At 59.9% G+C, this 40,724-nt stretch carries 31 protein-coding genes; 13 read left to right on the forward strand and 18 right to left on the reverse strand.

Annotation, left to right across the window (positions count from 1 at the left end):
- A partial coding sequence (locus PMI01S_RS27775) for an Hsp20 family protein (RefSeq protein ID WP_139811123.1) occupies positions 1-130 on the forward strand: 130 nt, incomplete at its 5' end.
- Positions 131-311: 181 nt separating this feature from the next.
- Here the strand turns inward: PMI01S_RS27775 and PMI01S_RS27780 are convergent.
- Positions 312-872, reverse strand: a complete 561-nt coding sequence (locus PMI01S_RS27780; protein WP_084323282.1) for a nitroreductase family protein — start codon at positions 870-872, stop codon at positions 312-314.
- A gap of 95 nt (positions 873-967) precedes the next feature.
- Positions 968-2,587: a chaperonin GroEL gene (gene groL / locus PMI01S_RS27785; RefSeq protein WP_084323283.1), complete on the reverse strand. Its 1,620-nt coding sequence runs from the start codon at positions 2,585-2,587 to the stop codon at positions 968-970.
- A 257-nt stretch (positions 2,588-2,844) separates the two neighbouring features.
- Between groL and PMI01S_RS27790 the strand changes: the two genes are divergently transcribed.
- Both PMI01S_RS27790 and PMI01S_RS27795 read left to right on the forward strand, forming a co-directional pair.
- On the forward strand, positions 2,845-3,342 hold the full coding sequence (locus tag PMI01S_RS27790) for a BCAM0308 family protein (protein WP_084323284.1): 498 nt from the start codon (positions 2,845-2,847) through the stop codon (positions 3,340-3,342).
- Positions 3,343-3,406: 64 nt separating this feature from the next.
- A complete protein-coding gene (locus tag PMI01S_RS27795) occupies positions 3,407-3,667 on the forward strand; it encodes a hypothetical protein (RefSeq protein WP_084323285.1) in 261 nt (86 codons plus the stop codon).
- 41 nt (positions 3,668-3,708) lie between these two features.
- Here PMI01S_RS27795 and PMI01S_RS27800 read toward each other — a convergent pair whose 3' ends face one another.
- Together PMI01S_RS27800 and PMI01S_RS27805 are read right to left on the reverse strand one after the other, a co-directional pair.
- Positions 3,709-3,885 (reverse strand): hypothetical protein, encoded by a 177-nt coding sequence (locus tag PMI01S_RS27800; RefSeq protein ID WP_174602689.1) that lies wholly within the window; start codon positions 3,883-3,885, stop codon positions 3,709-3,711.
- 23 nt (positions 3,886-3,908) lie between these two features.
- Positions 3,909-5,294: an MBL fold metallo-hydrolase RNA specificity domain-containing protein gene (locus PMI01S_RS27805; protein ID WP_084323286.1), complete on the reverse strand. Its 1,386-nt coding sequence runs from the start codon at positions 5,292-5,294 to the stop codon at positions 3,909-3,911.
- Positions 5,295-5,625: 331 nt separating this feature from the next.
- Here PMI01S_RS27805 and PMI01S_RS27810 point away from each other — a divergent pair, with 331 nt between their 5' ends.
- Positions 5,626-6,273, forward strand: a complete 648-nt coding sequence (locus tag PMI01S_RS27810; protein ID WP_084323287.1) for a BON domain-containing protein — start codon at positions 5,626-5,628, stop codon at positions 6,271-6,273.
- Positions 6,274-6,295: 22 nt separating this feature from the next.
- Entirely contained in the window at positions 6,296-8,137 is a 1,842-nt protein-coding gene (gene ftsH, locus PMI01S_RS27815; protein WP_084323309.1) for an ATP-dependent zinc metalloprotease FtsH, read from the forward strand.
- Positions 8,138-8,324: 187 nt separating this feature from the next.
- Here the strand turns inward: ftsH and PMI01S_RS27820 are convergent, their stop codons facing one another.
- From PMI01S_RS27820 to acsA, 8 genes are all read right to left on the reverse strand, one after another.
- On the reverse strand, positions 8,325-8,786 hold the full coding sequence (locus tag PMI01S_RS27820; RefSeq protein WP_084323288.1) for a hypothetical protein: 462 nt from the start codon (positions 8,784-8,786) through the stop codon (positions 8,325-8,327).
- Positions 8,787-8,874: 88 nt separating this feature from the next.
- Positions 8,875-11,715, reverse strand: coding sequence for a cation-translocating P-type ATPase (locus PMI01S_RS27825; RefSeq protein WP_084323289.1), 2,841 nt, complete (start codon positions 11,713-11,715; stop codon positions 8,875-8,877).
- Positions 11,716-11,838: 123 nt separating this feature from the next.
- Positions 11,839-12,498: a c-type cytochrome gene (locus tag PMI01S_RS27830; RefSeq protein WP_084323290.1), complete on the reverse strand. Its 660-nt coding sequence runs from the start codon at positions 12,496-12,498 to the stop codon at positions 11,839-11,841.
- A gap of 138 nt (positions 12,499-12,636) precedes the next feature.
- Positions 12,637-12,912: an acyl carrier protein gene (locus PMI01S_RS27835; RefSeq protein ID WP_084323291.1), complete on the reverse strand. Its 276-nt coding sequence runs from the start codon at positions 12,910-12,912 to the stop codon at positions 12,637-12,639.
- Between the two features lie 10 nt (positions 12,913-12,922).
- On the reverse strand, positions 12,923-14,041 hold the full coding sequence (locus PMI01S_RS27840) for a dihydrolipoamide acetyltransferase family protein (RefSeq protein WP_084323292.1): 1,119 nt from the start codon (positions 14,039-14,041) through the stop codon (positions 12,923-12,925).
- Positions 14,042-14,086: 45 nt separating this feature from the next.
- Positions 14,087-15,061, reverse strand: coding sequence for an alpha-ketoacid dehydrogenase subunit beta (locus PMI01S_RS27845; RefSeq protein WP_371850944.1), 975 nt, complete (start codon positions 15,059-15,061; stop codon positions 14,087-14,089).
- 8 nt (positions 15,062-15,069) lie between these two features.
- Entirely contained in the window at positions 15,070-16,065 is a 996-nt protein-coding gene (gene pdhA, locus PMI01S_RS27850) for a pyruvate dehydrogenase (acetyl-transferring) E1 component subunit alpha (protein ID WP_084323294.1), read from the reverse strand.
- Positions 16,062-17,825, reverse strand: a complete 1,764-nt coding sequence (gene acsA, locus PMI01S_RS27855; RefSeq protein ID WP_084323295.1) for an acetate--CoA ligase — start codon at positions 17,823-17,825, stop codon at positions 16,062-16,064. Before acsA ends, pdhA begins: the two co-directional genes overlap by 4 nt.
- A gap of 470 nt (positions 17,826-18,295) precedes the next feature.
- On the opposite strand from acsA, the gene PMI01S_RS27860 reads away from it, so the two are divergent.
- Entirely contained in the window at positions 18,296-19,975 is a 1,680-nt protein-coding gene (locus PMI01S_RS27860; protein WP_084323296.1) for an HAD-IIB family hydrolase, read from the forward strand.
- A 32-nt stretch (positions 19,976-20,007) separates the two neighbouring features.
- Here the strand turns inward: PMI01S_RS27860 and PMI01S_RS27865 are convergent, their stop codons facing one another.
- Positions 20,008-22,290, reverse strand: a complete 2,283-nt coding sequence (locus tag PMI01S_RS27865; protein WP_084323297.1) for a heavy metal translocating P-type ATPase — start codon at positions 22,288-22,290, stop codon at positions 20,008-20,010.
- A gap of 261 nt (positions 22,291-22,551) precedes the next feature.
- Here PMI01S_RS27865 and PMI01S_RS27870 point away from each other — a divergent pair, with 261 nt between their 5' ends.
- The 3 genes from PMI01S_RS27870 (at position 22,552) to PMI01S_RS27880 (ending at position 25,466) form a co-directional block, all read left to right on the forward strand.
- Complete coding sequence (locus PMI01S_RS27870; protein ID WP_084323298.1) at positions 22,552-23,199, forward strand: BON domain-containing protein; 648 nt, start codon at positions 22,552-22,554, stop codon at positions 23,197-23,199.
- A gap of 290 nt (positions 23,200-23,489) precedes the next feature.
- Complete coding sequence (locus PMI01S_RS27875) at positions 23,490-24,008, forward strand: GNAT family N-acetyltransferase (protein WP_084323299.1); 519 nt, start codon at positions 23,490-23,492, stop codon at positions 24,006-24,008.
- A 90-nt stretch (positions 24,009-24,098) separates the two neighbouring features.
- On the forward strand, positions 24,099-25,466 hold the full coding sequence (locus PMI01S_RS27880; RefSeq protein ID WP_084323300.1) for an erythromycin esterase family protein: 1,368 nt from the start codon (positions 24,099-24,101) through the stop codon (positions 25,464-25,466).
- Here PMI01S_RS27880 and PMI01S_RS27885 read toward each other — a convergent pair.
- The 3 genes from PMI01S_RS27885 to PMI01S_RS27895 all read right to left on the reverse strand — a co-directional run bounded on the left by PMI01S_RS27885 (position 25,448) and on the right by PMI01S_RS27895 (position 27,792).
- Positions 25,448-26,143, reverse strand: coding sequence for a dienelactone hydrolase family protein (locus PMI01S_RS27885; protein WP_084323301.1), 696 nt, complete (start codon positions 26,141-26,143; stop codon positions 25,448-25,450). The two genes, PMI01S_RS27880 and PMI01S_RS27885, sit on opposite strands and share 19 nt — an antisense overlap.
- Positions 26,136-26,840: a phosphoribosyltransferase gene (locus PMI01S_RS27890; RefSeq protein ID WP_084323302.1), complete on the reverse strand. Its 705-nt coding sequence runs from the start codon at positions 26,838-26,840 to the stop codon at positions 26,136-26,138. Before PMI01S_RS27890 ends, PMI01S_RS27885 begins: the two co-directional genes overlap by 8 nt.
- Positions 26,841-26,901: 61 nt before the next feature.
- Positions 26,902-27,792: a universal stress protein gene (locus PMI01S_RS27895; RefSeq protein WP_084323303.1), complete on the reverse strand. Its 891-nt coding sequence runs from the start codon at positions 27,790-27,792 to the stop codon at positions 26,902-26,904.
- 319 nt (positions 27,793-28,111) lie between these two features.
- Between PMI01S_RS27895 and PMI01S_RS27900 the strand changes: the two genes are divergently transcribed.
- From PMI01S_RS27900 to PMI01S_RS27910, 3 genes are all read left to right on the forward strand, one after another.
- A complete protein-coding gene (locus PMI01S_RS27900) occupies positions 28,112-28,678 on the forward strand; it encodes a phosphoribosyltransferase family protein (protein WP_084323304.1) in 567 nt (188 codons plus the stop codon).
- A 119-nt stretch (positions 28,679-28,797) separates the two neighbouring features.
- Complete coding sequence (locus PMI01S_RS27905; RefSeq protein WP_084323305.1) at positions 28,798-29,775, forward strand: ribose-phosphate diphosphokinase; 978 nt, start codon at positions 28,798-28,800, stop codon at positions 29,773-29,775.
- A 353-nt stretch (positions 29,776-30,128) separates the two neighbouring features.
- Positions 30,129-35,744, forward strand: a complete 5,616-nt coding sequence (locus PMI01S_RS27910) for a putative Ig domain-containing protein (protein ID WP_084323306.1) — start codon at positions 30,129-30,131, stop codon at positions 35,742-35,744.
- Positions 35,745-35,862: 118 nt separating this feature from the next.
- Here the strand turns inward: PMI01S_RS27910 and PMI01S_RS27915 are convergent, their stop codons facing one another.
- Positions 35,863-37,233, reverse strand: a complete 1,371-nt coding sequence (locus PMI01S_RS27915) for an HlyD family type I secretion periplasmic adaptor subunit (protein WP_084323307.1) — start codon at positions 37,231-37,233, stop codon at positions 35,863-35,865.
- The gene (locus PMI01S_RS27920) at positions 37,226-38,947 is read right to left on the reverse strand and encodes a type I secretion system permease/ATPase (protein ID WP_084323308.1); all 1,722 of its coding nucleotides are present in this window, start codon (positions 38,945-38,947) and stop codon (positions 37,226-37,228) included. Before PMI01S_RS27920 ends, PMI01S_RS27915 begins: the two co-directional genes overlap by 8 nt.
- 656 nt (positions 38,948-39,603) lie before the next feature.
- Between PMI01S_RS27920 and PMI01S_RS27925 the strand changes: the two genes are divergently transcribed.
- A partial coding sequence (locus tag PMI01S_RS27925) for a sialidase family protein (RefSeq protein WP_084323310.1) occupies positions 39,604-40,724 on the forward strand: 1,121 nt, incomplete at its 3' end.

Consider the following 40,724-nt stretch of genomic DNA (forward strand, 5'->3'; position numbering starts at 1 on the left):
AAACCTGCCCAAAGGGGTCGACGCCGAGAAGATCGAAGCGCACTTCAGCAAAGGCGTATTGAGCATCTCGCTGCCGAAAAAGCCCGAAGCCATGAAAGCGGATAAGGTCGTGCCGATCAAGGGCGAGTGAATCCGCACCTTTATGCCCCTTGTCGGGAAACCGGCAAGGGGTTTTTTCATGCGCCGCAGCCTCCGAAAATGTCTGTGCCGAGTGGAGGCCACTCGTCGCAGCAATAATCGACGATCCGTCCCCTGCCCCGAGGGATTAATGCCTGGGCGCTCCCCATCACCGGAGGACGGCCCTTGACGCATCAACCAATCCAGCGAATCTGCGGTGCCTGGTGGGCAACGGGCGCCGGCTCGGTTTTCGGATGACCGACGATGATCGGTGCCACCGGGACCCACGTCTGCGGAAGATTCAGCGCTTGCTTGCCTTGCGGGGTATTGAGATATCGCTGGGCAAAACCGATCCAGCAAGTGCCAAGCCCTTCTGCACAGGCGCTCAGCATCAGGTTCTGGGCGGCCAACGCACAGTCTTCGACCACCGATTGCCCCGGCGCTTCAGCCGAGATCAGGATCAGTACTGGTGCGTGGTAGAAGATCTGGAAGTGCTCGTCGTCGAGCAACGCATGAAAGCGCTCCGATTGCGCTCCCGGTGCTAGCGTTTCGAGCAGGCAGGCCTTTGCCTCGCGTGAAATACGGTCCAGCAATGCCTGGTCGCGAATCACCGTGAATCGCCAGGGTTGCAGGTTCATTGCGCTCGGCGCCAGGGTGGCGGCACCGATCAGGCGCACGATGACCTCTTCATCAACAGCCTGCGTCGTGTATTCCCGTGTCGAGTGCCGGGCGGAGATGGCCTGGTCGATGTTCATGGGGCGTTCCTCCTTTCAGGGGGGGCGGTAGTGCTACACCGCAAGGACGTGGCAAGGGGACCTGGTCCGGCGCCATCGCCGGCCATCGCCGGCCCTCACTCGGTGAACGCTGGCGGGACCGGCGATTCCTTTTCCGGAATGTCAGTCAATGTCGCTTCGGTCAGCAGCAGGACGCTGGCCACCGACACGGCATTTTCAAGGGCAATCCGCACCACTTTGGCCGGGTCGATGATGCCGGCCTCGTAAAGATCGACGTAGCAATTGGCCGAAGCGTCAAAGCCGATGTTGCCGGGCTCCGCCAGCATCCGCGCGACAACGACGCCGGCATCCACCGCCGAGTTTTCAGCGATGACCCTGGCCGGCGCCTCAAGCGCGCGCCGCATGATCTGCAGGCCGGTGCGGGCATCCCCTTCGTAACGCGCCTCTTCGGCTGCAATCATCGGAACGGCCTTGAGCAGGGCCATGCCCGCGCCCGGCACAATGCCTTCGGCGATGGCTGCACGGGTTGCCGAAATGGCATCATCCAGCGCGTCCTTGCGCGCTTTCATCTCGGCTTCCGACGGCGCTCCGACCCGGATCACCGCGACACCGCCAGAGAGCCTGGCCAACCGTTCCTGAAGCTTTTCACGGTCGTAAGCGCTGGCGGTAGTCGCTTCCATTTGCGCGCGGATTTGCTGCAGTCGCGCCTCGATGGCCTCGCGGCTGCCCGCGCCCCCGATCAACGCCGAGCTGTCCTTTTGCACCACCACCCGATGCGCCCGGCCCAACTGGCTCAATTCGACCTGTTCGAGGGTAATGCCCAAGTCGCTGGAGACCACCGTTCCTCCCGTCAGGACAGCCATGTCCTGCAGCATTTCCTTGCGCCGGTCACCAAAGCCCGGCGCCTTGATCGCCACCGCTCGCAGCACCCCGCGTATCTGATTGACCACCAGCGTGGTCAACGCCTCGCCTTCTATGTCGTCGGCAATCAACACCAGGGGCTGGCCGCTCTTGGCCACGAGTTCGAGCAGCGGCAGCAATTCCTTGAGGTTCAGAATCTTGTGGTCGCAAAACAACAGATAAGCGTCATCGAGCTCCACCTGCATTTTTTCGGTATCGGTGACGAAATACGGTGAGACGTAACCTCGGTCAAAGCGCATGCCTTCCATGACCTCGACCACCGTTTCAGTGGTTTTGGATTCCTCGACGCTGACCACCCCTTCAATGCCGACCTTCTCCAGGGCATCGGCCACCAGTTGACCAATGACCGCATCGTTATGCGCTGACAGCGTTGCGACCTGGACCTTTTCCCTGGGCGTACTCACCGGTCGCGCCAGCGCTGTCAAAGACTCCACAACCAAAGCAAGGCCGCGATCGAGCCCACGCTTGAGGTCGATCGCACTGGCGCCCGCCACCACGTTGCGGATGCCGTCAGCGAGGATCGCGTGGGCCAGCACCGTTGAAGTGCTTGTGCCGTCCCCCACTGCGTCACCGGTGCGTTCGGCAGCCTGACGCAGCATTTGCGCACCGAGGTTTTCCTCCGGGTCCAGCAGATCGATACGCTTGGCAATGGTGACACCATCATTGCAGACCGTTGGATTACCCCATTTATTCTGAATCAACACCGATTTGGACTTGGGGCCCAGCGTCACACGCACGGCGTCCGCCAGCTGGGTGGCACCGCTGAGAATTCTCTCGCGGGCAGCCCCGCGAAACACCAGTTTGCTGTGAGCCATCGGATCGCTCCCCTGCCAGTTCCACGTTCAGGAAGGGTCTATTAACTATCCCCGGCGGCGTTGATTTTTATCAACAAAATCCTGCACAGCCCGAGCCTCCTGTCGCCTCACGTGCAAGCCCGGCGCATTGACCCGAACGGTTTTCAGCGCTTGCGTTGCAGTTGATAAAGATCAACCCGCTCGAACCCGGATCGCGTCGAAATGACGGGGTGAGTTTCACCACGCGTCGATTCTTCTCATTTGTCTGGAGGAACATCATGGACAAGTTTCAGCAAAGCCAAAAAAACAAACTGTTCAAAACGCCCACCCATGATCCCTATAGTGCGTCACGCATAGAAGGCGCTGCCGTCTGCCCAAAATGTGAGGCTGTGTATGGCGCAGGAACCTGGAGCTGGAAACGCCCGGAAAACACCGTGGTTCACGGTGCGCAAACACTGACCTGTCCAGCCTGTCGGCGCATCGAGGACGACCGGCCTGCGGGCACCCTGACTTTGTCCGGCAGCTTCTTGCACAAGCACCGTGGCGAGATCATCCAGCTGATTGAACACACCGAGAAAAAGGAAAAGGCCGAGCATGCCCTCGAACGCATTATCAAACTCGATGACGCGACCGACGACCTCGTCGTGACCACCACCGGTATTCACCTCGCCAATCGCCTGGGGCACGCCCTGGAAGCAGCGTTCAAAGGCAGCTCTGAATACCACTACAGCGACAGTGAATACGGCGTGAACGTGCGCTGGTCCCGTGAGGAATAGCACGTGATCAGGACGTCGTTGAACACCCCCGACTCGACTGCCTGCTTGCCGAAGGTCAACCGCCATGCCCATCAAACCCTGCGAGATCGACAGCGACGCCATCAACCACTGTAAGGCACTGTTTCTTGAGGCCGGTCGCCTCAATGATCAAGCCTATGCCGTGCTGGATGAACCCTTTTCCACCCAGACCATGCACAAGTTTTCAGCCGCAAAAAAATGTGCGGATGAGAAATACCACCAGGCCTGGCGGGAGTGGCTGATGGCAAGGGAGCACGCCCAACCGATGACCGCGCCGCCCCCCGCGAGTCACCGTGACGGCCGTTGAAGGCGAGAGAACACAGGTTTCGCGCGTTCGGCACACACCATCTACAGCAGGCTGATCGACAACACCGCCACCAGGATGGGCAATGGCAAAGGCGCCAGGCCCGGCGAAACGGCCATCGGGTTGTATGGCAGCCCGATGGCCAGCAGGCCCCCCGCCAGGGCACTGACCACCGGCAGCTTCGCCGGGCGACTGAGATAGAACGGCTTGTAGGCGCGCACGTTGAAGATCGTCAGCAACGGGGTCAGGCACTGTTCTGCCTCTCACCGACAGCGGCCAGATCGACGCTGTCGCGATACTCCGGCACAGACACCGACCAACCCAGTTCCAGACTGATGCGCCGCCGCAGCACGTCCGATGCATTGGGTTCACCGTGCACCACGAAGGTGTGTTTCGGTGGGCGTTTGAAGCCGCGCAACCACTGGATGATCTCATCGGCATCGGCATGCGCCGACAGGGTCTGCATCGGCACCACTTCGGCACGGATCGGCACGTCCTGGCCGTGAATGCGCACCGAAGGCGCACCGGCGACAATCTGCGCGCCACGCGTGCCGCCGGCCTGGAAACCCGGCATCAGCAGCGAGTTCAGCGGGTTCGGTGCCAACGCCTTGAGGTGGTGCAGCACGCGTCCGCCGGTGGCCATGCCACTGGCGGCGATGATCACCGCCGGCGTGCGCCGCTTGTCCAGTTCGATCGATTCCTCGGTCGAGCGCACGAAAAACGTGCCATGGCACATGCCCTCACACGCGTCAGCCGACAACCGGTGTTCGCTGTGAAAACGCTGGTACAGACGCGTGACATCCGTGGCCATCGGGCTGTTGAGATAGATCGGCAGATCCGGGATCGCATGCTGTTGCTTCAGGCGGTACAAGTGATACATCAACAGTTGCGCCCGCCCGACCGCGAATGACGGCACCAGGGTAATGCCGTGGCGCAACGCCGTGCGATTGATCACGTCGGCCAGTTGTTGCTGCGGGTCTTCGTCAGGGTGCTTGCGGTCGCCGTAGGTCGATTCCACCAGCAGGTAATCGGTCTGCTCGACGGTTTCGGGGGCAAACATCAGCGGATCATTGGGTCGCCCGAGATCGCCTGAACACAGCAGTGTGAGGCCGTCGGCGACGACTTCCACCGTCGCGCCGCCGAGAATATGCCCGGCCCCGCGCAACAGGATGCTCAGACCAGGCACGATCTCGACCCGATGATGCAGTTCGATCGGGTGCAGCAGCTTCAAGGCCTGCTCGGCGTCTTGCTCGGTGTACAGCGGCAATGCCGGCGCGTGTTTGGAGAAACCATGGCGATTGGCAAAACTGGCCTCCTCCTCCTGCAGGCGCCCACTGTCGAGCAGAAGAATTTTCACCAGTTCACAGGTCGCCCCCGTGGCATAGATCGGACCGCGATAGCCGTTGCGCACCAGTACCGGCAAGTAGCCGCTGTGATCCAGATGCGCATGGGTCAGGACAATCGCGTCCAGATTCCGCACCGGCAGTTGGAAAGGATCCCAGTTGTGCAGGCGCAGTTGCTTGTAGCCCTGAAACAGGCCGCAGTCGATGAGCACATGCCGATCCCTGTGATCCAGCAGGTACTTGCTGCCGGTGACCGTGCCCGCGGCCCCCAGAAAAGTGATTCGCATGGCCCTCTCCCGAGCGTTGACAAGTGCGTCATTGATCGCTCTTTTTGCCTGGCTGGCGCTTGATTTTTATCAACTGCCGGCATGACCGGCCCAGTGTTCAGACGAAACCGGACGCAGGCTTGACGATCATCAGGCTGCGCGGCGCACGATTTGGCGTGGCCTGTTGCGGCGCTGATCTTTGTCAAAAAACCGCTGACTTGTGTGCGGGCCGTTCAATGCCAGGCTAAACAGGCATTATTGATATTCCTCAAGGAAATTTTTTTCGCTCAGGCGTAGAAAAAAATATCGGGGTCTGTTCCCTGCCCTCTTACATCCGACCGAGGACACCGTCATGAGCGACTTGAGCCTGCGTCAATGCATTCTGGAAGAACTCGAATTCCAGCCTGAAATCGACGCCGCCAACATTGGCGTCTCGGTGGAGGATGGCGTGGTCACCCTGACGGGGCACGTAAAAAGCTACGCTCAGAAAGTCAACGCAGAACGCGCGGTAAAACGGGTCAAGGGCGTACGTGCGCTGGCTGAAGAAATCGAAGTGAGGTTGGATCGGAATGCCGGAACGGCAGACGACACCATCGCTACCCGCGCCTTGAAAATCATCCACTGGAGCTGTGACGTTCCAGAGGGCGATGTCAAAGTCATCGTGCAGGGCGGACGGATCACGCTGGAAGGCGAAGTCGACTGGCAATATCAGAAGGAAACCGTCGAACGCGCGGTGCGCAAGCTGACCGGGGTGATCGCTGTAAACAATCGCCTGACCCTGCGGCCGCGACTGGATGTCTTCGATATCCAGCAACGCATCGAAGATGCACTCAAACGCCATACCGAAGTCGAGGCCAAGGATATCCGCGTCAAAGTCGAAGGCGATGTCGTGACGCTCGAAGGCCGGGTTCACCTGTGGCGTGAACGGCAGATCGCCGAACGCGCCGCCTGGTCGGTGCCAGGCGTCAGCAGGGTCGAAGACCATCTGCTGCTGGCGTAAACGTTCTCGTCGGGCCATGGCCATGAAAAACAATAACCAGTGGAACCTCTCGTATTTCCTGATCGCATTCCTGGTGCTGGCCCTCGTGCAGTTTCTGTCCGCCGAACGTCATGCCGTGCAAAGCATTCCGTACAGTCAGTTCCTGCAACTGGTGACCGAGCAGAAAGTCAGCGATCTGCAAATAGAGAAAGACCGGATCAGTGGGAAATTGCTTGAGCCCATCGATGGCCGCGAACTGTTCACCACCGAGCGGGTAGATCCGACGCTGGCCGCGGACCTGGCGCAGGCGAGGGTCAGGTTCAGCGGCGTCAATGAGAACACCTTGCTCAGTGGGCTGTTGGGCTGGCTATTACCATTGATGCTGATCATGACGGCCTGGCATTTTGCGTTCCGCGGTTTCGCCGAAAAACAGGGCCTGGGGGGCTTGATGAGTATCGGCAAATCCAGGGCCAAGGTGTTTGTCGAACGGGATACCGGCGTCACCTTCGCCGATGTTGCCGGAATCGATGAAGCCAAGCTTGAACTGATGGAAATCGTTTCCTTTCTGAAGGACAAGGCCCGCTACGCCCGCCTCGGCGCGCACATTCCCAAGGGGACGCTGCTGGTCGGCCCGCCCGGCACGGGCAAGACGCTTGTGGCCAAGGCTATCGCCGGTGAAGCCGGCGTGCCGTTTTTCTCGATCTCGGGGTCGGAGTTCGTGGAAATGTTCGTCGGCGTCGGTGCCGCGCGGGTCCACGATCTGTTTGAGCAGGCGCGCCAGGCTGCGCCCTGCATTATCTTTATCGATGAGCTCGATGCGCTGGGCAAGATGCGCGGCGTCGGCGCCTTCGGTGGCAATGACGAGAAGGAGCAGACCCTCAATCAACTGCTCTCGGAGCTGGACGGCTTCGATCCTCGCGAAGGCGTAGTGTTGCTGGCCGCGACCAATCGGCCGGAAATTCTCGATCCGGCATTGTTGCGGGCAGGACGAATCGATCGGCAAGTGCTGATCGACCGCCCGGACCGCAGGGGCCGGCAGGCGATCCTCAAGGTTCATCTGCAGAAAATTACCGTGGCGCCGAATATCGATAGCGAGCGTATCGCCGACATCACCACCGGCTTCACTGGTGCGGACCTGGCCAATCTGGTGAACGAGGCGGCGATTGTCGCGACCCGACGCGGCGCGGACGTGGTCGAATTTGTCGACTTCACCGCCGCCGTCGAACGGCTGATTGCCGGCGTCGAGCGCAAAAGCAGCGTGTTGCGACCCGAGGAGCGCCAGGTCGTTGCCTATCACGAAATGGGGCATGCGCTGGCTGCCAGTCATTTGCCGGCCATGGACCCGGTGCACAAAGTCTCGATTGTGCCGCGGGCCATTGGCTCGCTGGGTTACACCCTGCAGCGACCGACCGAAGATCACTTTCTCATCAGTTGCCAGATGCTCAAGGACCGAATGGTCGTGCTGATGGCGGGTCGCGCGGCCGAGTTCCTCGCCACCGGGGAGATTTCCACCGGCGCCGCCGATGACCTGACCCACGCAACAGACATCGCCCGCCAGTTGGTCACGCGCTTCGGCATGAGCAGCGAACTCGGTCAGGCGGTACTGGAGCGCCGCAACGCCACCTGGCTCGGCGAACGAATGCCTGGTCCCGGCGAAAAGGACTATTCGGAGCAAACCGCACGGGAAATCGACCTGGCCATTCGTGCATTGCTGGACGAGGCCTGGCAACGGGCCAAAACCCTCCTTGAAAGACTGCGCCCGGAGCTGGATGCCGGTGCCCGCCTGTTGTTGCAAAAGGAGACCCTGACCCCAGAAGAGTTCGCCCCTCTATTGCCTCTGCAGCTCGCCGCGCAACCGGCAAGCACTGACGTGGCATCGTCCTGACCCTGGGGGCTGGCGAAAGCTGGCAGTGATGCGGATCACACGCTGGTGGTGATCGTCGCGGTGGTGATTCACTACGAATGCCTGCAGCGCCTGAAAATGTGGAGCCGGTTCCTGTACCGGTTATCCACGGCTATTTCTCTTATGCCCTGAAACCATGAATTGATAGATCGTGACGATTCACAGTCTGTCACTCAAGAGGCAGGCGCTTGGCCACCTCGGCGCGAGGCGCCCACAGGGCGTTGATACACACTTCGCCGTCCTCCTCCGTTACAGGTTCAAGTGTCTGCGGGTCCAGTAAATGCCTGTCGACCAACGCAAGTCGTACAACTCCGTTTTTGTTAAGGAGTGTTCGTGCCTCACATTCGCACAAGGATCGGGACAATGCTTCGATGGGCGTCCCTATTTCGGCTTCTTCTAGCTCGATCACGAAACGAGCGGAGCAGGCATTCACCAATTCCCTTAACGCATGAGCAGCAAAGTGATACGCCGTAAAATAACCCGCCATCAACACCAGCGAGATCAATACCAAGTAGATTGCGTCATGTCTCCAGAGTCTTTGGCTCAGGAGGCGCAGGTTTCCTGTTGTTGCCACCTTGCTCCGCCACCAGCCTTGCACCGTATGTATCCCGATCAGCTTGTTGATGTTCATGTCCAGACGCCCTTACCGATAGATGACAAAAGCATGAGGCCAATAACAGGCTCCCCATTGATTTTGATCAACCTGGCTGCACCCGGCCTTATTCATGTTTCGTTATGTACAGGTTTACCCACTTCTGGTTATTCAATCGCAAATGAAGCTTGCGCAGTTCGATGAACCAGAAGACCAGACTTGCCATTGCCAAACACAATCCCCACTGGCTCAGTGTCAAAGCACTCGTGCCGAAGGCCTTGTTGAGTAGCGACGAGTGCACCACTGCAATCTGCAAGACCACGGCCAGGATAATTGCCCCCCAGAGCCATCGATTAGCGAACAATGCGATGAACGCACTGTTTGACTCAGAGCGCGCACTCAACGCGTTAAACAGCTGCGCCAATACAAGCACGGTAAAACAGCCAGTGCGTGCTTGAACCAATGACGCATCACCGGGTATCAATCCTCCCGGCAGCATCCAGTCGAGCGTCAACAAACTCGCCAGGGCCATGACCAACCCCACTTCAATGACGCCTGCCCACATGCGCGTGTCGATGATTCGATCCGAAGGCTTGCGAGGGCTGCGCGCCATGACATCCTCGTTTTGCGGATCAAAGCCCATGGCGATGGCCGGGGCTGCATCAGTAATCAGGTTGATCCATAGAATCTGGTTGGCCAGCAGCGGCAGGATAATCGCGCCCCTCTCATCCACCAGGCCGATGACACCGGCCCCCACAACGGCAAGAAAAACCGTCAGTACCTCTCCCATATTGGAAGACAGCAGGTAACGAAGAAACTTGCGGATATTGTCCAGAATCCCCCGCCCTTCGCGAACAGCCAGGACGATGGTCGAAAAGTTATCGTCGGCCAGAATCATTTCCCCCGCCTGCCTGGTTACCTCCGTTCCGGTAATGCCCATGGCTATGCCGATATCAGCTGACTTCAATGCCGGAGCATCATTCACACCATCCCCCGTCATCGCCACCACATGTCCCTGCGCTTGCAGTGCATCGACAATCCTCAGCTTGTGCGAGGGCGCCACTCGGGCATAAACCGAGGTCGATTCGATAGCCTGGGCCAAGGCCGCATCATCCAGCTTGTCCAGATCTGCCCCGGTCAACGCCCCGCCGCCGGCCTGAATGATGCCCAGATCCTCGGCGATGCGGGCCGCCGTTCGCGGATGGTCGCCCGTGATCATAATGATGCGGATTCCTGCCTGATGGGCCTCGGCAATGGCCGGCGCGACTTCCTCGCGCGGTGGATCACTCATGCCGACCGTACCGATGAAAACAAGGCCGGTTTCGAGGGATGGGCCGATTGCGCCCTCATCACCAGGTGCCAAGGGACGGTACGCTACGGAAAGCGTGCGCAAGGCCGCCCCCGATAGTTCATTCACATCGGCCACGGCTTTTGCGCGCAGGTCGGCAGTGAGTGGCACGATATCCTTGCCGACTTGAACGTGAGTGCAATGTTGAAGAAGCACATCGGGTGCGCCCTTGCTGATCAGCAGTCGCTCATCATTGTGCTCATGATCGATGACCAGTGCCGACATCATTTTTCGATCAGAGGTAAAGGGTATTTCAGCCACGCGCTCAAAACGTTTAATGCTGCGTGGCGGCGCATCCAGCTTGCGCTCCGCCACTAGAAAGGCAGCCTCGGTCGGGTCGCCTTGAACCACCCAGGTGCCGTCTTCCTTCTGCATGAGCGCGGCATTGCCCGCCAGGCTACCGCCGCGCAATAACAACACATTTTCACAGTGCACCGGCCCACTGCCCTTGGGGAGGTCCGGGTAATGAATCTGCCCCTTCGGGTCGTAGCCGACACCGCTGACCACCCCTTTGCCGGATGCTGTCATGGTTTGCTGGATGGTCATTTCGGAACGGGTCAATGTCCCGGTCTTGTCGGTACAGATAACCGACGCAGACCCCAGGGTCTCCACTGAAGACAGTCGCTTGATGATGGCTTTATTTCGGGCCATCCGCAGCATGCCGAAGGCGAGCACCAGTGACAGAACGGCTGGCAATCCCTCGGGCACCGCTGCCACCGCCAGGGATACACCCAGCAAAAGTACCCGCAGCACATCATCGACAGTGTCAATGGGAGTAAGTATCAGCACGGCCCCCACGACAACCGTGGCGATCACCAGAGCCGCTATGCCGAGCATCCGTCCTATCTCGCGCACTTCCTTTTGCAAAGGCGTCACCTCCTCGGTCGTGACATCCAACAGATGCGCGATCGCTCCCACTTCCGTTGCCATGCCGACGGCCGTGACGATTCCGACCCCTGAGCCCTGGACGATAGCGGTGCCTTTGAACACCATATTGGCGCGCTCGGCCAACGGCACTTCAGTGCCTGGGCACGCGGTGTTTTTTGTAACCGCTTCACTCTCTCCGGTCAACGACGCCTCCAGTATCCGCAAGGCATTGGCCTGGACCAGGCGAGCATCGGCTCCCACCGAGTCACCCTCGGATAACACCATCAGATCACCGATCACCAATTGGTGACTGGGGATACGCCTCAGGGCTCCGTCGCGGATGGCTGAAGAAGTGCTCTGGGTCAGGTTGACCAATGTCGCAACCGCGCGCTGTGACCGGGCTTCCTGGAAAAACCCGAGGAACGCATTAGCCAACACAATCAGCGTGATGACCAACGCATCGACCGGCCAATCGCGACCGTCCATCAGCAACCAGCTGCCCAAGGTGATGGCCACGGCGACGAGCAGCAGATACACCAGCGGGTCATGAAACTGCCGTAGAAAATACTGCCAGGCAGGCTTGGCCGGTTTGGTTCGTAACTCATTGGGTCCGTCACGACTCAGACGGGCCTGGGCTTGCGCACTGGATAAACCCAGGCCGATGTCAGTGTTCAGCTCGCGGACAATCGTTTCGACGTCCTTGAGGTATGGCGAAGTGATACGGTGCAGGCCCGGCTCAAGCGCGCTACTCATTTCATCTCCTTAACAACAACGGAGTGTGCGTCGTTGCTCGACCGATGGCGCGAGCAGCGCTGGCGAGATCCAGGCATGTCCGGAACCCGAATCGCGCAGACATCTATTCGCCCTGTCCGGGGATCATTGCCTGGTTCCGAGAGTGGTCATGTACTGTGCGACGGATTCGGCATCCGCCTGAGACAGTGCGTGTTCCGTCGGCTTCATCGCGGCCCCGGGTGTTTCCTGCTCACGTTGATGAAGCCGCAGGATCTGGCGAGCCATATACATTGCATGCTGCCCCGCCACCCGTGGAACCAGCCCATTGCCTCGTCCATCCACACCGTGGCAGGAACTGCATGCAGCGATGCCTGTCTGCGGCAAACCTTGGCGGAATATCGATTCACCGCGCGCATCCGGCGTATCGGCTTGCGCCTTCATGGCGCTCTGGCTGGAAAAATAGTCGGCCAGCTCGACAATCTGAGTCCCGGTCAAATGGGTCAATCCCCCCATGTAACGATTACCGGCTGCATCAGTGCGGCCATGTTGTGTGAAATCAGTCAGCTGTGAGGTCAAATAGTCCTTTTGCTGGCCCGCCAACTTTGGAACCAGCGGCGAGACAGACTCCCCCGTCAGCCCGTGGCACAGGGAGCAGACATTATCTGCCATGGCAATCGCGGACATCGGCGCCGTTTCTTGCGCCCTTTCTTCGTTGGACCCGGTACAGCCCATGAGCGTGGCCAGGAAAATAGCCAGAATGGGAGGTGACCGGTTGTCAGTACGCTGCATGCCCTTGACGCTCATGGCCTGTACTCCTGAAGTGCGCTTTTAATCATTTTCGCTCGGTGATGGCACCTTCAATTGACAAACCTCAATCAATCTTGCGAAGCGCTTTGGAGCAAGGGTGTCAACGCCCCCGCACTGCTTCATTGAGCGTGCGGTCTACGTCTGGCTCAAGGGCCCGTCGGAGCCCGGCTGGCGCCGTTGTCCCAGGTAGGCAATGAGCTTGTCCAGGGTATCCACCTCGCGATAATCGGTTTCGGGTATGGCGACACAGAGGCTGCGATTCAGCGCCTCGATGAAACGCAGCCAATCCATGGAGTCCAGGTCCACCTCTTCGCGCAATAACCTATCGGTGTGTAACTGTTCGACTTCGACTTCCGGGGCGATGCCTTTCAATGCGCGCAACACCTCATTGCGGATCACTTGCGAATTCATATGCCCCTCCTCAAAGAGCCTGCGGTGTTTGCAAGAGACGACGCACTTCACCCAGGAAACGAGCACCATAATGACCGTCGCTGACCCGATGATCGGCAGATAAAGTGCCGATAACGGTGGGCACGACGCACAGTTGACCCTCCCTCACCCAAGGCCTTTCGCTGATACGACCGAAGCCGACCAAGGCAACCTGCGGCGGGTAGATCACCCCCAATACGCTGTCCACCCCCTGATCGCCGAGTTGCGTCACAGTAATCCCGGCGCCGCCCAGCTCGGAACTGCGCAACGAGCCGCTGCGCGCCCGCTCCACCAGGCTGGCCAGTTCGCTCATCAGATGGGTCAGGGTCGAGTCCGCCACTTGATGCAGCACCGGAGCAACGAGGCCGCCCTGGCGCAAGTTTATTGCTACGCCAAGGTCGATATCGCGTGCCGGCTTGAAGGCGTTGTCCTGCCAGACACCATTGAGCTGGGGATAGTCGCGCAACGCCAATGCCACTGCTTTGAGCAACAAGACATTAGGCAGCAGGCGTTCTTGCAGCGTGCTTTGTGCGTTGTGCTCCTGCAACCAGCTCATGGCCTTGTCCAAGGCGATGGTTTCGCTCAGGTAATAGTGGGGGATCTCGCGTTTGGAACGGCTCATGACGGCGGCGATGGTCTGGCGCATGGCCTGTTCATGATCGGGTTCATGCGTCAGGTGGGCGGCCACTTCGACATCTTCCAGGGTTATAGCGCCCTGCGCCCCATGGCCTTTCAAATGATCGACATCGAGTACCAGATCGACAGCGCGCCGACGCGCCGCTGGAGAAATACGTGGGCGGGGACCCGAGAGGTCATGCGCCTCGATCACCAGCGGTGCTTCTGGCGATGTCCGCCTTACGCTTTGCGGATCCTCTCCTGGTTCCAGCAACAGTGCCATGGGTGTCCCGACAGGTATCTTCGTACCGACGTCGACCAGCAATTGCAGGACTGTGCTTTCATGCAGGCACTCGACGTCGATGGCCGCCTTGGCCGTATCGACCACGGCAATCACCTGCCCCGGCTTAACTGTATCGCCAGGCTGTATTTTCCATTCCAGTAGCGTGCCTTCATCCATGTCGGCACCCAGCGACGGCAGTTTGAACTCGATCATGGATGACTCTCCAGATTCAATCCGGCAGCCGACAGACTGCAGCAATCAGGGGGATTTTCCTTGGCACAGTTCATGTGCAGCTGTGATTATCGACGCCACCTGTGGCAGCGCGGCCTCCTCCAGATGCCGTGGATAAGGGATTGGCACTTCGGCGCTGCACACCCGGGCCGGGGGCGCATCGAGCTCGTAAAAGCCTTGCTCGATGATTCGCGTAATAATTTCCGCCGACAGACTGCCGCTGCACCACCCCTCATCGACCACCAGGGCACGGCGGGTCTTGCAGACAGAAGCCAGGAGTGTTGCGTCATCCAGGGGGCGCAGAACCCGCAGGTCGATGACTTCGCACGCGATGCCCTCCCTGGCCAGTTCCTCGGCTGCCGTCATCGCCTTGGCCAGGGAGCCGCCATACGTGATCAGGGTCAGGTCGCTGCCGGCCCGGCGAACTTTGGCGCGGCTGATGTCTATGGTTGCCCATTCGCCGGCATCGCCTTCCAGGTTATACAGCTGCGCATGTTCGAATATCAGCACCGGGTCGGGGTCGAGTAGCGCGGGCCAGAGCATGCCGCGTGCGTCTTCGACGGTCGCCGGTGTCAGGATTTTCAATCCTGGAATATGGGCAAACCAGCCTTCGAGGCTGTGTGAGTGTTGGGCAGCCAGCTGACGACCGGCCCCGGTCGCCATGCGTACAACCAAGGGCACCGAGAATTGCCCGCCTGACATGTGCCTCAAGGTCGCCGCGGTATTCATCAGGGGGTCGAGCGCGAGCAGGCTGAAGTTCACCGTCATGATTTCGACGATTGGCCGCATGCCTGCCAATGCCGCGCCGATACCGGCCCCCACGAAACCCAGTTCGGACAGTGGTGCGTCGCGGATGCGTTCAGGGCCGAAGGCTTCCAGCAATCCAAGGGACACGGCATAACTGCCACCATATCGCCCGACGTCTTCACCCATCAGGAACACCCGCGGGTCCCGCTGCAGGGCGTCACGCAATGCTTTGCGCAGCGCTTCGCGGTAGGTCATGGACAGGCTCATGACGCAGGCTCCGGCGCAGGCCCCGGCGTATAGACATCGCGGGACAAATCCTCGATCGGCTCCAGTGTGCCTTTTTCGGCGAAGGCGATGGCGTCTTCGACCTCGGCGTCGACCTGGGCCAGGATCGCCAGAAAACCCGGCTCATCCAGCAGCCCTTCAGTCTTGAGTTGCGTGCTGTAGGTGTGGATGGGACCTCGGGTTTTCCATTGTTCGATTTCTTCCCTGGTGCGATACAACTGCGGATCGAACATCGAATGGGCCCGAAATCGATAAGTCCGAAACTCGAGAAAAAAGGGGCCCTGCCCTGCGCGGATGTGTTCGACCGCGTCACGGGCGGCTTGATGCACGGCGATTACGTCCATGCCATCGACCGTCCTGGCCTGGACCTTGTATGCAGAAGCTTTCGCACACAGGTCGGTCTGGGATTGTGAACGCTCCAGCGCCGTGCCCATGGCATAAAGGTTGTTTTCGCAGCAGAACAGCACCGGCAGGCGCCACAATGCGGCAAGGTTGATGGACTCGTGAAAAGCGCCTTCCGCCATCGCCCCTTCGCCAAAAAAACAGGCGCACAGACGGGACCCACCTTGCATATGTTCCGCCAGCGCCAAGCCAACCGTCAGAGGCAAGCCACCGGCGACGATGGCGTTACCACCGAAGAAGCGTGTACGGGCATCGAACAGGTGCATCGAGCCACCACGACCCCGCGAGCAGCCTTCCTGGCGCCCAAACATCTCGGCCATGATCGCCCTCATGGCGACGCCCTTGATCAACGCATGTCCGTGTTCGCGATACGTCGCGACCACCGCATCGTCGGCGGCCAGAGCATGCAGAACACCGACCGCCACCGCTTCTTCACCGATGTACAGGTGCAAAAAGCCGCGAATCCGGCTTTCCCCGTACAGTTCGCCGGCACGTTCTTCGAGACGGCGGATGCGTACCATGTCCCGCAGCAGATCCAGTTTGATCTCCCGGGGCAGTGACGCGGGCGTCATGACGGATTCTCCAGGGCGGACGTATCGCCTTCAGGCAAACCCAACTCGCGGGCCTTGAGCAGACGCCGCATGAGTTTGCCGCTACGGGTGTGTGGCAGCGTGTCGACGAATGTCAGTTCCTTGGGGGCGACCACTGCCCCCAGGTGCTTGCGGGCGTGACCGAGCAATTGATCGTGCAGGGCCTGGCTGGCGATGTAACCGCTCTTGAGCGAAACGAACGCCTTTACCGTTTCACCCAGCAACGGATCAGGCTTGCCGATCACCGCGGCCTCAGCCACCGCCGGATGCTCCATCAACGAACTTTCGACTTCGAACGGACCAATCAGATGCCCGGCCGACTTGATCACATCGTCGCTGCGTCCGATGAACCAGTAATAGCCATCGGCATCACGACGGACGAGATCGCCGCTCAGGTACCATCCGGCGACAAAGCAGCGCCGATAACGCTCCTCCTGTCCCAGGTAGCTGCGAAACATCGCGGGCCAGGGCTGTTTCAGCGCCAGTTCGCCCACCTCATCGGTGCCCAGCAATTGCAACGTACCGTCGGCGTTGCGCATCACGACAGTGGCCTCGACTCCCGGCAGCGGCCTGCCCATGGAGCCGGGCTTGATGTCCATTGCGACCGTATTGGCAATCATGATGCCGCCCGTCTCGGTCTGCCACCAATTGTCATGGATCGGCAGCCCCAGCACATCCTTGCCCCACCACACCGCCTCGGGGTTAAGTGGTTCGCCGACACTGGCAATGAACCGCAGGTGGGGAAACCGATGGTTGCGCGCCAGCGCGGCACCGGCTTTCATCAACAGACGGATGGCCGTGGGCGCCGTATACCAGACCGTTACCTGCTGTTTTTCGAGAATGCCGTACCAGCGCTCGGCGTCGAACTCGAAGCCTTCGATCACACAGGTCACACCCAGCAACAACGGCGCGATGATGCCGTAGGAAGTGCCCGTGACCCAGCCCGGATCGGCGGTGCACCAGTAGATATCCCCTGGGCGCAAGTCCAGCGCATATTTTCCGGTGACCAAGTGGGTCAGCGCTGCACCGTGAACATGCAAAACCCCTTTTGGGGTGCCTGTCGTACCGCTGGTGAAATGCAAGAGTGCCGGGCTGTCGGCGGTCGTGCGGGCGATGCTGAAATGGTCATCGGCTTCGGCCAGCAACTGATGCAGGTTTAACGCGCCTTCCAGCGGTGCCATTTTCCCGGCATTTTCGTTGTACACCAGCACTTGCTTCAGAGTCGGCAGACGATCACGGATGGCCGATATCTTTCGTCGATACAGGGCATCACTGGTCAGCAACACGCAGGCTTCGCCAAGACGCAGACGGGTTTCCAGGGGTTGCGGACCGAAGGCGCAAAACAGCGGCGATACCACGCATCCTGCCTTCATTGCGCCGAGCACGCCCAGGAACAATTCGAGGCCGCGGCCACACAGCACGAACACTCGCGCTCCGGGAGTCACGCCCAGCTTCTTGAGCACATTGGCAAATCGGTTGGTCAGCACGCTCAGCTCGGCGTAGCTGACATCGCGGTGCCCGCCGTTGCGATCAAGAATGCGCAATGCCGTGTGAAGTCCGACGTCTCCCTGTGCATGACGATCCACGGCTTCATGGGCCAGGTTCAATCCACCGCCCGGCAATCCTGCCAGCCCATGAAATTCTGCCGCCCAGGAAAAGTGCTCTCGGGCTTGCGCGCTGTCGATCCAGTTCGGCGCTACAGGCACGTCATCGAGCGTTTTTTTGATGATCCTGGAACGCATGGTCGGCCTCTTGTGCTCAACAGAATCGGTAACCCTGCCTGCCATTATCAAGGAGTGACATGTCTAGACAGCCAATACGCTGCAGCAGTGGCTTCAACACTGGCGCAATGTCCAGACGCCCTGTCTGTGCTTTGTGCCGACTGCAGAACCGGGTTTGATTTAACTTGCTCCGCCGGTTTGTTCCTGACGTTGATAAATATCAAACGGAACAGGACTAGCCTCGTTCATTGTCGAAAAGTCCCCACACGGCTTGAAGCCGACAAGGCTCGAACCCGTAACGGGCAAAATGAATGATTGCCTCGCACTCCAGAGCGCAGGGCCCGAGGAAGACCGACTGTCGGCTCTCGCCTTGAAATTGACAAAAATCAATGCTGACGCAAGGAAACAGCCTCCCAATACAGTCGTGAAATCGGTAGACGTCAGCTCGAGTTCTGCCCAGCCCACTCAATCGAGCCTGATAAGGAGCGAGCATGCACTTCTTGGCCTTGGCAGTGGACTACGACGGGACCATTGCCGAAAACGGCAGCGTTCCACCACAGGTCTGCGCATCGCTCAGCCAACTGAAAAAAAGTGGTCGTAAGTTACTGCTGATTTCAGGCCGGGAATTGCAAGCGCTCAAGCATCATTTTCCACACCTGGATTTGTTTGACAGGGTGGTTGCGGAAAACGGCGCGCTCTTGTACGACCCGAGTACAGATACCGAAGAGCTTATTGCGGACCCCGCTTCAACCGAGTTGGTTGGTCATCTGCGCGACAAGGGTGTCTCGCCTTTGTCAATCGGTCGGTCGGTCATTGCGACCTGGCAGCCATTTGAGAATGCGGTGATCAGCAGCATTCGAGAGCTGGGCCTCGAGCTGCAGCTGACCTTCAACAAGGATGCGATCATGATCTTGCCGCCTGGCGTGAACAAGGCGTCGGGCCTCGTTGCGGCCTTGCGGGATTTAGGCATATGCGAGCTGAACGTGGTGGGCGTGGGCGATGCGGAAAACGACCACTCCTTTCTATCGATCTGCGGCTGTGCCGCTGCGGTGAGCAATGCCATTGAGTCCATCAAGTCCAGCGCTGACTTGCGCCTGACTCATGATCATGGCCAAGGTGTCTGTGAGCTGGTCGACATGCTGCTGGAAAAAGACGCAGCACTGGTTTGCGTCGAACGCATCGGCGTCCAGTTGGGTCAGTCCACCAATGGACGCAAGCTCTGGCTGCCTCCGGAATCGGTGATGTTGGTCGTTGGCAACTCGGGCGCCGGTAAATCCAGCTACATCACCTGGCTGACAGAACGAATGGTCCAGGCTCATCAGGGATTTTGCATCATCGATCCTGAGGGGGACTATCTGACGCTGGAAGATGCGGTAACGATCGGCGGCCTGACTGCCCCCCCGACGACAGAAGAGTCGGTGCTTTACCTTTTACAGGCGCAGCTCAATATGGTGGTCAACGCCCTTGCCCTGGATCCTGCCGCGCGAGTGCAGTTGTTTGGCGAACTGCTGCCCTTTATCCAGCATCTGCGCAGCGCTTCAGGTCGGCCTTACTGGTTGATCGTCGACGAAGCGCATTACATGCTTCCCCACTGTGCAGGTTGGCCGCCCGGTTTTCTCGGGGACATCGGTGCAATCATCGTTGCCCTCGACTTCGATCAGGTCTGCCCGGCACTGCTTGAGGGGGTAGACGTGCTGGTGACACTCGGCAGCACCGCCCGGGAACTGGTCGAACAGTTCGCCAAACGCATGCAGCGCCCGAGCCCCGCGTTTCCAGAACGCTCGCCAGGCCTCGAACATACCTGTCTTTGGAATGTGCACGAAGGCGACGAGGTATTTCTGCTCGACCAGGTGCAGCCTCATCAAAAGCACCACCGCCACAGCGGCAAATACGTCGCGGGGGATGTGGGTGCATGGCGATCATTCCACTTTCCTGCTCTTGGCCAGAGCGCCTCTAACCTGACTGAGTTTTTGTCCTGTTTAACGCGAATTGAGGAGCCCGCCCTTCGCGAACATCTCAATGCCGGGGATTTTTCCAATTGGTTTCGCAAGGTGATCCGCGACGATGTGCTTGCCAATAAGACCCGCCTTATTGAAATGGACACAAGCCTGGCACTCAAGCAGGCGATGGAGCAGATCAGGCGACTTGTCCAGTCACGCTATCACCTTTGAATGGTCGCTCAAGAGTTCGGCGCAAGGCGTGCTCAGCGTGCATCCAGAAAACGGAACAACTCCTCCTCCTGATCAAAGTGCAGTCGCACCAGGGTATCGAGGCGAATCAACTGATGATGAATCTCATCGGCATTGGCTCTTGCCGGGTCGGCATTGAAATCACGGCTCATGCGCGCCAACAGATGGATCAGGCGAAAAATCTCGCGGTGCGCGTGGCTCATGGCCGACATCGGGTCCTCGCCTGGCAGGCGTCGCGTCAGCAGCGGGTAAAGTAAACGTTCATCATCGCGCTCATGGTGCGCCAATGAGGTTTGCAACTTGTCGACCAGTTCCAGCAGGTCGGTTCGCGCTTGTGCAGGTGGACGCCGGGCGAAGTCATCGGCCATTTGATGCAGCTCGCTCAACACGCTGGACAGTTGCCGGTGTTCATCCTGCAGCCGATCAACATGCTCTGCAGTGAGCTTATCCTGCCGGTGCCCCCACAACGGCCCCAATGCCCGCAACGCGTTGATGATGATCACCACATCAATGCCCTCCTGCACCACGGCGCCGATCAATGGCGCCAGATAACCGAGCGCTGCCGCCACCATGGCCAGCAACGACAGGCCCATGCCGACCAGCACCCCGAGGCCGGCGATGTGACGGGTGCGTCGGGCAATGTCCAGGGCCTCCACCAGACGATCCAGACGATCTACCAGCAGCACGACACCGGCCGCTTGTGCAGAAGCGGTCGCGCCGCTGGCCCCCATCGCCACGCCGACGTTCGCCGCCGCCAATGCGGGAGCGTCATTGATGCCATCGCCGACCATCAGCGTGCTGGCTTGCAAACAGCCCTCCTGAACGGCATGCACTTTTTGCTCCGGAGTCAAGCCCGCGCGCAATTCGTCTATTCCGGCAGACAGCGCAATCATCTCCGCGGTTTCCAGACGATCCCCGGTGAGCATGACGATTCTCTCGATCCCCTTGTTGCGCAGTCGACGCAGCGTTTGCGGGGTTTCTCGCCGAACGGTGTCCGCGAAGACCAACAGGCCCGCAAGTTGCCCATCCACTTCGATGAAGCTTCCACTGCACGCCAGGTAATCCATGTGGCGCAGCATGGCGGCAGCCCAGGCGGTCTCGGGAGCGTCCTGGTGAGCAAAGGACAGCGTGCCCAATCGAACCCGCTTGCCATCAATCAGCCCGCAAAGACCCTCGCCCGGACTTTCCTGCACCTCGACCGGCAGGCTGAGGGGCAACTGGCGCTGTTGCGCCGCCTCGACGATGGCCTGGGAGATGGGGTGCGTCGAGGCCTGTGCCAGGGAGGCAGCCAAGCCAAGCAATTGCTGAGGATCGGCTTGTCCCTTGACTTCGATCGACTGCAGGCGAGCGTGCCCGCTGGTCAGCGTGCCGGTCTTGTCGAAAAACACCTGTTTGATCCCGGCCAGCGCTTCCAGGGTCGCTCCATCCTTGATCAATATCCCGCGCCGCGCCGCTCTGGAGATGCCTGACATGATCGAAATGGGCACTGCCAGAATCAAAGGACAAGGCGTGGCCACCACCAGCACCGCCAACGCTCGCAAGGGGTCACCGCTCATTTGCCAGGCCAAAGCCGCCATCAGCAACGTCAGCGGGATGAAAAACAGTGCATAGCGGTCGGCCAAGCGCACAAAAGGCGCACGTGAACGGCGTGCTGCTTCGGCCAGCCGCACGATTGCAGCGTAGGTGCTTTGCGCGGCCGTTCGCGTAGCGACCAACAGAATGGGGGCGCCGACATTGGAGACACCGCTGGGCACTTGCTCGCCTTCTCGCCGGGTCACGGGCAAGGATTCACCGCTGAGTGCCGACTCGTCCAGAATCGCTGCCGGACTGAGCAAACGGCCATCCACCGGTACCACCTCTCCGAGGCGTACCAGCAATGTCTGATGTGGCTGGATCTGTTCAACGGGGATCTGGCGCAGACCGCCCTCCTCCTGCAACCAGGCAAAACGCGGCGCGCGATCGATCAGTGCCCGCAGTTCGCGTTCGGCTCGTTGCCGGGTGAAAAATTCCAGGGTACGTCCGGTCGCCAGCATCAAGGCGACGACCGCGGCAACCAACGTCTGCTCAAAAAACAAAGCAGCGGTTATCGACAACAGCGCGATCAGATCGACACCTGTTTCGCGCCGGATCAGCCTCCCGGCGATTTCGACGAGTAGCACCAGAGCCATCAACAGACTGCCTGCGGCCCAGGACATTGAAGCCCAATCTGGCTTCTGCACAACATGTCCAATACCTCCGACCAGCAGGGACAGTGTTGTGAGCAGCAAAAGGATGGGGTCCAGCCATTTACCGAGCATTGATGTGTGTACCTCGAAACACGGTCTATCCCAAGTGATCAATCATCTGCCACCAATCGAGTAGAGCTTAGAACTTGAAAGTCTTTTCCGAGGCCTGGTGGCGATGTTTCCGGTCGCTATCAAACCGGCTCGGGGCGTTCTCGCAAAGTGCCCCCTGAACGCTATTTGATTTAACTCAATGTCTTCGTGTCGCTCAGGCGTAAAAAAAACCATGGGCTTTCGCTGCCCATGTCTTTCTACCACCCGCAAAAGGACACGATCATGAGCGACTTAACCCTACGCAATGCCATTTTGGATGAGCTTGATTTTCAACCCGACATCGACGCCGCTCACATTGGCGTCAGCGTGGAGAATGGCGTTGTCACACTCACCGGCCACGTGAAAAGCTACGCCCAGAAAGTCAGCGCCGAGCGCGCGGTCAAAGCGATCAAAGGCGTACGTGCCGTGGCCGAAGAAATAAAGGTCCGGCTGGAAAAAGGAGCTGGTACGGACGATGACACCATCGCGAACCGTGCCGTCAATATCATCTCGTGGCGCTCTGATACGCCCGAAGGCGACATCAAGGTCGTCGTGCAAAAAGGCTGGGTAACCCTGGAAGGCCAGGTGGACTGGCAATATCAGAAAGAAATCGCCGAAAGCGCCGTGCGCAAATTGTCGGGCGTGGTGGGCGTGGACAATCGCATCACCCTGCGCCCGAGAGTGAAGGTCGTCGATATCCAGCAGAGCATCGAAGACGCCCTCAAGCGCAATGCTGAAGTCGATGCCAAGGGCATACGGATCAAGGTCGAAGGCAGTGTTGTGAAACTTGAAGGCAAAGTGCATTTCTGGCGCGAGCGTGAAATCGCCGAACGTGCTGCCTGGTCGGTGCCGGGTGTCACCAAGGTGGAAGACCAATTGCTGATCGCCTGATTCATCGCCCCGGGAAATCCATGATTACCCGGGGCGAGCCCATGCAATAGCGCCCGCCGGGCCTGGTCATCGGTCGCGACGTCAGGAGCCTTGATAGGGGTGGCCTCAAGCAACAGGACGCGGGTTGCCATACGTTCGACGCGCTTTGCCCCCCGTCCGTCAAGACTCGCCCTCTTCTCTTCACCCGTGTCTGATCCAGATCAAATCCGCGAACGGCTAGCGGCGTAAAAAGAACTAAAGCGCGTGGGTTTCACTGCGCGTCAAGTGACAGCCAGACGGAGGGCCGAACGATGTTCGCTGCCAAGAGCCCCGGAGATTGGCATGGCTGGGTCAACGCCAATGAAAAATCCCGGATCGATGTACTCGAAAACGGTCGTCCGGTGTTGATCCGCCAAGTCGCGCAAACAGATAGAGCGCGTGAACACGCCCTTGTCCAGCGTTGGTCGCCTGCGTCCCGGCACGCGTTTTTACTCGGGCAACAGCATGAACTCCGCGAGGGCCAAGCCTGCATCGCTCTGGTCCACGAAAATGGCCGTTTGATCGAAATCGGCGCCAGCCGTTATGCCGCCATGGGTGAATACCAGTTTGAATGCGCCGTGACCGTCGCCGCTGCCTGGAAACGCCTGGGGCTGGGAACGTTATTGATGGAGCACTTGATCGACGCTGCCCGCAAGAATGGTGTCCACCTGATGTATTCGGTTGGCGCCTCCAGCAACGCGCCCCTGCGCGACCTGGCCAGATTTCTTGGTTTTGAAGCCCACGACGATCCCTTCGACCCCCACAAGGTTATTCACCGCCTGTACCTGTAAAACCTGTGCAATGTTTCGGGGCGCTTGAGCCTCTGGTACGAGCCGAGCTCCAACCGCCACCAGCAGCCTACTTTTCGGAGGATGGCGTTCATGAACTCTCATTCGCTCCAATTGCTGGAACAACTTTACGGCCAGCAACATCTCCATGACACGTCGCACATAGCGCCGGTATTGCATCAACACGCCGAACCGCTGCCAGACCTGGATTCCCCCGCTTTTGGCGACTTGTTCGACCGCTACGCCGATGCGCGGGTGGTGATGATCGGCGAGGCGAGCCATGGAACCAGCGATTTCTATCGAACCCGGGCAGCGATTACCCAAAGGCTGATCGAGCGGCACGGGTTCAATATCGTCGCGGTAGAAGCCGACTGGCCGGACGCCGGACATGTCGATCAGTATGTCCGGGGACTGGCGCACACGGCCTGGAAGCGCCATATTTTCAGCCGGTTCCCCACCTGGATGTGGCGTAACGGCGAGGTGAAGGCCTTCGCCCACTGGCTGCATCAATTCAACCATCAGCAAGCCCCTGAACATCGCGTCGAGTTTCGCGGCCTCGACGTCTACAGCTTGCGTAATTCCATTCATGAAGTACTGAGTTATCTGGATCGGGTTGACCCGCGTCTGGCCCAGGAAGCACGTCGGCGCTATGGCTGTCTGACCCCATGGCAGGATGACCCTGCGCTGTACGGCCATTTTGTCGAGCGTGCCGGTGTAATGCCCTGTGAACAGCCGGTGATCGATCAGCTCAATGCCATGCTGGCTGAGCAACTGGCCGGGCTCATCCGTAACGACGAAGCGTTCTTCAATGCAACGCAGAACGCCCGGGTAGTGATGGCGGCCGAGCAATATTACCGCGCGATCTATCGGGGCTCGACAGCCTCCTGGAACCTGCGTGACCGGCACATGTTCGATACGTTGCGCGCATTGCTCGAACATCGGGGCCCGCAAGCCAAGGCCGTGGTCTGGGCCCACAACTCCCATATCGGCAACGCGGGCGCCACGGAAATGGGCTGGAAGGGGCAGTTCAACATCGGTCAACTGTGCCGTAACGCCTTCGGGCGCGATGCCGTACTGATCGGCATGGCCACCGACCGCGGCCAGGTGGCTGCAGCCGATGACTGGGACGGCGAAATGTTGATCAAGGACATCCGCCCTTCCCGGCCAGACAGCTGGGAACATCAGTTCCTCAAGGCCGGGGTTGCAGCGTCCTTGACCGACTGGCGTGATCCGCAGCGCAAAGAGCTGCGCAGCGTCCTGTCCACGTCCTTGCTGGGACGGGCCATCGGGGTGATTTACCGTCCTGAAACCGAACGCTTCAGTCACTATTTCGAGTCGATGCTGGTGGAACAATTCGATGCCATGATCTGGATCGAGCAAACCAGGCCGGTTACCGCGCTGCCACTGCCGAAAAACCAGCACTTGGAAGCGGAAGACGAAACCTATCCGTTTGGCGTGTGAGGATGCGAGCATGCCCCTTCAGGGGTGGGGGCATGCAGGTATTTTTCAAACCAGTCGCCAGCGAGCCTGGCGACTGCCTCCAGTGTGCCAGGCTCTTCAAAAAGATGCGTGGCGCGCGCGACGACTTCCAGCCGTTGCTCGCAGCGCAGGGTCCGGCTGCTCTGACGATTCAAACCCAACACCACAGGGTCCTGTGCACCGACAATCTGCAAGGTCGGCGCCTTGACCCGAGGCAGAGCCGGTCCAGCCAGATCGGTTCGCCCACCCCGACTGACCACTGCATTTACCACCGCTGCACGCTCGGCCGCGGCCACCAGTGCCGCCGCCGCACCGGTACTGGCGCCGAACAGACCGATGCGCAGCGAGTGCAATTCGCGGTCCCGGCCTACCCAGTCGATCACATCGATCAATCGGCTGGCCAGCAGGGGAATATTGAAGCGCAACTCCCCGCAGAGATTATCCAGGCGCTGCTCCGGTTCCGTTAGCAGGTCGAACAGCAGCGAAGCCAGGCCCCGACCGGCCAGGACATCAGCCACATATTGATTACGAGGGCTCAAACGGCCACTGCCGCTGCCGTGTACAAAGATGACTAGGGCGCGGGCGTTCGCCGGCAAACGCAAATCGGCGGACAATTCAACGCCGGGCAGGTCCATGGATCGGTATCGAGGTTCAAGCATCGCGATGTTCCATATTGGAGGCGGTCAAAGGTTCCCGCTTCCAGGCCCGTTGCATGAGATCGATGACTTCTTCATCCGAGGTCTGGGAAAAGTCCAGGTACCAGTAACCGATCGACATCATCCACTCAGGGATGAGCGGGCAGATCACTTCGTCCACTTGCATGCATAAATCCTCGACCGTTTCCCGGGGAGCAACCGGTACCGCGACGACAATGCGCTCGGGTGCCTGCATGCGCACCGCATGGACCGCTGCCATCATTGAAGAACCTGTCGCCAGACCGTCGTCGATCAGGATCACCACCTGGTCCTTGAGTTGCGGTGGCGGACGGTTCCCCCGATACACCTTTTCGCGTCGCGACAGCTCCTGCGTTTCACGGGCGACCACAGCGTCGAAACTGGCTCGATCGATCGGGTGCGCCCGCAGCGCGTCATCATTGAGAATTTGTACACCGCCGCTGGCAATGGCACCCATGGCGTATTCCGGGTGTGAAGGAGCACCGAGCTTGCGCACCAGCATCAGGTCCAGGCGCACGTTCAGGGCGGTGGCGACTTCATAGGCCACCGGGACACCGCCACGGGGCAAGGCGAGAATAATCACGTCAGGCCTGTTGGCGTACTTGAGCAAGGGCTCCACCAGGCGTCGGCCGGCTTCGGCGCGGTTGGGCAAGGTGGTTTGTAATGAGGGACTCTGAATCACGGGAACCTCCTGCTGCTCTTGCGAACGGCGTTTCGTAACCTGTGGTCCTGGCCGGACCGTGCTAAACGGCCAGGATGCTGCAAGTCACCTGGTACAGGGTATGTTCGGTGGTGCTGCCCAACAGTTTTTCCAGGCCGTGGGACTGGACCCGGCCCATCACAATCACGTCGATCTGTTGCTCATCGGCGAACGCGTGCAGCACGGCCACAGGATGCCCCTCAATGAAATGTTGCCGGTCAGCCGGCACGCCATACCGGCCGGCCAGGTCGAGAAAGGATTTTTCATGACCCTTGCGCACCTGACTGTAGAGGTCCGTGAGCGCCAATCCCCCGCCGCCCATATCGCCCAGGAACAGCGCGGAAGCCTCGCAGGCGTAAACCAAGTGCAACTCGGCCTGACACTGGATAGCCAGGCTGGACGCCTGTTGGATGATCCGCTCATTGAGCTCGTCGTCCCGTACCAGGGGATTGGAAACATCAACCGCTGCCACGACCTTGCGCGGCAAAGCATGATCACCTTCGCCAGGCAGGTAGACCGGTATCGGGCAATGACGCAACAGACGCCAGTCCAGCGGGGTAAAGAACCCGCGCTTGAGCGCCGGTTCACGCTGCACCTGCTTGATCAACAGGTCGGGCTGCATTTCTGCGACATAATCGAGAATGTCTTGCTGCAGATCGTCGGCCCATTTCGCCTCGGCAGTCACTTCAAGACCCCTGTTGCGCAGATGATCGGCCTGGTATTTGAGCCAATTGCGCTGGTCTTGCAAATATTCTAAGCGAGCCTTTTCCCGGTCGCCCTCTTCGAGTAGTGACAACAGCTTCCAGGATGGGATCAAGGCGACGATGTGCAGGCTGGCACCGCTGGCCTTGGCCAGGGCGGCGCCATGATCCATGGCTTTAGACTGGCGCAGGGCCGGGTTAATGATCAGCAACAACCGTTGATACTGGCTCATGATCGGTCTCCACGAAGCTTGCAGTTGTTTCGCTACCCGCCACCACGAATCGCTGTGTTCGCCGGAGGGTCAGGTACCTGTTTCGTAGATTCAGAATCCTCCGAGGAGACGGCCTTGACGTTGATTTATATCAAGTGCCTGCGCCAGCAAGCGATTCACAGGCCGCTGCCACCCCTGCGCGTCACCGGACGGGTTGTCGAAGGCTAAGAAGACCGACTTTTGATTTGATCGCGATTGATCAATATCAATCGCGCCAAGGCCAACCGGGCTACATTGACCGAAACGCACGTGCCCTATGGTTCACAGACAGGAGAAGGCAATGACGATCCTATTGGCAAGTCAGCGGTTGCGCCTGTATGACCGCAATGAACTCGACGACGTGCTGCTGACGATGGCGCGCCAGGCCGCCACCCTGCTGCCGCCGGCGCACGCCGCGCTGATCGGAATCAGGCGCCGGGGCGAGCCCTTGGCCCAACGATTGCGCAAGCACATTGCACGCCAGACCGGCCAACCGGAACTCCCACTCTACCCTCTTGAGGTCAAACGCTACGCCGACGACCTGCAAGTGCTGCATTCCTTCACGCAATTGACCGAAAACCCGGTGCTGGCCAAACTGGACCTCGCCAACACCACGTTGCTGGTCGTTGATGATGTGCTGTTCGAAGGCCATTCGCTGCTGCGTACTTGCGCCTATCTGGCACAACTGGGCGCTCGTCGGGTCTACACCGCTGTATTGGTCGACCGGCACATCTGCCAGCAGCCAATCCGGGCCGACATTGTCGGTGTGCATCTGCAAGTGGCCGCCGCTGACATCGTCGAATGCAATGTGCCGCCCTTCGAACAGGATTTTTGCATAGAGGTCGTGCGCCACGGCGCCGTCCGCTGACGGGATGACGTCAAGCACTGGCGGGGCACTCTGGCCCGACAGCAGCGGCGCGACAACAGACCGGGTGGCACGCGCCATCCAAATGATATGTCTTGCCAATCGCGTTGGAGGAGACTTGCATGCGCACCCAACCCCCACTTCTTTTTGCCCTGCAAGGCAGCGAACTCTATGCCGCGCGCGTCGCCCAGCGGCTGGGTTGCTCGTTGGCACGACATGAAGAGCGAGACTATGAAGACGGCGAGCATAAATGTCGCCCGCTGGATCTGGTGAACGGCCGCGAAGTCGTGGTGTTTCATGGCTTGCATGGGGATGGTCGGCAGAGCGCCAATGACAAGTTGTGTCGCCTGCTGTTTTTCTGCAGCGCTCTCAAGGATGCCGGCGCCCGTCAGGTGCAGGTGGTGGCGCCGTACCTCTGCTACGGGCGCAAGGATCGGCGCAGCCAGCCTCAGGACCCGACCATCACGCGCTACGTCGCTGCGTTTTTTGAAGCCAGTGGCGTCGATCGCCTGATCACCCTGGAAGTACATAATCCGGCCGCGTTCGATAATGCGTTCGCCATGCCGGCGTGGAGCCTGCAATGCGCCGAACTGTTCGCCGGGCATTTCGCCGCGCAAGTCGGCGACGCTGAAGTGGTTGCCGTATCCCCGGACTCGGGTGGCAGCAAGCGGGCCGAGCAGTTTCGTCAGGCCCTGGAGCGACAACTGGGACGATCGGTCGGCAGCGCTCTGATGGAAAAACACCGGGCCCATACCACGCTGACGGGTACCCTCCTGATGGGCGACGTGAGCGGCAAGACAGCCATCGTGTTCGACGACCTGATCAGCACCGGCGCAACGCTCAAGCATGCCGGCCTTGCCTGCCAGGAGGCTGGAGCCACACGTTTGTTCGCAGCCGCCACCCATGGCTTGTTCACCGCTGGCAGTCAACTGTTCGACGTGCCGATCTTCGAACACATCGCGATCACTGACAGCGTGCCGCCGTTTCGCCTGCCGCCTGACTGTGTCACGCGCCACTTGCAGGTTCTCGACAGCACGGCCCTGATCGCCACCTGCCTGGCGGAAAATGGCGCATTTGATCGCTCTGAGCCAGCGCATTGATGGTCAAACGGATCGGGATTGGCTTTTTACCTGTTGTTGAACAGCCCCAGGACTGCCGGGAAAGACCTGACTCAGGTAGCCACACCTGCCGTGGGTGCGCGCCAGGCGGATTTCGTTAGCGACACTTGTTCAATCCTTACACCATCAAAACCGTGGTCGCGAGCACCACTCCAGATAGTCAAAATAACGTTACTTTTATAAACAAACTCTCAACCGTCGATCAGTAATATCGGTTTATTGACGATGTTCCGATATGCGGTCGCAATTTTTGAGCTCCTCCGGGTACAAACAAGATGGATCGCCGATGGAATATTGGCGTCTTCTACGGTTTAGCCTGATACGGAGATAAGCTCATGATTTTTAACGTACAAGATTTTGGCGCCAAAGGAGATGGGACCACAGACGACACCGCGGCGATACAGAGTGCAATTGATGCGGCCGCTGCGGCAGGTGGTGGACAGGTGTACATGCCAACCGGAACTTATATTGTTTCGGGTGGCGAGGAACCCTCCGACGGCTGCTTGATGCTCAAGAGCAACGTGTACTTGTACGGCGACGGCATGGGCGTCACCAACGTCAAGGTAGCTGACGGCTCAGATACCAAGATCACGGGGGTTATACGCTCCGCTTATGGCGAGGAGACCCACGATTTTGGCGTCAGCAACCTCACCATCGACGGCAACCGGGACCACACCACCGGCAAGATCGACGGTTGGTTCAACGGCTATATTCCCGGCCAAGAAGGCTACGACTCCAACGTCACCCTCGACAGCGTCGAGATCAAGGATTGCTCCGGGTACGGTTTCGACCCCCACGAGCAGACCGTCAACATGGTCATCAAGAACAGCGTGTCCCACGGCAATGGCCTGGACGGTTTCGTCGCTGACTTCCTCAGCGACAGCACCTTCGAAAACAACGTTGCCTACGACAATGACCGTCACGGTTTCAACGTCGTCACCAGTACCCACGACTTCACGCTTACCAATAACGTTGCCTACAACAATGGCGGCAATGGCATCGTGGTGCAGCGTGGCAGCGAGGACATCCCCTCCCCCAGCAACATCACCATCACCGGTGGCGAGGTGTACGGCAATGGCGCCGAAGGGGTGCTGATCAAAATGTCCAGCGAGGTGACCGTCAGCGGCCTCGACATCCACGACAACGCCACCGCCGGGATCCGCATCTACGGCAGCAACCATGTCGAGATCATCGACAACACGCTCACCAACAATTCCCTGGGCAGCCCCGTACCGGAAATCATCCTGCAGTCCTACGACGACACCCTGGGCGTGTCCGGCAAGTACTTCAATGGCAGCGATAACACGATCCAGGGCAACATCATCAGCGGCAGCGACCTGTCGACCTACGGTGTGGCAGAGCGCAATGAAGACGGCACCGATCGCAACGCCATTATCGGCAACACAATCAGTCACACCAGCAAGGGCGCCACGTTGGTCTATGGCGACGGCAGCTACGTCAGTGCCACGGTGCCGATGACTACCGTGCAAGGTACGGCGGGCAACGACACCCTGCTGGGCAGCGCCGAAAGCGAGATTTTCTACGGCGCAGCCGGCAACGACACGATCAATGGCGGGGCCGGTAGCGACATTCTGGTGGGCGGTGCGGGCATCGACAAACTCACCGGCGGTACCGGCGCCGATACGTTCCGTTTCGTCGCTCAGTCCGACAGTTACCGCAACGCAACTGCAAGCTTCGATGACACCGTCACCGACTTCGACGTCACCCAGGACAAGATCGACCTTGCCGGTCTCGGTTTCACCGGACTGGGCAATGGTCGTGGCGGCACCTTGCAGGTCAGCTACAGCGCCAGTAACGACCGCACTTACATCAAGGACTACGATGCCGACGCGAGCGGCAATCGCTTCGAGTTGATTCTCTCGGGCAACCTCGTCAGCACACTGAGCGCCAGCAACTTCATTTTCAATCGGGTGATCACCGGCACCAGCTCCAGCGACTCATTGCTGGGCAGCGATTCGGCCGACACCCTGCTCGGCCTCGCCGGAAACGACAACCTCAGTGGCGGCGCGGGCGACGATAAGCTCGACGGTGGGTCCGGCATGGACACCCTTACCGGTGGCGACGGGGCGGATACCTTTGTGTTCTCGAGTCGCCTGGACAGTTACCGCAACTACAACACCGGCGGTGCCAACCTCAGCGACGTGATCACTGATTTCGATATCAGCGCCGACAAGATCGACCTCTCGGCCATTGGTTTTACCGGCCTGGGGGATGGCAAGAACAATACCGTTTACCTTGTGCTCAACAGTGCCGGCACCAAGACTTACATCAAGTCCCTGACCGCCGACGCCGATGGCAACCGCTTTGAAGTGACGCTGAACGGCAACTACGTCGACAAGCTGACCAGCGCCAATTTCGTCTTCGCTACGTCGTCACCGGTCAACCATGCGCCGGTGGTGGCAACGGCGTTGCTGGATCAGAACGCCACCGAAAATACCCCGTTCAGCTACGTGGTGCCGGCCAACAGTTTTACTGATCCGGATAACGACAGCCTTAGCTACATCGCCAAACTGGCGAATGGCAACGCCCTGCCCAGCTGGCTGACATTCGATGCCGCGACTCGTACGTTCAGCGGCACACCCAGCGATACCGCATCGGGCACCTACTCCATACAGGTCACCGCGGCCGACGGCAGCAACGCCACCGCCAGCGACAGCTTTACCCTCGCCGTGCAGGACGTGCCCGCCTCACCCACGGTGATCAACGGCACGCCGAACAACGATACGCTGACCGGCACCGCTGCCAACGAACAACTCTTCGGTGGCGCCGGTAACGACACGCTGAATGGCGGCGCGGGCAACGATATCCTGGTCGGTGGCACCGGGGTGGACAAACTCACCGGCGGCGCGGGTGCCGATGTATTCCGCTACACCTCGACACTCGACAGTTACCGCACCAGTTCCACCAGCGTCAGTGACCAGATCCTCGACTTCGACGCGACCGCCGACAAGATCGACGTCTCGGCGCTCGGCTACACGGCCCTGGGCAACGGTCTGAACGGTACGCTGCAAGTGACCTACAGCGCTTCGACCAACCGTACCTATCTCAAGGACCTTACCGTCGACGCCAACGGCAACCGCTTCGAAGTGTCGCTGGCGGGCAACCTGGTGAGCAGCCTGACGGCGAGTCATTTTGTTTTCGCCGGCCAGACCCCCCCGAGCAATGCCGCACCGGTGGTGGCCATCCCCCTCCTCGACCAGAATGCCACCGAAAGCACGCCGTTCAATTACACCGTCACCCATGACAGTTTCACCGACGCCGACCAGGATGCGTTGACCTACACCGCAACCCTCGCTGACGGTAGTGCCCTGCCCGCGTGGCTGAGTTTCAACGCCACCAGCCTGACGTTCAGCGGAACGCCGACCAGCACGGCTTCGGGCAACTACAACGTATTGGTCAAGGCCACCGATCCCTCGGGTGCGTCGGTCAGCGACAGCTTCGCTCTGGCGGTGGCCGATGCGCCTGCGAACAACATCACCGGCACCAACAATGCCGAAACCCTCAACGGCACAGCGGGTGCGGACCTGATCCTTGGCCTTGGTGGCAATGACACAATCAAAGCCGGTACCGGCGCGGACATCGTCGACGGCGGCGCCGGGCGCGACTCGCTGTACGGCGGCGACGGTGCCGACACCTTCCGCTACACCAACGTGCTCGACAGCTACCGCGACTACGACACCGGGGGCATCACGGCCACCGACACGATTTACGACTTCACTGCAGGCGTCGACAAGATTGATGTGTCAGGGCTGGGCTTTCTCGGCCTCGGCGACGGCAGCAATCACACGTTGTACATGACCCTCAACGCGGCCGGCGACAAGACCTACATCAAATCCGCCGACGCGGATGCCGATGGCAACCGTTTTGAAATCGCCCTCAACGGCAATTACGTCAACACCCTCACCGCCAGCGACTTCGTGTTCGGTGAGCGTGCCCAGCAGGACATCCTCTACCTGCCCACCCTCGGCCAATCCAATGCGCGCCTGTTGCGCATGACGGAGGACGACGATCAGTCCGGCACTTCGATGCTGGTCAAGGACCTGGACCGCTACACCCCTTATGACGTGCGTAGCCAGTTCACCGATGCCGATGGCAATGGCATTGACATCGCGGTGGGAGGCAGCACGGTCAACGGCCTGTCGACCATGGGCGCCGAGGAGCTGAAGCTGTGCTGGTGGTTGACCGACACCAACCAGCCCGGGCCTGCCCTGTTACGTGCCGTCGCGTTGCTGAACGACCAGCTCACCGAACTGCAATCGATCGATAACGTGACCATGGGCATCATTTGGGGCCAGGGCGAGGAAGCCGCCCAGGAGATCGCCCGCGCCACGGACAAAACAGCGGCAGCAGCGGACTACAAGGCCGCGACCCTGAAGGTGTTCGATTACCTGCATGCCCAGTTTGGCAACTTCAACGTGTACATCATGGAAACCGGTCACTACCAGGAGGATGCGGCGCGTGCCCGTGGTTACTCGGAAGAGAAAATTGCCTCGATCGTAGCCGGGGTCGGTTATGTTCGCGCCACCCAGGAAGCCATCGCCGCCGAGCGTGCCGACGTCAAGCTGGCGGTGGACTACACCGACCTGCCCTTGCGCTACGAAGTCGATCCGCTGGTGTACCCCGACGACGTCTGGCACTTGCACGAGGAATCGGCGGAAATCGTCGGCCAGCGCCTGGCCGACTACATCGCCGATGACCTTGGCTTTCAAGGCAACCCCGACGACAACAACAGCGTGCAAGAGATTTTCGACAACGCTCAAAACCAGGGCGGGATGATTTCCGGCACCGACCAGGCTGATACCCTGGTGGGCAGCTCGGGCAACGACACACTGGATGGCGACCTGGGCGCCGACTCCATGACCGGTGGCGACGGCAATGACATCTATGTGGTCGATAACGCGTCCGACAGCGTCACCGAAACCAACACATCACCCTCGCAGATCGATACGGTGCAGGCCTCGGTCAGCTGGACCCTGGGCGCCAATCTCGAGAATCTGGTGCTCACCGGCGTGTCGGACATCGATGGTACCGGCAACGGGCTGCGCAACTTCATCACCGGCAATGCCGCCGCCAACGTGCTCAATGGCGCCGCAGGGGTCGACAGCATGAGTGGTGGCGATGGCAACGACACTTACTATGTCGACAACGCCGACGACACCGTGATCGAGACCCAAGGCAATGCGGTGCCCGGAGGGATAGACAGTGTGCGCAGCAGTTTGGCGGCCTATACCCTCGGCGCCAATGTCGAGAATCTGTATATCGATAGCACGGGTGCCGCCACTGGCACGGGCAACGCGTTGGACAACACGCTGTTCGCCGGAGCCGGCAACAACGTGCTGGATGGGCGCGAGGGTAATGACACCGTGTCTTTTGGACGCGCCCTGTCCAGTGTCACCGCCAACCTCTCGACCTCAGCGCAACAAAACACGGGGGGCTCCGGGCTCGACACCTTGAAGTTCGTCGAAAACCTGACCGGAAGCGCCTACGCCGACAGTCTGTCGGGGAACAGCGCCGCGAACGTACTGAACGGTGGCGCAGGCAACGATACGCTGGTGGGAGGGTCGGGCGATGACCGGTTGATCGGCGGTGCAGGCACCGACAACCTCACCGGTGGCACTGGCGCAGATACTTACGCGTTTGGTGCGCTGTCTGACATGGGCATCGGGGCTTTGCGCGATGTGGTCAACGGCTTCAAGAGCGCCGAAGGCGATCATCTGGATTTCACCGGTCTGGACGCCAACCCACTGACCGCCGAAGTCGACCCCTTCACCTTCATCGGCAGCAATGCCTTCGACCCTGCCAACGCCACCGGACAACTGCGCTTTGCCGACGGCATTCTCTACGGCAGTGTCAACGCCGACGCCACCCCCGAGTTCGAATTCGAAGTGGTGGGCGTCAAGGAGCTGCACGCCAGCGATTTCACCGCCTGACGTCTTATGGGAGCGAGCGTGCTCGCTCCCATAAGGGAATTGCAGTACCCGAAAAATTAAAGGCCACTACAGACCCAATGGAGTGAGGGGACGAATTCCCTCGCCTCGGCGGTCATGCTCATTCCTCTTTGAACGCCGCAAGCAAGCGTTCACGCAAAGGCTTCATCAGGTAGTTCATCAAAGTGCGTTCCCCCGTGACCACCGTGACATCGGCAAGCATACCGGGGCGCACCAGCAGGCCGGCGGCCTGTAGCGAGACGACGGTGTCGGCGGGAATTTCGACCTTGGCGGAAAAGTACGGCTGGTGGGTCTGTTCATTGATCAACTGATCGGCCGACACCGTCTTCACCGTACCGATGACAGTCGGCGTATCCACCCGTTGCAGCGCAGTGAAATGCACATGCACCGGTAGACCCGGGCGCAACTTGTTAGCCATCAACGGCTCGAAACGCGCGGTGATCGCCATCGGCGCATCCAGAGGAACCACCTGCATCAGGGTTTGACCGGCCTGCACAACGCCCCCGACCGTGTGAATGCTCACGTCCATGACTTGCCCGGACACCGGCGCACGAATCGCACCGTTGTCGACTTCAAATTGAAAGGCGCGGATCTGGTCGGCATAACCTGCTGCTTCGGCAGAGACTTCACTGAGCTGGGTTTCGGCATCGCGACGAAACTCCTGCTGTGCCTGCAAGGCCTTGAGCCGGCTTTCATTGATCGCCTGGCGGGTCCTGCCGACATCGCCCACCCCGGAGGAAATCTGCCCGGCCAGTTGGGCTGCGTTGCGCTCGACCTCGAAGAGTTTGTTGCGCGGAACGTAGCCCTCACGAGCCAAATTACGCAGGCCTTCCAGCTCCTGCTGCAGGAAGCGCATCTGCGTATCGTTGTTGCGCTTGACGCCTTCATAGCCCAGCAATTGCTGCTGCAATGCTGCAGCTTCGTGTTCGATGATCTGCAAGCGACTGCCCAATTCCGCACGGCGGGTCACAAATAACTGGCTCTGCAAGGCCATGGAAGCCTTGACCCGTGGCTCGTCGGCGTGTTCCAGCAGTTCAGCGGGCCATTGGATTTCGGCTGAGCCCAGGCGCTCGGCAATCAATCGCGCCTCGATGCTGCGATCGTTGAGCAACTTGCCCCGGGTGACATCCAGTTGCGACTGCGCCTGCACCGTGTTGAGCTGTGCCAGCAACTGCCCTTGGGTGACGCGGTCGCCATCACTGACCAGCAGTTTTTCCACCACGCCGCCGACCAACGACTGCACCGCTTTGCGTTCGCCCGCCACCACCACGGTGCCGCTGCCCACGACACCCTGGTCGAGCGGCGCGAGGCAGGCCCAGAGCAGGAAACCACCCAGTGCCAGGGCCAGGAAAACCACGCCATAGCGTGCTGCACTCCCCGCGTCGGTGTTGGCGCTGGGCAGCGTAGCATTACCGCGTATGCTCGGCCTCTGCTCGCTGTACGTTTGTTGCCCGGGGGTCAAGTCATGCATCTTCGCCAGTCTCCTTGACCGCAGCCTGTCTTGGCCCCGGGATCAATGCCTTGAGCACCCGATCCCGTGGACCGAATGCGTGTTGAGTACCGTCCTTGAGCACCAGGATGTGATCGGCCACCGCGAGTACATTAGGCCGGTGGGTAATCAGCACCACGGTGCTGCCGGCGACCTTGAGCGCACTGATTGCCTGAACCAGCGCCAGCTCTCCGGCTTCATCAAGGTTGGAGTTGGGCTCGTCGAGCACGATCAGCGACGGCAGCCCATAGAGCGCGCGAGCCAGGCCGAGGCGCTGCTTCTGTCCGCCGGACAGCCCCAGCCCGCCGGGGCCCAGCGGCGTGTCGTACCCCTTGGGGAACCTCAGGATCATTTCGTGTATGCCCGCGTGACGCCCCGCCGCGATGATCTTGTCCGCGTCCTGCTCACCGAATCGGGCAATATTGTCGGCCACACTGCCGTCGAACAGTTCGATGTCCTGCGGCAGGTATCCCAGGTGCGGGCCCAGAGCGTCGTGAGACCATTGACTGATCTCGGCGTCGTCCAGACGCACCGACCCGCCCATGGCCGGCCACACCCCGACCAGCGCCCTGGCCAGCGTTGATTTACCACTGGCGCTGGGGCCGACGACGGCGAGCACGTCACCTTTGACCAGGTTGAAATTGATGCCCCGCAGGATGGGTTGCGAGGCACCGGGTGGGCCAACATACAATTGCTCCAGTCGCACTGCGCCGGTGGGTGGCGGCAAAGGCATGCGCAGGCGCTCGCGCGGATGCTGGGCAAGGAGCTGGCTCAGGCGCTGGTAACTCTGGCGGCCTGAGTTGAATTGCTTCCACGAGCCAATGGCGATTTCCACGGGGGCCAGGGCGCGCCCCAACAGCAGCGACATGGCGATCATCATGCCCGCCGACAATTGGCCTTCGAGTACCAGCAACGCGCCCAGGCCCAAGGCCAGCGATTGCCCGGAGATGCGCACGAAACGAGTCATCGAAGTGATACGCGCGCTGCGGTCGCTGGCATGGGCCTGGGCGGCAACGATGCGTTGCTGCAGCAGACTCCAGCGCTGGCGCAATGGCCCTAGCATGCCCAAGGCCTGGATGACTTCGGCATTGTGGAACGTGCTGTTTACATAAGTTGAAGACTGCACACCCAGCCGATTGGCTTCGCCCAGACGCGTTCGCGTCGCCAACTCCCCCCACAGTGCCAGACCGATCAGGACCAGGGCCAGAACCAGCGTCAACACGCCGAACCAGGGATGGAAGATGAACGCTACCAGCAAAAAGATCGGCAACCATGGCGCATCGAGCAACGCAATCAGGCCCTGACCGGTGATCAACTGCCGCAGCGTCGCCAGATCGATGAGCACCTGAGCCGGGTTGGCATTGTGCTCGCGAAGGCCGCGGGCGAAGGCGGCGTCGAAAATCCGCTCGCCCAAGGCATCGTCGAGTCCCGCGCTCATGCGAATCATCACCGCACCGCGAACCCACTCGATCAGGGCGCTGAACATGAACAGTCCCAGCGCGATCAAAGTGAGCATGAACAAAGTGGTTTCGTTGCGACTGGTGAGGACCCGGTCGTACACCTGCATCATGTAGAGCGACGGCACCAGCACCAGCAGGTTGATCACGCCACTGAACAGTGCCAACGACCAAAACACCCGGCGGTAGGAGAGTAAAGCAGCATCAATGTCATGACGCGGATCGAGAAGAAAACCCATACAAAGTTGCTCGCAAAAGAATGAGTCGGTCCAGGACGCAATCCATCGCGAGCGTCTACCCCACGGGCGAAACGCTAAATGCAGTCTGACGTGCCGTTATCAGAGACGGTCCTCGTCGCTACAGGCGCCAATAACTGACAACGCGACCTCGGGATAGTGCCGGTTATGCAGGCAGGGCTTTCATGTGGCTGACGGGCGGGTATGCGCGCTGCATTGGGGAGTCGCGGCATGTCACTTTCGCTAGAACGCTTCCTTTGCCGTTACTTGTTGAGGCGCAGAGCATCAAAAGCATTTCGTTCCTCGCAGTCGGTGAAGTCATTTGCGCGGTGACCAGACCCGCTAGACTGGCCAGACCAAAAGTACCGAATAATCCGTGCTCATAAGCTCATCCTTCGCGAAACCAATCGTGTTCCCGGATGAGTAACGGCGTTTTTTAGTCTGGTCACCTTCGGTCGAAATGAAGTTTTCGATAAACGGTCTGGCGCCTGATTAAGGCTGCAAGCCACTGATAAGCACTAGTTATCGACTAAACGTACCGCCGACTGCCGTGACACAAACATTTGCTTACAAAGCAGCAGCTCGCTAAAGAACGAGTCTGTGACTACAAGTGATAGGTTGAGCTGCCTGACCTGGCCATGAGATGCACAGCCTGAATTATGCGCATCCAACTTCCCCGCCTTACCTCCTTCGGGGTCTACGTCGCCCTTTCGTGCATGTTTGCGGCTGCATGGTTCACCCATCCTGCTCCTGAGCATTCTTCCTTTGCCCTGATGAGTCCGGTGAGGGCTGCTGCCGAGCAAGTCGCCAAACCCGTTTATACCAGTCGTTTTGCCTCTTCCGGGCTGGTGGACTTCGTGCATTCCTCGGCAGTCACCGCCTTGCCTGACGGCAGCCTGATGGCAGTCTGGTTCGCCGGCACTCGCGAAGGTGCCTCCGACGTGCAGGTGCGCTCTGCCCGCTTCGACGCGAAAACTGGCGAATGGGGTGCGGAACAGGTATTGGCGACTCGGGATTCGACCCAACAGGGCACTCGAAAATACATCCGCAAACTGGGCAACCCGGTCATTGCGCTCGCACCGGACAGCCGCCTCTGGCTCTTTTACGTTTCCGTGTCCATGGGGGGCTGGGCCGGTAGTGCGGTCAACGTGATGGTCTCTGACGACTTTGGTCGCCAGTGGTCCGAGCCACGCCAATTGATCACTTCCCCCTTTCTGAATATCAGCACCCTGGTACGTTCCGCCCCGATCTTTCACACTGACGGTTCCATTGGCTTACCGATCTACCACGAGTTTCTGGGCAAGTTTGCCGAATACCTGTACCTGAGTGCAGACGGTGATGTGATCGATAAATTCCGCATCAGCCGCGGCACTAACTCCTTGCAACCCACGGTCGTTCCACTGGATGGACAGCGTGGTATCGCCTTGCTGCGCTATGCCGGCAACACCCATCATCGTGTGCTGGCGACCCGCACTGAAGACGCCGGCCAGACCTGGAGCGAGCCTTATCCACTGGATCCCTCGAATCCCAATTCCTCGTTGGCGGCCGTCGCCACACCCGAGCAAGGCTTGCTGGTGGCGCTCAATGACTTGCAGGACGGGCGCTTCAAACTGAGCCTTTATGGCACCGATGCAAAAATGGACGATTGGCGCTCGCTGCGAGACCTCGACAAATCACCTGATCCAGAGGGCGATACGTTTTCACCCGAGGCTTACAAGGAAATCATTGGCAGGGAGTTTCGCGGTTCCAGTGGCGCACTTCGCCAACCGCTCGAGGCGCA

This window comes from Pseudomonas migulae NBRC 103157, from assembly GCF_002091715.1.
GTDB lineage: Bacteria > Pseudomonadota > Gammaproteobacteria > Pseudomonadales > Pseudomonadaceae > Aquipseudomonas > Aquipseudomonas migulae_A.

What these genes read in the sequence shown, in the direction of transcription:
- PMI01S_RS27780 (WP_084323282.1), bottom strand. Translation starts at nt 872, where the DNA reads ATGAACATCGACCAGGCCATCTCCGCCCGGCACTCGACACGGGAATAC.
- groL (WP_084323283.1), bottom strand. Translation starts at nt 2,587, where the DNA reads ATGGCTCACAGCAAACTGGTGTTTCGCGGGGCTGCCCGCGAGAGAATT.
- PMI01S_RS27790 (WP_084323284.1), top strand. Translation starts at nt 2,845, where the DNA reads ATGGACAAGTTTCAGCAAAGCCAAAAAAACAAACTGTTCAAAACGCCC.
- PMI01S_RS27795 (WP_084323285.1), top strand. Translation starts at nt 3,407, where the DNA reads ATGCCCATCAAACCCTGCGAGATCGACAGCGACGCCATCAACCACTGT.
- PMI01S_RS27805 (WP_084323286.1), bottom strand. Translation starts at nt 5,294, where the DNA reads ATGCGAATCACTTTTCTGGGGGCCGCGGGCACGGTCACCGGCAGCAAG.
- PMI01S_RS27810 (WP_084323287.1), top strand. Translation starts at nt 5,626, where the DNA reads ATGAGCGACTTGAGCCTGCGTCAATGCATTCTGGAAGAACTCGAATTC.
- ftsH (WP_084323309.1), top strand. Translation starts at nt 6,296, where the DNA reads ATGAAAAACAATAACCAGTGGAACCTCTCGTATTTCCTGATCGCATTC.
- PMI01S_RS27820 (WP_084323288.1), bottom strand. Translation starts at nt 8,786, where the DNA reads ATGAACATCAACAAGCTGATCGGGATACATACGGTGCAAGGCTGGTGG.
- PMI01S_RS27825 (WP_084323289.1), bottom strand. Translation starts at nt 11,715, where the DNA reads ATGAGTAGCGCGCTTGAGCCGGGCCTGCACCGTATCACTTCGCCATAC.
- PMI01S_RS27830 (WP_084323290.1), bottom strand. Translation starts at nt 12,498, where the DNA reads ATGAGCGTCAAGGGCATGCAGCGTACTGACAACCGGTCACCTCCCATT.
- PMI01S_RS27835 (WP_084323291.1), bottom strand. Translation starts at nt 12,912, where the DNA reads ATGAATTCGCAAGTGATCCGCAATGAGGTGTTGCGCGCATTGAAAGGC.
- PMI01S_RS27840 (WP_084323292.1), bottom strand. Translation starts at nt 14,041, where the DNA reads ATGATCGAGTTCAAACTGCCGTCGCTGGGTGCCGACATGGATGAAGGC.
- PMI01S_RS27845 (WP_371850944.1), bottom strand. Translation starts at nt 15,061, where the DNA reads ATGACCTACCGCGAAGCGCTGCGCAAAGCATTGCGTGACGCCCTGCAG.
- pdhA (WP_084323294.1), bottom strand. Translation starts at nt 16,065, where the DNA reads ATGACGCCCGCGTCACTGCCCCGGGAGATCAAACTGGATCTGCTGCGG.
- acsA (WP_084323295.1), bottom strand. Translation starts at nt 17,825, where the DNA reads ATGCGTTCCAGGATCATCAAAAAAACGCTCGATGACGTGCCTGTAGCG.
- PMI01S_RS27860 (WP_084323296.1), top strand. Translation starts at nt 18,296, where the DNA reads ATGCACTTCTTGGCCTTGGCAGTGGACTACGACGGGACCATTGCCGAA.
- PMI01S_RS27865 (WP_084323297.1), bottom strand. Translation starts at nt 22,290, where the DNA reads ATGCTCGGTAAATGGCTGGACCCCATCCTTTTGCTGCTCACAACACTG.
- PMI01S_RS27870 (WP_084323298.1), top strand. Translation starts at nt 22,552, where the DNA reads ATGAGCGACTTAACCCTACGCAATGCCATTTTGGATGAGCTTGATTTT.
- PMI01S_RS27875 (WP_084323299.1), top strand. Translation starts at nt 23,490, where the DNA reads ATGTTCGCTGCCAAGAGCCCCGGAGATTGGCATGGCTGGGTCAACGCC.
- PMI01S_RS27880 (WP_084323300.1), top strand. Translation starts at nt 24,099, where the DNA reads ATGAACTCTCATTCGCTCCAATTGCTGGAACAACTTTACGGCCAGCAA.
- PMI01S_RS27885 (WP_084323301.1), bottom strand. Translation starts at nt 26,143, where the DNA reads ATGCTTGAACCTCGATACCGATCCATGGACCTGCCCGGCGTTGAATTG.
- PMI01S_RS27895 (WP_084323303.1), bottom strand. Translation starts at nt 27,792, where the DNA reads ATGAGCCAGTATCAACGGTTGTTGCTGATCATTAACCCGGCCCTGCGC.
- PMI01S_RS27900 (WP_084323304.1), top strand. Translation starts at nt 28,112, where the DNA reads ATGACGATCCTATTGGCAAGTCAGCGGTTGCGCCTGTATGACCGCAAT.
- PMI01S_RS27905 (WP_084323305.1), top strand. Translation starts at nt 28,798, where the DNA reads ATGCGCACCCAACCCCCACTTCTTTTTGCCCTGCAAGGCAGCGAACTC.
- PMI01S_RS27910 (WP_084323306.1), top strand. Translation starts at nt 30,129, where the DNA reads ATGATTTTTAACGTACAAGATTTTGGCGCCAAAGGAGATGGGACCACA.
- PMI01S_RS27915 (WP_084323307.1), bottom strand. Translation starts at nt 37,233, where the DNA reads ATGCATGACTTGACCCCCGGGCAACAAACGTACAGCGAGCAGAGGCCG.
- PMI01S_RS27920 (WP_084323308.1), bottom strand. Translation starts at nt 38,947, where the DNA reads ATGGGTTTTCTTCTCGATCCGCGTCATGACATTGATGCTGCTTTACTC.